Below are 57,671 nucleotides of genomic sequence, written 5' to 3'. Positions count from 1 at the left end.
AAAATAAGTCTTCGAGGTAGATATGCCATAACGTTCAGAAACTCTGCTGGTGAAGATCTCAACGATCTTCTCATATTCGTCACCCATGATCCCAAGTGCAGTCAGCAGCTGGTCATAGCTGAAACCTGTCATGTCCCCATAAAGATAAGGGATCACCTCATGAAAGGTCTTGTATTTGGAGCATGGCTTCACACATCTTGCATAGATGAGGCACTCCATGATATCGCTGATGGAGAATCTGAAATCACGATTATACTGGAGCAGGTTGATATGTTCAGATACCCTGAGACCATCAAGAATATTTTTGATAGGGAAATAGCCGAGGTAACGGACAGGGGATTCCTCGATAAGCCTGATTTTTTCAAGTTCTTTCCTGCTTTTGAGCTCATCGTTGAGTTTTTTGACTTCCTGAGAGAAAAAGGAGATAGGATCAGCGATACCGGAATCAATGAGATCATGGACGTAACCTAGAGATCTGAAAGATTTGTGAGAGGTATTCTTTTTAGAGTGGTCATAGAAACTTTCATAGATCTGAAGATAGAGACCTTTCTTCAGATGAGATTTTTTAAGGAAATAAGCCATAGGAACCTCCAAAGTGTATAGCACTATGTAACACCATTATTATAACATAGAAAAACTTTTTTATCAAATTATTTCAAAGAAAAAAAGTCCGCTAAAACAGGGACTTTCATCAGCTAGTAGATTAAACTCATCACTTAATTTCATGGTGCTAACTTCTAAACACGGGTATAGAGGAAAGCTGAACAGGAAACAGCAAGTTCTTAAGATTTTTCTTTTCATATAGATATCTGTAACGAAATGCTTTATAATAATAATGCACTTTTGCGCCTGTAAAGAATCACGCGAACAGTAAATCACAATAAAATAGTAATACTGGAAGGAGAATTGTCATGGAAGAAGTTATAAAGATTGAAGGAAAGCATGAATTAGAGGGGACAGTAAGAATCAGTGGTTCAAAAAATGCCACTGTTGCACTGATTCCGGCCGCCATTCTGGCAAATGGCCCAGTTACTATTTGTGGAGTTCCTGATATATCTGATGTACAATCCCTGTCTGTACTGCTGAGAGATCTGGGTGTTCTTGTGGACATCCGTTCTTCTGATACCATTGTTATTGATCCAACAACAATGGAAAATCGACCGCTGGTACAGGACGCTGTAAATAAACTGCGGGCTTCCTATTATTTCATGGGGGCACTGCTTGGAAAATACGGACATGCGGAAATCAAAATGCCGGGAGGCTGTTATTTGGGCCCACGACCAATCGATTTGCATTTAAAGGGCTTTGAAGCACTGGGGGCAAATATCCGCTATGACCACGGTTCTTATATTCTGGATGCACCTCAGCTGACAGGAACAAAGATTTTCCTGGATATCGCCAGTGTGGGAGCGACCATCAATATTATGATGGCTGCGGTTCATGCGAAGGGCAGAACAACGATTGAGAATGCCGCTAAGGAACCGGAAATTATCGATGTGGCTACACTACTGAATAAGATGGGTGCCAATATCCGTGGTGCCGGAACAAACGTGATTACGATTGACGGTGTGGATCAGCTTGCGGGCTGTTTCCATGAAATCATTCCGGATAGAATCGAGGCTGCCACATATATCGTACTTGCCGCAGCAGCCGCAAAGGAAGTCCGGATTGACAATATTATACCGCATCATTTGGAGGCGTTGCTTTCCAAGCTGAAGGAAATTGGTACGGATCTGGAAATCGGTGTTGACAATGTTGTTATCCGTGCATCAAAGGAACTAAAGGCTGCCGATATCAAAACGCTGCCTTATCCAGGCTTTGCCACAGATATACAGCAGCCGCTGACAGCTCTGCTTACGCAGGCACTGGGACAGTCCATTGTTACAGAAACGATTTATACAGAGCGGTTCAAGCATTGTCAGGAGCTGAATAAAATGGGGGCCAATATCAATGTTATGATACCTAGCTCCTTTATCAATGGGCCGACGCCGTTATCCGGCGCAGAGGTCTATGCAACGGATTTGCGCTGCGGTGCCTGCCTTGTGATTGCAGGATTGATTGCCGATGGGGTTACAACGATTCACAATATCTATCATATCGAACGCGGATATGAGCATATCGATGAAAAGCTGACAGCTCTTGGTGCAAAAATCTGGAGAGAAACAATAGAATAAATAAGAAAAGGCTGCTGCGGCAGTCTTTTTATCTGGCGGCGTTTTAAGCTGTCTGTAACCAGTCAAAGGAAGGGTATACATGATAGGAAGGGTTATGATATACTTTTTATAACAAGACAGGGATAAATCCTTGAAGCTGATATATTCAGAGACTGGAGAAGGGAAATGAAGCTGAGAGAACATCTGTATCTCCTTTCCGGAGGTATATATGGAAAATTGGGGAATGTCTATGCAGTACAATATGATGGCGGCTATATCCTGATAGACTGCGGACGGTATGACGCTTTGGATATCATACAAAAAAATATGAAGTACTGGGGGATTGCATCACAGGACATCACGCATGTGCTGCTCACACACGGTCATGATGATCATGCGGGAAGCTCATCATGGTTCCAAAAGCACGGCAGCCAGATATATGTCGGTGCCGGTGATGAAGTCATCATGAAGGCCGGAAATTTTGGTACGGAAAGTCCGTTTACCAATCATGTTATGCCGCCATGCAGTCCGGATGTGATAATTGTTGAGGATATGGTTATCCATGTCGGAAATCTGACGCTTCACGCGTACCGCATGCCGGGACATACGGAGGGCTCTGTCCTTTATCATATGGTGCTTGATAAAGAGGAGATCATTTTCAGCGGCGATATGTTTTTCGCAGATGGTGAAACAGGCGAAGCAGCCTTTACCGGCTGGAAGGGGGATATGACTTATAATGGTTCTCTCCTTTTGGAAAGCTTTCAACGGCTCTGGAAGCTGCAGCTGCATGCGGATATCGTTGCCGGCGGACACGGTATTCCGGTAATTGGCGGGCATGCGGATCAAATTATTATGCTTGCCTATAAATATGCAATGCTGAACAACCGCTAAACCAGGCATATACTCTTCTTTGGTAACGGCGTATAATATAGCTGTTTAAAGGAGGAGAAACATATGAAAAGAGTTATCGTAAATGCGGATGATTTCGGTTTTAGTGAGGCGGTCAATTATGGTATTCTGAAAGCGATAAAGAGTGGCATTGTAACTTCTACATCGTTAATGGCAAATATGCCTGGCTTTGCGCATGCGGTGGAATTGTATCACAGATATCCAAACCTGGCTGTAGGAGTGCATCTGAATCTTACATGTTATCGCCCGCTGCTTTCCACGCATAAGACTCTGACGATGGAAAACGGCTGTTTCCATAAACAGAATGATCTTTTACATTATGATGAGACAGAAATGTATACGGAATTAAAAGCACAGATTCAGCGTATCCTGGATGCTGGCATCCGTATCGACCATCTGGATTCCCATCATCATATTCATACAACTAAAAGGCTTCGCAATGTGATTGTAAGACTGCAGAAGGAATATGCTCTGCCTGTTCGGGGCGGATTTGAATATCCGGTGTCATTTCCACACACAGAGCTGTCGACAGCATTTTATGGGGAGGGTGCAAAGCTGAGTTCTCTGGAAGAAATATTCGCTCATGTGAGTGAGCAGGAGGTGACGGATATCATGTGTCATCCTGCCTATATAGATCAGTTCCTGTATGATTCTACATCGTATTCGCTGAAGCGTATAAAGGAACAGGAGATTTTATGCAGTGAAAAAGCTGCGCAGTTGATTCAGAGATACGGTATTACACTATGTACATATAAGGAAGTGCACGCATAAACGATTGGGGTGATGATATGCTGAGAATTGCAATACTTGAAAATGAAGATGCTGCGAAAAATATCATGTTTTCACTTGCTCAGTATCTGCAGGAGGAGGATTGCTGCTTTTACTGCTTCAAGAAGATATCGCAGTTCGCAAAGGTTGAGAAGGAAAAGGAATTTCATGTTGTGGTATTTCATGAAAAAATGGAGATTCCAAGAGTAACACAGTCCTTTGTTTTGAATAAGCCTCAGCGGATTATCATTTACACGAAGACAAGGCTGCGTGAAACGGAACAGCAGATCCTGCCCTTTGCCCGCATTTTCTATGTTGAACGAGGAAGGATACAGACAGATATGAAGCGTATCCTGCCATATATAAAAAAGCTCATTCGCAATCAGGATGAATATCTGTTTTCCTATAACAATGTAAAGGTACCATTGAAGATCAGTGACATTTATTATATTGAGAAGGAAGATAAGCTGCTTGTATATCATACAAAGCGGGGGGAGTTTCGGGAACGCAAGAATATGAAGGACGCCTATATGGATTTTAGAGTATATAATTTTTTATGGATACATGTCAGCTATCTTGTCAATATGTCTTATATCATGAAAATAGAGAATGATATGGTCATGTTACCTACAGTTCATTTGCCGATATCCAGATCAAAAAAAGCTGAGGTCTTGCGTACATTTCATGGCTTTATAGATAAAAATTACTGAAAATTCCAAAATACTGCAAATCTTTTCACGATTCTTTACGGATACCGTTCAGCGTTTAAAATGAAAGTAGAAAGAAATGCCAAAGGAAAGAGAGCGGTGAGAAAATGGGATAGTTTGTTAGATAGATTATTCTGGAGCTTGTCATAGGAAGCTGATGTGTGAAATGGGTTCTTGTATAGGAGCTTATCAGTGAAAAGAATGTGAAGGAAACAGCGGAATCACAATAATTTAACGTTACATCAGAAATACGGTGTGGATTATCAAAAGTTAAAATCCGATGAAGAACTGGTGACAGCAGATGAGGTATCAGCTTCTATTCATATACTTGGGACAGATAATATACATGAGGGTTACATATCATAATCAGAAAAATATGGACAAAACCATAGAAAAAAAGAGGGATTTAAAATGGAAAATAAAGTGATTAAATTTTTTGTGAAATCTGTAGTAACTGTTTTAATGTTTGGTTTAACTTTTAGTTTGATGATCATTTCACCTGTGAAAGCGAAAGAGTTCACAAATCTGCCTGAAAGTAATAGAACTGCATCAATTAAAGGCTATGTATTGCATAATGAACAAACAATTCAAATTGAAACAGCTACGGCAATAGGCGCTAGTAAAGGATTATCTGCTGGTTGGATAAGTTTTTGGGGAGAAACATATACAACCACGAAGAATCTATCGTTATATAATATTATTCAGTCACTATGAGAAAAAAGTCAATTATTCTTCTTATCGTATTACTTTGTATAGCTTTGGGGGCTGTTTGCTATGCAAAGCGGATGAAAGAAATAGAAGAGAATATTCATTTCATTAAGGAAGATAGTACAAGAGAAATACTTTGGGGAGAGTCACTAGCTGAGAAAGATTTTGTAGAGTTAGATTCTTCTGTTAAGGATGCAACTGTCCTGTTTCATTATGATGATTCAATTATAAATAAAGAACAGCTGCTTACTGTAACGGTTAACTGCAATGGATATAAGACAAGCCGGGGTTTCAACTTGACAATTATTGATACAGATCCACCGATTATAAAATATACGGGACCAGCAAAAATAGAAGGTGATCCCAATTTTAGATTAAGTGATTACCTGCAGGTTTATGATATTCGTCCCTATGATAAGGTGAAGCTTGATTTACATGAAAAAGATGGTAGTAATAAGCAGAGTTATTATGAATATAGTTGTGATGAGAATAACCAGACCTGCAATTTTGATCAGGATGCCGTTGGTGTTCATGATGTACATATATTTGCATATGACGGACATGGGAATGAGGCATATAAAACAATAAAGATTACAGTTATGCCGCCAGCCTATCATTGAATATTTGGACATTAAAATTAGCCTGGAATTCTAAGAGAAATGATATTATTAGAACACTAATGCAGACAAATAACCAATTATTCCATATATCTGCAAATCTTTCCACAAGACTTTACAGATACCATACAGCGATTATAATAAAAGTGTAAAAAGAAATACCAAAGAAAAGAGAGCGGTGAGAAGATGGGACAGTTAGCTAGTTAGATTATTTTGGAACTTGTCATAGGAAGCTGATGCGTGAAAGGGTTTCTTGTATAGGAGCTTATCAGTGGAAAGAAAGTTAAGTAACAGCGATATCATAATAATCTAACGTTAAATCGGAAATACGGTGTGGATCATCGGAAGTTTAAGCCTAAAGAAGAACTGGTGACAGCAGACAAGGTATTAGGAAACGATATAAGTGATTATATCAACTGGTAAAACAGGAAACTCCATTGTAATTTGAATGTTAATACAAGTAGACAAATCGAACGACTGTTGAATAACGATGGTTAAGTAAATAGATCTATATCTTATGACCGGCTGGACTATGAATTGATGGAAAAGCAGATTTAAAGGAGAAACTGATAAGGAACGAAACAGATTATGTTGTCCGTTACAAAGATCAGGATGAGTATCCGGTAAATGAAAAGATGTCATAAGGAACCTGAAACTATCTAAACTGATGAGATCGAAAGGATTATCATAATATCACTTCCGGCAAAATCAGGAAACAATATAGAATGTATCAGGAGGAACTGCAGATAACTTTAAAAGCAGGGATAAAGCAGATTGGCAACCCTGTGACTGATTTGGTAGGAAAATAACTGCAGATACCGTTAATCGTTCAAATACGAAGCGTTCATTGAAAGCTTGTCATGATGTATTGTAATTTGATTTGAATCTATAAGATTTATATCTTATACAAAGACATAGATAAGAAGAAATGGATGTGATAAAATACAAGTAAATGGTAAAGCCTCTGGCACGTGTGAAATGCTGTCGGAGGCTTTTTTCTGCTTTCCATTGTCAGATGGTTGAGTGTAATGGGAAAAATGACTAGAAATGCTATAAACCGGTACGATTTGCAATTATAAAAAAAGCAAAGAAATCAAAAAAGCAGCAACGCCTGTTATGGATTGACAGTTACATACCGTGTGCTTTCTGTAATTTCGAATGGAAAGCATGGTGCGCTGCTTTGGCTGTAAATGTAAAGCAGACAAATTATAAGGATGATTACACACACTGCATCTTATATGTACTACAGATGTATCAATATTTTCCGTTTCCTCAGACAAGGGGACCTTTCATAGTCAAATTGAGAGGTGCCTTTTATTCAATTTCATGAATATTGGCGGGAAGAAACTTTTTTTGTCAGGTATTTAGGGTATCCGGATACATAATAAAGCGATTACACTTTATACTGACGGGCTTCTGTGGAAAATTCACAAACTAAATGTTTAGTTAGTGGATGTTCTTTGATATAATAGTAGATGCTGGAGGGATACTATGTCCAAAAAATTTCATAAAGAAGACTTTTTCAAGGTGCTTGCTGAGCACGGTATTCAATTACATGAGCGTCAACTGCAGCAGTTTGAGGAATACGCATCCATGCTGATCGAATGGAATCAGAAAATGAATCTAACCGCCATAACCGATCTGGATGAGATTTATGAAAAGCATTTTCTGGATTCTATATTACCTTCCTTTGATTGGAAGCTACAGGGCAGCTTCTGTGATGTTGGTGCTGGTGCAGGATTCCCTGGAATACCTTTAAAAATCATATATCCTGATCTGGAGCTGACGATAGTAGAAACACTGGGAAAAAGAATTACTTTTTTAAATGCTTTATGTGAAAAGCTAAAGCTCGACGGTGTAGCCTGTGTGCATGCCAGAGCTGAGGATTATGCTAAGGAGCATCGGGAGAGCTTTGATATTGTGAGTGCCCGTGCGGTTGCCAATCTTCCTTTACTCAGTGAATTGTGCATTCCACTGGTAAAGCAGCATGGCAGCTTCCTTGCATTAAAGGGTGCCAATGGCGATGAGGAATATGCATTGGCTGAAAAAGCAATTCGGCTTCTGGGGTGTGAATTAAAGCAGAGGGATGTGCATACGCTGTCAGACGGATCACAGCGGATCAACTTTGTTTTTGAGAAAACAAGGCTGACACCAAAGAAATATCCGAGACCGTTTGCACAAATGAAGAAAAATCCCCTTTGAGGAGGAATAGAATGAAAGATACTAGAATAGTGGATATTGATCTGGTAGAACCGAATCCTTATCAGCCGCGTCTGGAATTTGATGATGAAGCACTGATGGATCTGGCACAATCCATTCGGGAAAACGGACTGATCCAACCGATTACAGTTCGTGAAATGGATGGAAAATATCAGATTATTGCCGGAGAGCGGCGATTTCGGGCATTGAAGCTGAATGGTGCTGTGGATGTTCCGGTTCTCATCATGGATGCCAATGAGGTACAGATGGCAGAAATGGCATTAGTGGAAAATATTCAGAGAGAGAATCTGAGTGCAATCGAGGAAGCAAAGTCCTATGTGGAAATCATGAAGTATTCCGGATTGAATCAGAGTCAGCTTGCTTTGCGGGTAGGTAAGAGCCAATCCTCCATCGCAAATAAAATCCGTCTTCTGAATCTGGATGAGGATGTGCAGGAAGCTGTCAGTACGAAGAAGATAAGTGAACGGCATGCAAGAGCATTGATTGGTCTGGATGAAGAAAAACAGCATGATGCTTTAAACAAAATCGTGAAAAAGGGCATGACGGTTGCACAGACTGAGAAAATGCTGAAGGAACAGGCACAGCCGAAAAAAGAAAAGAAAAAGGTGATGCTGAAGGGCATCAGCAAAAATATCAAGATCGCAATCAATACGATTCATCAGGCAGTCAGTATGGTGAATCGTGCCGGAACAGCGGCAGCTATAAGCGAAGAGGAACATGAGGATGAAGTCATCATTACCATTCGCATTCCGAAATAGAAAGGAAATGATCTTATGGGTAAAATCATAGCGGTATCCAACCAGAAGGGCGGTGTTGGTAAGACAACAACATCTATCAACCTCGCGGCTGGTTTGGGATATCTTGGAAATAAAGTCCTCCTGGTGGATTTTGACCCGCAGGGAAATGCAACACAGGGAGTCGGTGCAGAGGTAGGCGAGGATAAGCTATCCGTATATAATCTGATTATGGAGGATTATAAGGTGGAGGATATTCGTAAAAAGCTGACATCTCCGCCAATTGATATTGTTCCTGCAAGCATTGCGCTGGCCGGAGCTGATCTGCAGATGGTTAAGTTTGAGGTTGGAAAAGAGGAGCTTTTGAAAAATAAGCTGGATTTAATAAAGGATGAGTATGATTTCATCATTATTGACTGCCCGCCTTCTCTGGGACTTTTAAATACCAATGCCTTAACGGCTGCGGATTCTGTCATTATTCCGGTACAGTGTGAATATTATGCACTGGAGGGTGTTACTCAGCTGCTTCTGACTATTCGTCTGGTTCAGCAGTTGTTTAACCGTGAATTGATGATTGAAGGTGTTGTGCTGACGATGTATGATGCCCGTACTAAGCTGAGTGTGGAAGTGCAGCAGGAGGTACGCCAGCATTTTAAGGATCGTGTTTATAAGAACTACATACCGAGAAATGTGAAGCTGAGTGAAGCTCCGTCCAGAGGAATGTCAATATTTGAATATGATGTTCGCTGTGAAGGGGCAAAGGCTTATGCTGGCTTGTCCAATGAAGTTGTGAAAATGAATAAGAAAGCAAAAGCCAGATAGGAGGTGGATGAATGCCGAAAAAGGATAATAGCGCAAGACTTGGGAAAGGATTATCTGCAATCTTTGGAGAGGATGTCAGCAATGTGCTGGAGGATATTCAGCAGGGTAAGACGGAGGTTCATGAGGATTCCAAGTTTGAAGTGGAAGTCAAGGATGTAAAGCCGAATCCGTATCAGCCGCGCAAAAACTTTGATGATGAGAAGATTCAGGAGCTGGCAGATTCCATCCGACTGCATGGGGTATTTACACCCATTCTGGTAAAAAAAGCTGTTAAGGGCTATGAGCTGATTGCCGGTGAGCGGCGTTTAAGAGCAAGTAAGGTTGCCGGGCTGAAAACCATCCCTGCTATTCTGATGGAATTTGATGATCAGCAGATGATGGAAATCGCATTACTGGAAAACATTCAGCGCGAGGATCTGAATGCTATTGAGGAAGCACAGGGCTATGAAAAGCTGATTAAGAAGCTGGGATATACACAGGAGGAGCTGGCGAAGCGGATTGGAAAATCCAGGGAGCATGTGGCAAATATGCTGCGGCTTTTGAAGCTTCCCAAATCCGTACAGCAATATGTAATTGATAAACAGCTGAGTATGGGACATGTCCGTGCATTGCTTGGCTTAAAGGATGCTTCACAGATTGAAGAGGTAGCCAAGAAAGCTATTCAGCTTCACCTGAGTGTCCGTGCTGTGGAAACCCTTGTTAAGAATATGAATGAACCTAAAAGCGCTCCGGAAATGAAAGTGCGTGATATCAATCTGGATAAGGTTCAGGATCGTTTGCAGAGCCGCTTTCAGACAAAGGTGCGTATCGATGAAAAACAGATTACCATACGTTATGAGGGTAATGATGACCTGAATCGTCTGCTGGAACTGCTGGGCGGTATTGAAGAAGAATAACAAATGTGAAATCAGATGTCTATTTGGGACATCTTTTCTTTATATGTCTGATATGTACAAAGGTTAATAAAGGGGATGGGTGTTAGTGGAAGCAGTCATTTGCTGGGAAATGTTACATCAGCTCTTGAAAGGGCCCTTTCTCTCACTTTATACAGGTATAAATTTATTGAATATTTCAAATTATCAGACCTTAAATCATTTTGCTATGCTTACACTTTTTTATAGGATATGCCGTATGGGAAAAGGGATGGCTCCAAATGGATATAAGTAGGTTTCGTGGTTGTGAATGAAGATAGGTTTAAGACAAATTATATTATATGTGTCTGTCAACAAATTATTTTACATGTGTCTTGTCACATGTTGTTATATATGCTATACTGTGACAGATACAAAGATTAAGAGAAAGGGAGATAGAGGTAGCGTGAATCAGACGCGTACCATTAAAGGAATATGACAAAACAGGAAGAAATTAAACAGCTTAAGGTTGAAAAGGATGCCGTACTGCTGGCGCATTATTATGTACCGGCAGAGGTACAGGAAATCGCAGATTATGTAGGAGATTCTTTCTATCTAAGCAAGGTGGCGTCAAAGCTGACCAATAAGGTTCTGGTATTCTGCGGCGTATCGTTTATGGGAGAGAGCGGTAAGCTCCTGAATCCGGAAAAAGCAGTATTGATGCCGGATGCAACCGCAGATTGTCCAATGGCACATATGGTGACAAAGGCAGAAATTGACAAGGTAAGAGCAGCGTATGAGGATCTTGCTGTTGTATGCTATATCAATTCGACTGCAGAAATAAAATCTTGGTCGGATGTTTGTGTGACGTCCGCAAATGCTGTCCAGATTGTAAGAAATCTGCCAAATCAAAATATCTTGTTTATACCGGATAAAAACCTGGGACGATATGTGGCACAACAGGTACCGGAAAAGAATGTAATGCTGGTTAAGGGATACTGTCCGGTTCATGAGGAAATGCGTGTTCAGGAAATACAGGCATTGAAACAGCAGCATCCGTACGCTGAAATTTTGGCACATCCGGAGTGCAATGCGCAGGTGCTGGACATGGCAGATTATATCGGCTCTACAACCGGTATTTTAAAACAGGCGGCCGCAAGCAGTGCAAAGGAATTCATTATAGCAACGGAATGCGGTGTACGCTACGAGCTTGAAAAGCAGAGTCCGGATAAGAGGTTTTATTTCCCTGAAACAGAACCGGTTTGTACTGATATGAAAAAGATTACACTTGACGGTATATTACATGTACTTCGCACGGGAGAAAACAAAGCTTCTGTGGCAGAGGAGATTGCAGGCCCGTCAAAGGCAACGTTGAAAAGAATGCTGGAGCTTGCGGCATAGACTGCCTAAGGAGGCGCAAACCATGCAAACAGATATGTATTATGATACAGTCATCGCAGGCTGTGGGGTTGCAGGACTTTATGCAGCGCTAAAGCTACCTGCCTCCAGCAATATTCTGATGATTTGCAAGGAGAGTATGGAGGAATGCGATTCCATGCTGGCCCAGGGGGGAATCTGTGTTCTTCATGATGAGGACGATTACGCTGCATATTTTGAGGATACCATGCGTGCCGGTCATTATGAAAATAACACAGAAAGTGTAGATATAATGATACGGCAGAGCCGACCAGTTATCGAGGAGCTGTTAAGGCTGGGTGTCCGTTTTGAAGAAAATGCAGACGGAAGTCTGCGCTATACACGGGAGGGTGGACATTCCCGGCCGAGAATCTGTTTTCATAAGGATATCACAGGAAAAGAGATAACAACCGTTTTACAAAAGCATGTGCGCGAATGTCCTAATATCACTGTTTGGCAACATACCAAAATGACAGATTTACTTGTTGAGCGTGGAAGCTGCAGGGGGATTGTTGTAGAATCCGCAAGCCAGCAGCTTATAAATATACATGCAGTGGATACAATACTGGCAACCGGGGGAATCGGCGGTTTGTATGAGCATTCCACGAATTATCCAAGTCTGACCGGAGATGCGCTGAGTATTTGTAAAAAACACGGTGTGCAACTGGATCATCTGGATTATGTACAGATCCATCCCACAAGTCTGTATACAAAGAAAAAAGGAAGAAGCTTTCTGATTTCCGAGTCCGCAAGAGGGGATGGCGCAATTCTTTTGAATGCAAAGGGAGAGCGTTTTGTTAATGAATTATTGCCAAGAGATGTAGTGTCACAGGCCATTTTTGAGGAAATGAAAAAAGACGGTTGCGAGCATGTATGGCTGTCCTTTCAGAATGTGTCAAAGGATACGATTATGAGTCATTTTCCAAACATATATGAAACCTGTAAAAAGGAAGGGTATGATATTACAAAGGAAATGATTCCTGTAGTACCAGCCCAGCATTATTTTATGGGAGGCATTCATGTGGGAAGTCATTCTCAGACAACTATGAAGCATTTGTATGCAGTTGGTGAAACAAGCTGTAACGGTGTTCATGGAAAAAACCGTCTTGCCAGCAACAGTCTGCTGGAAAGTCTTGTATTTGCGAAAAGAGCGGCTGAAAATATAACAGTCTGCCGGAAAGGAAAAAGAGCATATGAATCCAATCACGATGCAGCTTGTTGCTGATAAATATATCCGTCTTGCTTTAGAGGAGGACATTAACGGAGAGGATGTAACCACCTGTTCTGTCATGCCTGATTATAAGGAAGGAGAGGTTCAGCTAATCTGTAAGGAAGATGGTATTATTGCCGGACTTCAGATTTTTGAACGTGTCTTTACTCTGCTGGATCCGAAAACAAAGGTTGATTTTCTGGTTAAGGATGGCGATCAGGTGATGAAGGGTCAGCTAATGGGGACAGTACACGGCGATGTACGTGTGTTATTGTCCGGAGAGCGTACAGCTTTGAATTATCTGCAGAGAATGAGTGGTATTGCGACCTATACAAGAAATGTTTCTAAGCTGTTAGAGGGCTCAAAAACCTGTCTGGTGGATACAAGAAAGACAACACCTTGTATGCGTGTATTTGAAAAATATGCTGTTTTAGTCGGCGGCGGAAGAAACCATCGTTATAATCTGTCAGACGGGGTATTGCTGAAGGATAATCATATTGATGCTGCAGGCGGTGTGAGGCAGGCGATTGAGGCCGCAAGAAAGCATGCGCCATTTGTACGTAAAATAGAAATTGAAACGGAAAATCTGGAAATGGTTAAGGAAGCAGTGGAGGCAGGCGCGGATATTATCATGCTGGATAATATGACACCTGAGGTGATGAAGGAGGCTGTAAAGCTGATCGCAGGCCGTGCAGAAACAGAATGCTCCGGTAATATTACAAAGGAAAATATTGAACTGATGAAGGATATAGGGGTGGATTATGTATCGAGCGGTGCATTAACGCATTCCTCACCAATCCTGGATATCAGCTTAAAGCATCTGAGTGTTTTAGATGCAAAATAAACGATGTGTTGAAAAAAGAAAGGAGTGCAGAAGCCAGATGGAAACACCGTTAACAGGGGCACAGCGCCGTAAACGTATTCTATCCATGATGAGGCAGTCCTCAACACCATTGTCGGGAGGCGCATTAGGCAGGGATACCGGGGTAAGCCGTCAGGTAGTCGTACAGGATATCGCTTTACTGCGGACAGAGGGATATCCTATTATTGCGACTGCAAGAGGATACATTTTAAATGATACAAAGAAAGCAGTACGCCTGTTCAAGGTGTGTCATACAAGTGAACAGATCAGCGATGAGCTGGAGACTATTGTAGATCTTGGCGGCAGTGTGGAGGATGTGATGGTGAATCACAAAGCCTATGGTAAAATGTCAGCACCCCTTCGTATCCGCAACCGTCGTGATGTAGCTGTTTTACTGGATAATCTGAAAACAGGAAAATCTACACCGCTGATGAATGTCACTTCAGGGTATCATTTTCATCATGTCAGTGCTGACTCGCAGGAGATTCTGGATGAGATAGAAGAGAGTCTGAAACAGAAGCACCTGCTAGTGGAATTTCTTCCTTACGAGTTGGAGGAGGAAATTAAATAATGCAGGATACGCTGCTTTCATGAGACTGTGAAAATATAATTGTGACGAGCCGGATAAGCGACGTGCAGTGAATACAAATACAGCTTCTCACGTAAATAATATAAAAGAATGCATTAGAAATAATGAAAGAAGAAAGAAAGCTCCTAATCAATTATAGGAAATTTCCTTCTTCTTTTCGCATTATTTTTTCTGTAATATGAGTTAAAGACTTGATTCTGTTTTTCCTGACGGATATACGAGAATTATGGAAAATACAAAATGATTCATGTTCTACAATCCTTTTGTATCTTAAACACTTCCCTGCAGCTTAACGTGAAAGAGGATCCTTGATTCAGAATTCACGTTCTTCTTAATTTCTCTTTTTTCTTACCGCTCCTTTCATTATAATGCTTTTCGTTAGTAAGTTTCCTTTTTCAGTATCTCTTCTCTTATATATTCAATCGTAGCATCCGTGCCATGATCGCGCTGATATTCCAGTATCATTTTAAGCATTGCTCTTGTTTCATCATGCATAATGACATTATCATACCCGTTCATGAAATATTCATAGGCACTGCCGTCATGATAATTCTCTTTCATATAAATACGGGATGCCGCAGTACGGTCACAATACATTTCCACCAGATACTTGAGTGGCATCTTAACCGGCTTGATTCCTCCGACAGCATTATCGAGCCAGTATTCCCAGTGATGCTTGTTACGGCCCTTATGATGCAGCCATCCCAGGGAATATCCCTTCACTTCCTTTTCATAATCAATGGGACTGCGATTCCCCTGGAAGTACCTTACTCCTGCACAAAATTCTACAGGACTGTATTTGGAGAGGTCATGCAACAAACCCTGTTTATATAAACCACAGCGGAAGCATAGCTTTGTTACAGCAATTTTATGTGCTGTTATTGTCTTGAAATGTCCCAATAGCTTATTCATTACCTACACTCCTCTCACATTCCTATCTATTTTACCACGATACAATTATCCAGCCAATTCTTTTCACTATTTTATGTGCGCATGAGTATTCAGCTTGTATAAATAACATAGTTTCTTTCCTTTTCATATAACGTTCACACAGACTTCACATTCCGGTAGTATTATATAGACACAAGCAAAGCAATGCTTGTAAATCTTAATATGGTAATGGAATGTTTCCCCATCCCTATAAAAACAAAACAGCTATCATGTTTACAATTTTTTCATTTCCATTACCTGCCTTCATGCTGAACCTCTGTCCCTCGCAGAGGTTCTTTTATCAATCAGTAGTTATATATGAAATACAGTAGTTTTATAGCAGAATACTATTTTAATTATGATTATTATGAATATAATAAAAATAGTAGTTCATGATAATTAAGAAAAGTAGCATATGGTCTTATAAACGCTCCTGCTGTTCAACAGAAACGTAATTTGTAGTTTGAATCCATATGATTTGAAATATAGAAAAAACTATTATATGGCTCATTATGTAAAAGAAGGAGCTTAATTCCTATTACATAAGCATTTCAAAACATATAGGATTGTGAATGATAATTCAAATGCTAATCACATACTGTTCACACGCATGGTGTATCCTATATATACAGACATGTTTATGTCTGTATGAAGACGATGACAGTTTCTTATTCATCCATATGTTATCCATAGTCATTGTCGTAAAAGTCTCTGCCCCTTCACAGAGACTTTTTGTTTGAGTTTATTAAACATATATACTTTTATATCTATAAGTATATATTTTTATTGAACAAAAAGAAGAAACGTATTATAATTAGGTTATCGGAGGTGTGTCATGGTACCAAAATATATGCAGGTATATACAGGCTTGAAGGATGCTATTCTTTCAGAGGTATACAGGGCCAATGAAATGCTGCCAAGTGGAGAAGAGCTGGCAGCAGCGTATGATTGCAGTGTGCTTACTGTGAAAAAAGCGATGGATCGGTTGGTAAGTGAAGGCTATGTTGTACGAAAACGGGGTCTTGGCAGCTTTGTAAAGAAATGTGTCAGCCCAAATACAGGAAATATGCAGTCAATCCCGGTAATCGGCCGTGAGCTTATCCGGGAGGAGGTTACTTCCATTGTAGAGAAATTTAAGGTGTCTGCCTGTACACAGGATATTGCAGAAAAATTGAATATCAGGGAAGGTGATTTCGTATATGAAATAGAACGAATCCGTTTGTATAATGGGGAGCCAAGAGTTGTAGAATATACATGGATGCCATTACAAATTATTCCGGGACTTCAGTTATGTGATGTGGAAGCATCCATTTATGCGTATATCGAAAAACAGCTGCAGAAGCATATTCAAAGTGCCCGCTTATCCTTCCAGGCTGTTCGGCCGCAGAAGCTGGAAAAGAAGTATTTTAAAATGGATGAACATGATTTTGTATGTCAGGTAGAAGAAATTGCATACCTGGATACATCAGAAATCTTTGAATATTCCATTGCACAGCATGTACCGCAGTATTTCCACTTTGAGACAAATGTAATAAAGGAATTGTACGAAAGCTGATGAAACAGTCAGAAAGGAGAACATATGTACTTTCAGAAAACAACAGGATTTCCAACTAATTTTTTATGGGGCAGTGCTTCTGCCGCTTACCAGATCGAAGGCGCTGATCGTGAGGATGGAAAGGGTGTATCGAATTGGGATGAATTTGTAAAGATCCCGGGAAAAACCTTTAAAGGTACAACGGGTGCTATCGCTGTCGATTTTTATCATCATTATAAAGAGGATATCGCCCTCATGGCAAAAATGGGCTTAAAGACCTACCGCTTTTCTATTGCATGGACAAGAATCTATCCAAAGGGCAGAGGAAACCTAAACGAAGCAGGGCTTATATTTTATGATAATGTAATTAACGAATGCTTGAAATATGGAATAGAGCCGATGGTGACAATATATCATTGGGATATGCCGCAGGCATTGGAGGAAGCATATCACGGTTGGGAATCGCCGCAAATTATAGATGACTTTGTGAATTATGCCGTTACCTTGTTTGAACGCTATGGAGATCGTGTAAAATACTGGATCACCATGAACGAACAGAATATTTTCACTTCCATGGGATGGATGGAAGGACTGCATCCACCGGGAAAAATTGATCAGCTGAAGCTGTTTTATCAGGTGAATCATCATGCGAATGTTGCACACGCAAGAAGTGTTATAGAACTGAAAAAGCGGTTTCCAAAGGCGATGGCTGGGGCAAGCTTTGCCTTTTCCCCTTGCTATGCCATAGATTGTCATCCTGAAAATGCCATGGCAAAGGAAGATTATGACGATTTACGTAATTACTGGTGGATGGATATCTACGGTTACGGCCGTTATCCAAAGAGTGCTATGAAATATTTGAAATCCATTAACTGTGCACCGGATGTTACACAAAAGGAAATGGAAGATATCAGGCAGGCTGCACAGCTCATAGATTTTATGGGTGTGAATTATTATCAGACAGCAGTTGCGGAATATAACGATATCGACGGTGTTGGGGCAAATCACGAGGTGAATACAACAGGCGAAAAGGGAACTGCGAAAATCAGTGGTGTTCCCGGTCTGTATAAGAATCCTGCGAATCCATATCTGAAAACAACAGACTGGGATTGGACGATTGATCCCATGGGAATTCGTATGTGCTGCCGTATAATTACCTCCCGCTATGATCTACCGATTATAATATCTGAAAACGGGCTAGGTGCGTTTGATAAACTGGAGGATGATAAAACAATTCATGATCCTTACCGTATTGCGTATCTGCGTGCTCACCTTGCGGAATTGAAAAAGGCGATTGATGACGGATGCGAGGTTCTTGCCTATTGCACATGGTCTTGTACAGATTTATTAAGCTGGTTAAATGGATATCAGAAGCGCTACGGTTTTATTTATGTTGATCGTGAGGAAGCGGATGACAGCGGAACATTAAACCGATATCCAAAGGATTCCTTTCACTGGTACGCTGATGTGATTGCCTCAAATGGAGAGAATTTGTAGGACATAGAGTACCTTATCGGAATACTGCTTAGATGGAAGCTTTGAAAAAGGATTCCAAAACCGAAGGTATGGATAGAAATCAGATTTATAAAGTGTATTTACGATGATATTTCTGCTGCTGATGAGAATTCATGAAAGTATGAAATTTTGGAAAAACAATTCGGCAGGAATGGATATCTGGATTATTTGTCAGATATAGAATCCTTTGCATAAAGAAAAACAAAAAGAAAACGCATGGAACACCTTGGGGTATGCTTCATGCGTTTTCTTATTATTTATTTGAAAGGAAAAGTTATTGAATAGCTACTGCTGGCTGTTATTTGTTAGCTCTGAAGCTGGTAATAATTTCATGAATCTTTGCGGCATTTGCTGCGATATCCTCACTGCTTCCCTTGGTCAGCAGACCTCCAAAGCCGCATACATCTACACCGTTTTCCAACCATGTTCTCAGGTTGTCAAGATTGATACCGCCGCTTGCCAGTATTGGCATGTCAGGAATCGGCGTTTTAAAAACCTTTACAAGCTTTGAACCATAGAAATCGGAAATTGGGAAAGCCTTGATAAAGGCTGCTCCGTTGCTCAGTGCATCCACACACTCCGTAATGGTAGTACATCCTGGAGCATAAGGAATCTGATAGCGATTGCACATTTTTGCAACATCCTCATTATAATTCGGCGCAATGATAAAATCTGCACCATGCAGAATTGCATGTCTTGCGGTTTCAGCATCCAGCACAGTTCCCGCTCCTACACAAAGGGCATCCTTGTACTTCTCTGAAAGTCCCTGAATGATATCTCCTGCATTATTTAATGTATAGCTCATTTCCATGACGGGGACACCACCCTTCATGCAGCCCTCAGCTATCTCACATGCGCGATCCAATGTTTCCGCACGCACAATAGCAAGTGCCCCTGCCTCGTACATACGTTTTGTGACGTTCATTTTTTTCATGTTCATAATGACATCCTCCTTGCCTATATCTTACGTTGTTTTAGAAACGCTTACAATTGGATGACCAAACAAAATTACAGATGAAATATGTACGGTTAAACATATGCGCTCAGGAATGAAAAAAATCCTTACTCCCTATCTTGCATATGTCGAAAAAGCCTATAAATAAAGGCTTTTTGTATGATTGTACAAATTGCTTATATTATATAGAAAGCAGCGCTTCGTCTTTTTTTCTTAACCTTTTTTTAGCTTTGTGCGTTTGACCAAAAACGACACAATTTTTTTAGCTTGTTTGAACATAGCGACTTGAAAGCGATTTCAATATAATGTAGGTGTAAGGAGGAATTCAACATGAGTATTGAACTAACAAGAGTAGATTTCAGATTGATTCACGGTCAGGTCATTACAAGATGGCTGACACAGTGCCAGATCAATGAAATCGTAACAATCGACACTGCCCTGAGCAAGGACGCATTCATGCAGGAAGTATTTAAAATGGCCGCTCCAAAGGGTGTTAAAATTACAATCGTAAATGTAGAGGATGCTGTAAAGCGCCAGCAGGAAGGAGCCTTTGATAAGAACCGCGTCATGGTACTGTTCAAGGGTGTGGCAGAATTAAACGCTGCTGTACAGGCTGGCCTGAAGCTGGAAAAGGTACAAATCGGCGGACTTGGCGGTGGCCCTGGCCGCAAGGCTGTAAACAATGCAATCACGCTGGACAGAGCAGATGCAGATACTCTGCTTGAACTGGAAAAGATGGGGATTGAAATTTATTTCCAGACAACTCCGGATTATCCTTCCGAAACACTTCAAAAAGCTGTCGCTAAATTATAACAGGAGGACATGTATATGGTAATTCAAGCAATTTTAGTCGGTATACTGTACTGGCTTTCCATGGGACGTGCAAGCTACTTTGTATCCTTCGCATTCCGTAAGCCGGTCGTACTGGGCGTTTTCATCGGTCTTGTATATGGGGATGTACAAACCGGACTGCTGTATGGGGCAACCATTCAGCTGATGTATATGGGAGGTATTGAAGCAGGAGGAAATATTCCAAGTGACCAGGGACTGGCAACCTGTATTGCAATCCCTGCCGCAATCGCAAATAATCTGGATCCGGCTGCTGCTGTGGCACTGGCTGTTCCATTCGGTGTACTTGGTGTATTGATCAACAACGTTCGCCGTACCATCAACTCATTCTATAACACAAAGGCTGATAAGTTTGTAGAGGATAAGCAGTATGACAAGCTGTCCATCTTCTCCTTCGTACTTCCATGGCTCACCAATGGTGTATTGTATTTCACACCGGTATTCATTGCGACATTATTCGGTTCCAGCGTTGTACAGGCATTTATCAATGTCATTCCGGAATGGGCAATGAACGGACTTACAAACGCAGGAAACATGCTTCCAGGCTTAGGATTTGCTCTGACGCTGGTTGTCATGGGGAAAAAGAAGTATCTGCCATTCTTCGTACTGGGATTCTTCCTGTATTCTGTCATGGGCTTCTCCATGCTGACAGGAGCTGTCATCGCATTATGTCTTGCGCTGATCGTATCCCTATTCAAACAGAACGATGAGGAGGAAGTTGCATGAGTGAAGCAGTAAACAGTGTAGCCGCTGAGGAAAAGAAAACAATCGTAACAAAAAAAGATCTCTTAAAGGCATGGTGGAAATGGACGCTTGCAGTAGAGGTTCCGGTAAGCTTTGACCGTATGCAGGCCCTTGCCTTTGGATATTCGATGAATAAGGTATTACGTAAGCTGTACAAGGATGACCCGGAGGAGCTGCAGGCAGCTATGCGCCGTCATACCTCCATGTTTAATACAAACTGTGACTGGGGAAGTATTATTCACGGTATTACCATCTCATTGGAGGAACAGCGCGCACTTGGTCACGATGATATTTCTCCTGAGGTTATTCAATCCTTAAAGCTTGGTCTGATGGGACCTCTGGCAGGTATCGGTGACAGTGTGGATCAGGGAATCGTTGCGACCATCCCATTGGCAATCTTTGTACCAATGGCTTTGGAAGGCTCTGTTATCGCAGCCTTTATTCCAGGACTTATTTACATCGCATGGAGCTTTGGCTGGTCATGGTTCCTCTTCAACAAGGGATATTCCCTTGGTAAAAACTCCGTATTGGAAATTCTGCATTCCGGAGCTATTAAAAAGGTTATTGATATCGCAAGTATTGTCGGTCTGTTCATGATCGGATGCCTGTCTGCCTCTTATATAAAGGTACAGACCATTGTGGAATTTGCCAGTGACACATCCACTGTGAAGCTGCAGGAAATCATTGACGGTATTCTGCCGAATATGCTTCCGTTTATCGTAGTCATGGGAATGTATCTGTATATCACAAAGCGAGGGCCAAAGTATATTCGTCTGATGATTTATACAATGATTATCGCTATCGTATTAACCTTCTTCCATATCATATAAGATGCGAACAAATCCATGGAAGATCATGGATTTGTTTTCATCATCGGCATTTGGAAGAACGTAAAAGGAAGGAGCCTATATGAAAGTACTAATTACCCCGAGAGGGTTTGCCAATTACGGCCTGGATCAGGTAGAGCTGATGAAATCCAAAGGCTTGGATGTGCATTACAATGCTACCGGTAAGGCGTATACGCATGAGGAGTTTAAGGAGCTGGCAAAGGATGCAGATGCCATCATCGTCGGTGTGGATAACATGGATAAAGAAATGATGGAGGGCTGTCCAAAGCTGAAGGCTGTGTGCAAATTCGGTGTTGGAATTGATAACATCGATCTGGAGTATGCAAAGGAGCATAATATCTATGTCGGACGTTGTGTGGGAAGTAATTCCCGTTCGGTTGCCGAGCATGTCTTATCTATGATGTTTATGGAAGCAAAAAATCTGTATACCAGTGTACGGGATGTAAAGGAGCATGGCTGGAACAAGCCGACAGGACGGGAAATCTATGGTAAAAAGCTGGGAATTATCGGCTTTGGAATGATTGGAAAGTACCTTGCGGATTACGCATATGGCTGCGGTATGGAGGTCTACGCTTATGATGCCTTTGCAATCACAGATGAAACGGCAAAGCAGCACCATGCAAAGATCAGCACACTGGAGGAAATCATAACAGAATGTGATTATATATCTCTTCATGTGCCTTTACTGGATAGTACAAGAAATATGATATCTACAGCGGAATTTAAGAAAATGAAAAAGGATGCCTGTCTGCTGAATGCTGCACGGGGCGGCATCGTGGATGAGACTGCGTTATATGAGGCATTGAAGAACAAGGAAATCCGCAGTGCCTGCTTTGATGTATACAGCAGTGAACCGCCAAAACAGGACGATCCGCTGCTTGCATTGGATAATTTCCTGTTAACACCGCATACCGCGGCACGAAGCATGGAAAGTGAACAGCGCACCTGCGCTATGTCAACCGGTATTATTTTGGAACAGCTATTAGGGAACTAGGTGAATATATGGTAGAATGTGTAAAAGAATATCTGAACAATATTGAATCAGAGTTAGGGAAAAATATAGAAGATATGGATATGGAAAGCATAGAAAAAGCTTCCCGTATCATAATGGAAAGTGAAAAGCAGGGGGGAAGAATCCATGTTACAGGTATTGGAAAACCGGGACATGTGGCAGGCTATATCGCATCCCTGCTGTCATCAACAGGAACCAGTGCTTATGAGCTGCATGGTACTGAGGCCGTGCATGGCTCCAGCGGTCAGGTGAAAAAAGGGGATGTGGTCATTGCCATTTCCAATAGTGGAGAAACAATGGAGTTGGAGGCAACCGTACAGACCCTGCTTGCAAACGGTGCGCATATTATCAGCTGTACAGGAAATCCGCAGTCTACACTGGCAAAGCAGTCAGAGGTATGTCTGGTAGCCCATGTGGATGAGGAAGGGGATGAGCTGAACAAGCCGCCGCGCGCATCCATATTGTCAGAAATCCTGATACTGCAGTGTTTAAGCGTTGTATTGCAGGAGGCAAAAAAGCTGGATCTGAAGCAGTATGTGAAATGGCATCCGGGAGGAAGCCTTGGCAAGAGCATCAAGGAAATGCAGAAATAACAGGAGGATGTATGGAAAATTTTAATATCGTGATCGGAACTCACGGAAAATTCGGTGAGGAGCTGGTAAATTCCGCAAGAATGATCGCAGGAGCATTGGAGCATGTGGAATGCTGCTCTCTTTTACCGGAGTATTCCTTTGAAGATTATATGAAGCTTGTGGATGAAACAATGAGTAAAAAAGAGGGCTTTACCATCGTACTGGTTGATTTGTATGGCGGTACTCCCTGCAATGTTTTTACAGTGATGAGCAGAAAGTATCAGTATCCGGTGCTTACAGGCTTAAATCTTCCTATGCTGATCGATCTCTATCTGAAGCTGTCCAATATGGAGGAAGCAGATTTGCATGAGGAAGCACTGCTGAAGGAAACAATGGAAACCCTGCAAACCAGCTGTGTGCATACGAATACACAGCTGGAGTCCTGAAAAGCGTAACGTCTGGACAAACCCTGTCATATGAATTATAATTTCCATGAAAGCACTATCATGCAGAAGGGGATATTTTATTCGTGTTTACCTTATGGTACTATTGGCATACAGGGAAGATGTCAGACTTCATGAGAGTTGTACTCTTGCGAAAGGAGAGATCATATGCTGATAGGTGAGGTTTTTGAGGAATTTATAAGTGTTGTTCAGGAGAATAACCGTTATACGATTGGTCTTGTGAATGATGATATGACAGTGACATTATGCAGTAATAAGGCAGAAATCGGACGGCAGATTGACGTAAACCGTCCAGATGAGCACAATTCTTTTTTTGAAGTACGTGTAAAGGGTCAGGATTTCGGCTTCTTATGGGTAAGCGGTAATGATGAAAACCTGCCAATGATCAGCAAGCTTCTGAATGAATCACTTACTGTGCGTCTCATGTATGAAATCAATCAGAAAACACTGAACCAGAAGGTCACGAAGGATGATGAGCTGGTAAAGTATATTCTGAATACGGATAACTTTGATATGAATCATGTGCTGAGCCTTCTGGATGAACTGGAAATAGATAAAAATAAACCAAGGGTGGCGATTTATGTGGTTCATAATGAAGGATTTAATACAAAGGATGTCATGCGCTTGAAAATGAAGCCGGACAGCAAGGAGATCATATATTCTCTATTAAACAGTAAGTGCCTGCTGATTTTTAAGGATTTGCCGGAAGCGTATCACAATACTGCCGATTTCAAACCGTTTATACGGGAATATATACGCAGCTTACGGGAATGGGAAATGATGGACTGCTATTACTTTGTCGGTTCCATTCAGAAAAAGCTGCGACAGTATGCCAACAGCTATCAAAACTGCTTGTGGCTGAAGAATCATGTAACATACGAGAAGGATGTTCCGGTGTTTTTCTCCGATTATCTGTATGACTATTTTCTGTCAAAGATTGCGGTGGATGATATACGGGATGTATTTGATTATTATAGGGAGTGCGGAAAGGGTATCGACGTTGATGAAATGGTGGATATCTGTGACAAGCTGTTTGTAAATGATTTCAATCTGACACAGGCAGCGGATGATCTGTTTCTGCATAAAAATACATTGATATATAAGCTGAAGAAATATGAGGAAGTTTTTCAGATAGATGTCCGGGGAAGTTTTCAGGGAAAGGTTCTCTTAATGCTGATATCCTATGCATTGAGAGAATATCAGAAACGAGTTCAAGTAGGTGATGAAGCATGAGTACAAAAATCAAACTTGCGCGGATAGACAAACGATTGCTGCATGCGACAGTTGCTTTGAACTGGAATCAGTTTATTGATGCAGATAATGTACTGATCGTCGATCCGGATTACGTAAATGATCCGTTTATCGCGGATGTCATGCAGCTTTGTCTTCCCAAAACCATGAAGGTTAAAATCTTCACGATCGAACAATTCCTCGCATATATCAATGAAGGCCGCAATATCAAGGCGATGGTTATTTTTCCGAATTTAAGCATTGCCTGTGATGCAGTAAAGGCCGGCTTCCGTACCAAGGAAATTCAGATGCCATATCCGGCAAGCCGTATGATGATCAAGAGCCTCTCGGATTATTTCAGTGAAGAAGATATAGAAAAGATCCGGTATATTCAGAGTCAGGGAATTCGTATGTTTTTTCAGACAGCGCCCTTTGACAATAAGGATTACTCGATCTTTAAAAAATAAAGAAAAGAGGACAAATAATCATGTTTGACGGAATTATAACTCCAATCATCACACCGTTTCACCGTGATGAGGAACAGAGTATCAATTATGAAGCAACAAAGCAGCTCATCGATCATTTGATCGCAAAGGGTGTAAAGGGAATCTTTATCCTGGGAAGCAATGGAGAGTTTCATGTAATCGATGAAGCAGAAAAAATAGAGTTCGCAGAAAAGGTGATTGCCATGGTAGACCACCGCGTCCCGGTATATGTGGGAACGGGGGCATGCAGTACCAGGGAAACCATACGTTTGTCCAAGAAAATGGAGGAGCTGGGTGCGGATGCATTAAGTGTGATCACACCGTATTTCCTGACACCGACAGAGGAAGAACTGGTACAGCATTTCACAGCGGTAGCGGAAAGTGTGAGTATACCGATTATACTGTATAACATACCAAAGGCAACAGGCTGTAATTTAAGTGCAGCGGTCGTAAGCCGTCTGGCAGAGGTAAAGAATATCCGTGGAATCAAGGACAGCAGCGGACAGGAAGAAAATCTGAAGGCATATGCAGAAATCGCAAAGCGTGATGATTTCGACTTACTGATTGGTTCGGATTCCAAGATCAGCTATGGTTATGCTCTGGGGGCAAGTGGAGCAGTGGCAGGAACCTCCAATGTAATCACCGAGGTATTGGTGGAGCTGGACAAGGCTCTGCGTAGTGGGGAACAGGAAAAAGCAGAGGCACTGCAGAAGGACATCGATGTATTGCGTGGTGTATTGAAGCTGGGAACTGTACCGGTTGTTATGAAGCGTGCAGCAGAGCTGGCAGGAATCACACAGGCAGGGCCGGCAAGAAAGCCGGTGCTGGAATGCAGTGCACAGGATGATGAAAAAATCAAAGAGATGCTGAAGCATTACGGACTGGTATAATACCATAGCCTGTATTTCTTATAAGCATTCGTAAATATATTCTAAAAATGCTGAATTATGTATGATAATCAGCATTTTTTATGTTGCAAATAGCTACACGAAGCACCGTGTAGTTTAGGCTGAGTTTAGTCAGTTAAAGTATGCAAAAGCATATGAAAAAAATACCTGCCATGTGTTTGGATTCTTCCTCAACTCTGGGTATATGGAAATCGCAAAATACAAAAGAATCGATGGTTTTTCATCCTTTTGTATCTCATATCCTTATGTACCTTAACGTGAGAGAGAATCTGTTTGTGGATTGTAGTGATTAGAAAACCCTAGATAGGAAGTAACCACTTTATGTAAACAACCGGGATAAGGTGATTAGCTTTATCAGGCTGATGAATATGTTTCCCTGTTTAAGGAAAGCCTCCTTTTTGGTTGACAGAAGAACACTTACCTCTTACAATGAAGCGGATGAAGGGATGTGAGATTATGAAGGCATTGGCAAGTGATTTTGATGGAACCTTGTATCTGCATAATGAAAAACATAATTACAGGGAAGGAGATATTGCAGGAATAAACCAGCTACAGGAAAATGGAGCCCTGTTTGGCTTATGTACCGGACGCCCTTTACAGGGAATTACAGCATTTCTCACAGAAAGAATTCAGCCTGATTTTTATATCGTAAGCAGTGGTGCTCTTATCCTGGATAAAAAACAGAATATATTATTTGAACGCTGCCTTTCTTTGGATACGGCAATCCAGCTAAGCAGTCTTGAGGAACAAATAGAAAGCATCGCCATACAGGCAGATGGAAAGATATATGCATATAAAAAAGCAAGAGCATTCACAGATATACCGGTAATACATGATATGAAGCAATTAAAGGATGCGAACATACACGGATTATCGTTTCGTATGGCAAGCGAGCAGGCGGCACAGGAATTATGCGAAAGGCTTAAACATCAGTTTTCAAATATATGCGCAGCCTTTCAAAACCAGAATTTTATCGATGTGGTTCCGGCTGGCTGCTCGAAAGGCAGTGCTCTTTTGAAATTGAAACATCTGCTGAAGCTGGAAACCTGCTTTGGCATCGGCGATTCCTATAATGATATTCCTATGCTGAAGGATGCGGATGTATCCTTTACCTTTCATTCCTCACCAAGGATTGTCCAAGAGGCCGCTGATCATATCGTACATGCGGTGGCAGAAGCAATTCAGTCCTATATTCTGTGTGAATAAGAAAAAGAAACGATAAGATGCGATGCTTATATAAAAATAGGTAAAGACCGCAGCAGAAAACAAAATGAAAGAAGAAGTAAAGCACCTAATATGATATTCATGGGAGCTTAACTTCTTCTCTTTTTTTATATGTAATATCGAAAGCGAGCAGGCTTCTCAGCCGTACCTGTCTGATTTCTTTATTCTATTTATTTTTAATTTTTTGCTTTCTCCATGCCTGTATAGGAACATATATTATCATGAACAGCAGAATAAGTGGAATCAGAATATTCCATGGCCTGGAGAATTTTTCGATATAGCCCTGGAAGAAGATATAAATAACAATGAGTGGCAATATGTAGGAAACATACAATCTCGCCCAGTTGGGAAACTTCAGTCCGGTACCGCTGTTTGCTTCTGCGGTAAAATTTTTCCATCCCCAGCCATAACGGAAGGTACAGAACAACAGATACATTAGAGAACCAAGCGGAAGCATATTGTTTGATACAATAAAGTCCTCCAGATCCTGTATCGTGGAGCCTGCCCCCAGCGGCTCGATAAAGGATAATAAATTAAAGCCGAATGCACATGGCAGTGACAATAGCAGAATCAAAATAAAATTAACACCTACAGCTTTTTTCCTTGACCAGCCGCTGTCCATCGCAAAAGCAACAATATTTTCAAAAACGGCAATAATCGTTGTCAGTGCCGCAAAGGACATGAACAGGAAAAACAGAAAGCCCCATAACCTTCCACCGGACATTGCATTAAACACATTGGGAAGTGTCACAAATACAAGCCCTGGCCCGCTATCAGCGGCAACATGAAAGGAAAAACAGGATGGGAAGATGATCAAGCCTGCAATAAAGGCAACAAAGGTGTCCAGGAGACAGACATTGACGCTTTCTCCAAGCAAAGAACGATCTTTTCCAATATAGCTACCAAAGATTGCAAGTGCGCCGATTCCCAGACTCAAGGTGAAGAACGCCTGTCCCATAGCAGCGAAAATTGCATCCCATAAACCGTTTGCCATCATCTTATGGAAGTCAGGAATTAAATAAAATTTCAATCCTTCTACAGCATCCGGTAATGTAACTGCACGAATCACAAGGACGATCATAACGATAAACAGGCATGACATCATATATTTGGACATCTTTTCCACACCGTTTTGCAGCCCCTTGCTACAGATAAAGAATCCAATCACAGTAATGGCAATCATCCAGAATAAATTTTGACCAGGGCTTGCCAGCATGTTGGAAAACGTTTCGCCAACCTGCTCTGCCTGCAATCCGTCAAAGGTTCCGGTAGCCATTTTTAAGCAATAGTTAAACATCCATCCGCCGACTGTTGTATAAAACATCATCAGAAGATAGTTGCCTCCCATACAAACATATTTAATGTAATGCCATTTTGTCCCCTTTGGTTCCAGAAGGTCAAATGATTTTGCGGCAGAACGCTGAGATGCGCGTCCTACAGAAAATTCCATGACCATGATTGGCAGTCCCAGCAGTACCAGGAATACCAGATAGAGCAGAACAAACGCCGCTCCTCCATATTGACCTGTTATGTATGGAAACCGCCATACATTACCAAGTCCCACAGCACAGCCGGCAGAGATTAGAATAAATCCTAAGCGGGATGATAGCTTTTCTCTTGATTTCATATACTTTACACACCTTTCCTGTACATTTTATAAGCTGACATAGGGAAAGTCAATGTAAAAATGAAAGGATTTTCATAAACCTGCAAAATTGATTTCTATATGTCGAAATAGAAAGGTATATCCTTTGTTCATGCACAAAACCGCGTACAGGTTATATCCTTACAAATTGTAAAAATGCTGGTATCGCACAGTTTTCGGCGTAGCTACATTTCTGTTATTGCGAAACAGTTTTTCATATCATTGCCGATGGAGAAAAGAGAATCAGATAGGTGGCGTATCTATGTATGGAAAATTTGCAGGAAGCTTTACGTATTGTTCATGAAAGCTTCATATTGCTTTCACATAAGGGGTGTAGAATACAGGTACAGACAAAGAAATGTCTGTTTGCTAATAGATGGCGACAGCTCTTGTTTCCTCGTCCTGATAATTGCTTTTTCATAACTGTTGCCTTTTCTCTTTCATGAGATCTCTGTCCTTTCCCACGGAGATCTTTTCTTTTTAATTCTGAGATTACGATTGTTTTATACTATTTTGCTGTCGTTTTTAGCTATCTTGTTGGTAAGATAACATTTTTTCATATTAAATTAACGAAAAAATGGTGTAATTATCAATTTTGTGTTATGATATAGATAAGCTATCATGGGGAGATGCTTAATATGTAATCGGGAGGGTGGGCATGACTGTAACAGATAACGAGATTTATAATATTATTATTGATATCATGGATATACAGAATGAACCTGAGAATATATTTGAACTGGATAACTGGATCCGGGAAATTGGTCTTCAGGAAGTATATAAAAAAATTATACAGATATATTCCATCAATCTTATGTGGGGATAATACTCATAAGAAATAAGTGCAAATAAAAACCGGAGAGAACACATATGAAGTAATCTCTGGTTTTTTTATTATATTCGCTCATGAAAAACATACAGTGTCTGATATTGAGTAGATAATGAAGGCAGATATGATACTATGGACATGAGCTTTCTTATAAGATTTCTATTCGTTTCCATGCCGCATATGCCATTTCTGTTTTTTAGATATGTGATGAGGCTAATTAAGACGATTATCATAAACATAAAAATTTAAAATTACAGGTTATACATAAATCTCTTTCGCATCCTCCGGTAGATGATAGACATCCTTTGCGTATTTCATACTGTTTACAGCTTCCTGCACATCATAAACCAGCTGAAGCTGTTTTCCAACAGTGGCTGCTGTTTCATGGAACAATGCATTCATATGAAATACACCTTGCCAGCAGCTATCCAGATCGGCAGTCATGTAGGTGCGTAAAAAAGACTCATACACACTATCCGGAAGTAAGTGTTCCATATACTTACCGGATTTCCCTGCGCTGATTTGAAAGTCATATGCAATACCGATCATCCATTCCAGTAAACGCTTCAGCATAGGTCTGAGTATGAAGTCTATGATATCCATTACATAGGGAAGCTCACGACGCTTCAATCCCTTTACGACATTGTTCACAGACCACCAGTATTCATTACAGGTACAATGAAACTGTTCCTGACTCGGTTTCTTTATCCAGAAGGTTTGAAAGGCTTCTTCTTTCGGCAAAGGTAGAATACCATCCTTATCTAACAGAATTTCATAGGCATCCATATGCTGCAAAGCGTATTCTGCTGTGCAGACATGCAAATCGATCCGGTTTCCGTCTGTGAACTGCATGAGCCATCCATAACAATTCTGCTTATCACTTGGATAATAAATACTATCCTCCGGATACTGCATATACAAACGTTCTCCAAATGTATCAATCCAGGAGGTATCCCTTTGAAAGGATGTTGTTTCCTTTACAACATAGACAACATCATAGTCCTGAAATATATCTTTTGGAATATCCGGAAACACACGGGAGCCTTCCAGATAGGCTGCCCGTATCCGTTCATCCTTTGCGGCTGTATCCAGCAACAGCCTTCTTATTTCTTTCTCTGTTCTCATTGTTATGCCTCCTTCCTATTGGTTACCAGGTTATTTCAATAAGGATATTGTATCATATTTTAGAATACAGGTGTGTATTTCAAATCAGTGGCTATTTAAACTGGACAGTCGAATTTTATGCCTTTATAATGATACATAGAGGTGAAGAAAACATGAAAAAGATTACAAGCTTTTGTATTGATCACGATATACTGGATAAAGGTATGTATGTTTCAAGAATAGATGGGGATATTATTACCTATGATTTACGCATGGTAAAGCCGAATTGCGGAACCTATCTGGATAATGACGGTCTGCATACCTTTGAACATCTGTTCGCAACCTATGTAAGAAATTCTAAGTGCAGTGATGCAGTGATTTATGCCGGGCCAATGGGCTGCCGGACAGGCTTCTATTTTCTGACAAGAGATTCCATATCCAGAGCACAGGCGGTTCAGCTGGTAAAGGATACGGTAGCATTCATTGCAGGGTTTGAAGGAGACATTCCAGGGGCACAGGAGTCTAAGGAATGCGGCAATTATCTGGAGCATGATCTTGCCAAGGCAAAGGCCTATGCACAGGATTATAGTCAGGTGATGAAGGACTGGAGCGAAGATCAGCTCGTTTATCCACAATAAAACAGTGGTTTCAGACTAAATCGTCTGAAGCCTTTCTTTTGAAAGAGGGTGACATATGAAAACACATATCAATTTGCTGGAGGGAAAGATTCTTCCTGCACTAAGTGCGTTGGCATTGCCGATTATGGCAACCAGCTTAATTCAGATGGCTTATAATCTGATCGATATGATTTGGATTGGAAAAATAGGTGCAAGTGCAGTGGCATCAGTCGGCGCAGCCGGTATGTTCATGTGGCTGTCAAATGGCTTGGCAACACTGGCAAAGATGGGCGGACAGATCAAGGTTGGCCATGCGCTGGGAGCACAGAAGAAAGAGGAAGCGGCATCCTATGCGCAAAGCTCCATGCAGATGGGGATTGTATTTGCTGTTTTCTTTGGAATTCTTTCCGTGGTATTTGCGGACGGGATGATAGGCTTCTTTCAGCTGAACAGTACACAGGTCATACAGGATGCAAAGCTGTATCTGATGATTACCTGCGGTCTGGTCATATTTTCATTTATGAATCAGATTTTTACCGGCATATTAACAGCGATGGGAAATAGCAGAACATCCTTCATTGCGACGGGCATTGGACTGGTGCTAAACATCGTACTGGATCCGCTCTTTATTTTTGGTTTTGGATTTATCCCTGCAATGGGTGTTGCCGGTGCTGCGATTGCGACCGTTCTTGCACAGCTGGTGGTCATGCTGCTGTTTCTGTATACGATAGTGAAGGAGCCTGTACTGTTTTGTGATGTTCATATGCTGCAGGCACCTGATATCACGCATACAAAAGAGATTTTTCAGATTGGTCTTCCATCGGCAGTGCAGAGTATGCTGTTTTCCGGTATTTCAATGGTAATTGCAAGACTGATCGCCGGCTGGGGAGATGCTGCTGTGGCAGTTCAGAAGGTGGGGTCGCAAATTGAATCTATATCCTGGATGACTGCAGAAGGCTATGCGGCTGCTTTGAACAGCTTTGTAGCACAGAATTACGGTGCCAAAAACACTGGTAGAATACGGGAGGGGTATCGGCTTTCCATGATTGTCATGCTGTCATGGGGTGTGTTCTGTTCTCTTGTTCTGATTGCATTTCCACAGGTGATCTTTCAGGTGTTTATTCAGGAGACGGAGGTATTGCCTCTGGGGATTGATTATCTTCGAATTCTTGGTGTTTCACAGCTGTTTATGTGTATGGAGATCACGACAGCAGGCGCATTCAGCGGGCTTGGGAAAACGCTGCCTCCATCCATTGTGAGCATCACATTGACCGGCGCACGAATACCGATGGCGATGCTGCTGGGGAAATGGATGGGGTTAAATGGTATCTGGTGGGCAATTACAATCAGTTCGATTTGGAAAGGTATCGTATTGCTGATATGGTTCCTAAGAGATATGAAGCTAACTTGTTCAAAAAGACAAACAGAGGGAACAGAAGTAGCATAAATAAGACTTTATCTTCAAAAAATAATAAATATTTATGATTTTATGTACATAAAAATAAAGTGCAATATGATTTTATGAACATAAAATAATAGAAGGATTGGTATTTGCTTGTGACTGTAGCAGGACACTAATGATTTGAATAAGTTTATAATAGCTGAAGGGCAGCGGTATGGTTTCATTAGCGAAGAAAATTATTATAGTGGATTTCGATTGATTTTATGATAAGAATTTATTTGCTAATGCATTACTGACAGATTAAGAATGATAATGAAAACAATATATAACATTCATTACTATGCAAAAAAAGGAATTTCATAAAATGGTTCTTTCCCACTTTAAGGTACAAGGAGAGTAGGAAATACAAAAGGATTGATAAACTTTGATTTTTGTGTTTCACGATTCTCATATACCTAAAGACAAGAAAGGATACATAAAATGGGATTCCTTTTCTTTTATACTATTTATTATCGTTTTTAATGCCTATAATTTACTACCTCACATATAAATCCTTATATCAGCATGCTTCTAATATCACTATTCTCAATTTATAGAAACAGAAATTGCTTTAACATGATATAAGGTCTTCATATTCCTATAGCTGAAACAGTATACCAACAGCGGCTGAAGCTGCAATGCATACAATCGGATGCCATTTCCGCTTATTCGATAAATAGAAAATCACAACGAACAACAGAATACACGGCCACTTGACCATTTCCATAAAATTTTTGCTATCCTGAAATAAAGCAGCGATGAAAATCGTTATACCTGCAGAGGCAATCAGAGCAGTAACTGCAGGACGGATACCATAGAAAACAGATTTTACCAGCTCACTATCCTTAAATTTTTTCAGAAACTGCGCAACAATACAAATGACAATGATACTTGGCGCAATAAGCCCAAGCGTCGCCACAATGCCTCCCATAACACCGTTGATATGATATCCGGTATATGTAGCCATATTGATCCCGATTGCACCCGGCGTTGATTCGCTTACCGCTATCATATCAGTCAGCATATCCGCAGTAAACCAGTGGTATTTATTCATCATTTCCGTAAGAAACGGTATGGTAGCCAATCCACCACCAAGAGCAAACAGTCCGGTTTTGAAAAATTCATAAAAGGCAAGCAGTAGCAGCTCCAGATTCATTCCTTCACCTCCCTGCGGCGCAGTGCACAAACGACAACACCAAGCAATGCAGCAATGATAACGACAAGAACGGTTGATACACTTGTAAAGGTGATTGCCGCAAGAACAACAGCAAACAACACAATCCCGAATGCATCCTTAATACCACTTTTCCAAAGCTTAACAACAGCATTCAGTACAAGCACACAAACCGCTACCCGGATTCCTGCCAGTGCATGCTGGACAACAGCAAGTGAGGAATACGTTGTCAGTACGGATGCAATCAACAGAATGATAACGATGCTTGGCGTTACAACACCCAGCGTCGCCACAATGGCGCCCAGAATGCCTTTCTCATAAAAACCGATAAATGTTGCCGTATTCACCATGATGATACCCGGAGTGCACTGTGCAACTGCATAGTAATCCATGATTTCCTCTTCTGTAGCCCAATGCTTTTTATCCACAATTTCCTTCTGTATCAGAGGCAGCATGGCGTAGCCTCCACCAAAGGTAAAGGCTCCTATCCGCATAAAAACAGAAAACAGGTCCCAGTAAATTTTCATAAATACCCTCATTTCCATATAAAGAATACCCATATTATACAAAAAACAAACATAAATACAAGAAGTGCAGGAGATTTTCCCTTGATAATGGAAATATTTCCCTGGATGTGGGATTGTAAGAGTTTTCCATACACTATATAATAATATATATGGAGGTTAACCTATGTTTAATATATATCATCAGCCTTATGCCAGAGGCCGTTATCCGGTGGTAGCCGCTAACGGAATCGTGGCTACAGGAAATAACCTTGCGGCCGCAGCAGGACTACAGATTATGAGAGAGGGTGGCAATGCCATTGATGCCGCAATAGCGACAGCCGCTACCCTTACCGTTGTAGAGCCTACTGCAAATGGGATTGGCTCGGATGCCTTTGCGATTGTCTGGCACAAGGACACCATGTACGGTCTGAACAGCTCCGGCTGTGCACCTATGGAAATTTCAATCGAAAAGCTGAAGGAGCAGGGAATTAAGGAAATGCCTAAGCATGGATGGACGCCGGTAACCGTACCGGGAGCACCCAAGGCCTGGGCGGAATTAAGCAGACGCTTCGGTAAGCTGCCCTTTGCACAGGTACTCGCACCTGCTATCACCTATGCCAATGATGGCTATCCTATAACACCGGAGCTTGCCAGAATGTGGAGAATGGCAGTTAGAAGCTATGCAGATAAAAAGGATGATCCGGTGTTTGCGCAATGGTTTCAGACCTTTACCTTTGATGGTAATGCACCTGAAGTCGGACAGCTGGTAAAGCTGCCTGATCATGCGGAAACATTAAAGAAAATTGCAGAAACACATGCGACTGCACTGTATGAAGGAGAGCTTGCACAGCGCATAGAGGAAGACAGTATTGCACATGGCGGTTATCTGAGAAAAAAGGATTTGCAGCAGCATAAGGCGATATGGGTGGACCCTGTTTCTGTACACTATCACGGCTATGACGTCTGGGAACTGCCACCTAATGGACAGGGGATCGTTGCATTGATGGCTTTAAATATATTGAAGGAATTTCAATTTACCCAGCGTGATGAGGAAATGTTTCATCATCAGTTTGAAGCAATAAAAATGGCCTTTGCAGATGGCCTTCACTATATTACGGATACTGCATACATGAAAACAGAAGTGCAAAGCCTGTTACAGGCGGACTATGGCAGACAGCGTGCACAGGAAATTGCAGCTTTCGCCAAACAGCCTGCAGTCCACATGCCACCAAAAAGCGGTACTGTGTATTTATGTACAGCGGACAATGAAGGAAATATGGTATCCTTTATACAAAGCAATTATATGGGCTTTGGCAGCGGTGTTGTGGTTAAAGATACTGGGATTGCTCTGCAAAACCGCGGACATGATTTCTCACTGGATCCAGGCCATGTCAATGCACTTGCTCCGGGAAAACGTACCTATCATACCATCATTCCAGGATTTCTCACAAAGGATGGCCAGGCAGTAGGGCCATTTGGTGTCATGGGTGGTTATATGCAGCCACAGGGCCATGTACAGGTGGTTATGAATATGATTGATTTTCATCTAAATCCGCAGCAGGCACTGGATGCACCACGGTGGCAATGGGTAAAGGATAAAGCGTTTCTTGTAGAGGACAGCTTTGATTCCAATATAGCAAGAAAGCTTCAGGAACGCGGTCACCGTATCCAGCTAGAACTGGAGCCTTCCGGATTCGGGCGCGGACAGATTATTGTGCGATTGGCGAATGGAGCACTGATGGCCGGAAGCGAATCAAGAACAGACAGCAGCATTGCCTGCTGGTAATGGGAAAAAAGACAGGGGATTATATATGCAGAACGTTTACCATATAGCATTACTGGATGATGAACCATGTTATACAGATATAATACGTGAGAAAATAGAAGCGTTCGGATTAGAAGAACAGCTTTTCATTGATACCTATAATACTGTACATGACTTTTTGAGAAGTAAACATATTTATGACATACTTTTGCTGGATATCGAAATGCCGGGTATGGATGGGATTCATCTTGCTAAGTATATCTCCAATGAGCGTACACTGGTGATTTATGTTACCAATTATGCAGACCGTATGGAGGATGCGTTTGGAATTAACGTATTTCGATATGTTCTCAAATCCAAAATTGATGATAAGCTGAAGAAAACACTGCAGGATGCCTTTGAGTTTTTACAGGAAAATGCTGATTTCAAGATTCGTACGGATGGCGGCTATGAGATGCTTGCACAAAAGGATATCATTTATATGGAATATTTTGCAAAGGATATTTATGCATATACAAAGGATCGGGAATATATTTTCCGTCTATATTCCATGGAACGGATGATGAATGCATTAAATAATCGCTTCGTGCAGATCAATCGTTCCAATATCGTGAATATTGAATATGTACGTTCTGTCAGGGGCTTTGAATTACAGCTAAAGGACTGTGATAAGATGCTGAAAATCAGCAGACGGCGTAAAAACGTAATTATGGACGCTTTATTTCAAATGACGGAAAAATTATAATGCCGTCATTTTTTAGAAAATAATTTTAGGACGTTATAAGGTGCTTCCTTATTCCAACAGCCCAAATTTTTGAATTTATTATAAGACTGAAGGATGTTTAGATACTTTGAGTGTAGAATAAACTGACCGTTAAATACATAAAAAAAACCATTCATGTATTTATTATACCGGAAAACCGTTATATTGTAGTATAATATCGGTAGGAAGGGGGAAGGAAAAGGAACCTCGATTCAGGGAAATAGAAAATTTAAATTTTACATGACATCATGTGGGCCTTCTTATATAATGATTATGCAGGAAAGAGTGATGTTATGAATGAATTTATGGAGTATGTGTATTGTTTGATGTATGTTGGTGGTATTACCTATTCAATAAAACGTGTGAACAGTAATGTGAGATGGAATGCAAGAGCTGTTAGTATGATGCTTGTGTATAGTCTTATAAACATGATTTTAACGAATAGCATCGATGTTTCAAACATAATCTTTATGCTTGCAAATATGTTTTCGATTATTCCGGATTATTTATATGTGAGTGCTTTGTGTAAAAAGTTTAAGCTTCTTAATTTATTTTATTTAATGTTTTATACAATATGCTTTATCACATTTACTGATATTTTTATGAATGTGCATATTCACTTATTCAACGGATCATTTGATGCGACCTTCGTACCGGGAATGCTTCGTTTTATATCCATCGTATTCGCAAATGGCTGTGCTATGCTTGCCTTTCAAATACCGGTTTATCTATATCGGAAGTTCTTTGTGGTTCTTACAAAAAAACAGCTGATACCTTTTGTTTTTCTACAGATTTTTTCCATGATTGTGCTTATCATGTACATGAGAGAGCTGGAAGCTTATCCAAAGGATATTACAATATTCCTTGTATTCCTTTTGCTGGTTGTTCAGACATTTACCGTAGATTTTATCTTTGTCCGGTTCTGGCAGCTTGCTCAGGAAAAGAGTGAGATTGAGCTTACAGAGCTATCAAGAAACATCCAGAATCAGTATATGCATGATTTGCGGGAGGAACAGGAAAAAAACAGAGAGCTGCGGCATGATATGAGAAATCATATTGAGATACTGGAGAGTATTCATCAGGATCATGATTATCTGATTTATCTGGATCGTGTAAGAAAGGATGTAGATGAGCTGGGACAGCATATTAAGACAGGGAACATGTTTCTGGATGCATGCTTGAATACGAAAATAAATTCCAATGGAGATATACATTTTGAAGTCAGTGCATTTGTGAATGATGAGATGGGAATTGATGATAAGGATATGTGCGCTCTTGTATTCAATTTATTGGATAATGCCATAGATGCCGCAAGATCGAGTAAGGAAAAGCAAATATACATAAAGCTGATGATGCACAACGATTCCCTGATTATTGAGGTTACCAATTCGACTGCACAAGCACCGGATTTCCATTCCAAAAAAGGCGAGGATCACGGATATGGTATAAAAATCATTGAGCGTATTGCCGCAAAATACGATGGTATGGTGAAATACGATTATGATGAACAAAACGGTACCGTTAGTGCACACTGTCTGTTGCCTCTTCCAAAATAAGAAAGGGTGGTATAACTTATGAAATTTGAAATTAAGAGAAAGCTGATTAACTATGCATTAAAAAATGCAGCCAACACATCTATGATAGGGCATTATACGCCAAAACCTTTTACCTATAAAAAGGAATCTGTGAAATCACAGAAATATGGAAACAATAAGTAAAAGGCTTAGCATTTTTCTTGCGCGGCGCGGTTTGATTGCGGAGGAAGAGATTGATGTTATCCGTTATGCTCTGGAACTTATTCTAATACAGACAGTACAAATCGTCAGCACGCTTGTACTGGGATACTTCCTGCAGTTTTTTTGGGAAACGGTTTTGTACCTTTGTATGCTGCTGTTTCTGAAACGCTATACAGGTGGTTATCATGCAAAAACGTATTGGCACTGTTATCTGATAACAATGATGATCTATCTGCTTGTTCTGTTGTGTATAGAGTATCTCGACATCTACAGTCTGTTAATTTTTCTTCCGGTTGGACTTGGTATTTTTATTTATTTTGGGCCATGCCTGAAATATACAACCATGCTGGAACGGAAAAAGCAGCAGGTACATTTGAAGCTTTCTCTGGCGCTGTGTCTCGCTTTGCTGATACTGTTTCTGGGTATGCATGAATTTCGCTATACCATAGAAATAGCAGCCATTCTGTTTTTTACCGCAGTGATGATGCTGCCGGTATTCTGGAAGCACTCAAATATAGTGTAGTGTAATGAAAAGCCCTGGTTTACTTCTCGTGTGAGTGAACCAGGGTTTTTACTATTATGTCCTTTTTCCGTGCTTTAAAGCTGTAAAGCATATACATGAATTAAAGATGCTCCATTGATAATTAACACTCTATATTCAATTAAAGCTATAGGTTTTGTTGAATCCTAATGAGCCCTTTAGAAGAAGTTTGACTTAACCTTCATTCTCTACACTTGGTAAGATGAAGGTAATACCTTTGCTACTGTAATCTATCCATATATTCTCAATAAGTATCATATGTAATGGTAGTAAAGCAGAGGAAGCATAAAAAAGATGGATTTCTGATGCAAATATCCCTAAATTGTCATATCCTTGATATTGTTTTCAATCTGCATCTCATGCTCGAGCACCACGATTCGCTCATTGATTCTGACTTTAAAATATAGTGAAATTGTAATGCTACAGGGTCTTAGTGATCAGAATCTCTCAGTTATCCATATCGCGATTTTTAAGGCTTACTGAGCTTCTATAATGAAATACCTATTGCTAATGCTGGACAAAACAGATACTGATTTTCGTGATAAGCATGAATTATTACAAGAACATTCGCTATATATACTGCCGGCGCTATAAATGAATCCCATACTGCACGGTAATAAATTCAAGGTCATTATACAGCTCCTGCCGTGTATAACCGCCATCCAGCAGTTCTGCTTCTGTTAGAGCGTTTAACTGATCAAAGGCGGTAAGTGCAACCTTTAGATATTCCATGCTGCCTGTTGCGAAATTTTCCTGAAGATATTGGACTGCTTCTTTGTACTTCTTTTCCTTCAAAAGCATCTGTATGTTGTTGTAATACGTTTTAACATCCTCATCCGTAAGCTCTTCCTCTATCCGTATTTCACTTTTTTCACGATGCAGAAGAACTTTGCCAAGCATATCCGTCATACCTTCAATCTGTCGCATGATCCAATCGTTTTCAAATACACTCATGAGTTATTTCCTATCAGCTGGAAACAGTATTCCCGCATCCCTTCTTGCTTCTTCATATACCTCCATAACGGTTCTTGAATATGCAAGCAGCTGTAAGCAGCGCTCATAATCATCTATTTTGAATATGTCCCGGAAATCCTGCAGCTCATAATATAGTGCTATGTCATTCTGCTGGATAGAAGGATGCTCCGGCTTTTCTTTACCAATTTGAATCGTATAATCTGCGCATTTACTAGTTTCAGAGCGCATCGTAATAAATCCCTTTTCTCCCTGAATCTGCGTAATGCATTCACTTCTGGTATCCTTACAACCTACGCACACAGCCTGAAACCCATCGTATTCCAGCACAGCAACACCACTTGTATCAATTCCATTAGTATGCTTATTTGCATAATAATGGATTCCTGTTGGTTTTCCGAATAGACCGATTACATAATGCAGATTATAAATATTGATATCGGATAAAGCACCGCCGGAAAATTCCGGATTGAATACATTCGGTGTTTCTCCAGCTAAAAATTTATCATATCGGCTGGAATATTGAGAGAAATTGCACTGCACCATGCGAATTGTTCCCAGGCGTGGCAGCTGCTTTCTGATATTCAGATAATTTGGCATATGAGCTGTAACGATAGCTTCAAATAGGTACAAATGATGTTCCTTTGCCGTATCTACAAGAATATCAAATTCGTCTACTGTTGAAGTAAACGGCTTTTCACAGATTACATGCTTTCCTGCCTGCAATGCTTTTAAGGAATGCTTAAAATGCAGACTGTTTGGCGATGCCACATATACGAAATTTATATCCTCATCCTGCAGCATTTCATCCAGGTCGGTATAAATTTTATCAATTCCGTATTTATCAGCGAGTGGTTTCGCAGAATCCTTTTTCCTTGAATACATGGCTACACAGCTGATGCCGCTGCTTTCCTGAACAGCTGTTAAAAACCAGTCTACAATAAAGCCTGTTCCTATGGTTGCTACTTTCATGATAATTCCTCCATTCTTATATTAAATATAGCACATATGCTGACCTGTGAACAGGGAAACAGAATGGTTCAGTATGAAAAATGAAATCTTAAAAAACTGTTTGTTTTCATGAATTGCTATCTATGGTTTTTCCTGTATAATGAAATTGAATGATGATCAAATAAAAAGATTTTTATCCCTTTACCAGTTCTTTCTCGATTCTGATATATGAGAATATGAAATAAATAATCGATGTTTATCAATCCTTTTTAACTCCGGTGCTTCCCTTGTTCCTTAAAGTGAAAATCAACCACTTTACTCAACAGTCTTTTCTTCTATATCCCGAAGAATGCGGCATAATCAATGAGAGAAGCACTGACATAGGAGGATACAGATAAGATACATTATATTATCGTAAAGGAAGATATGCAGACTACATTGAAGTGAAATTTTCATCTTGATATATGGATGAAGTAAGCTGAAGCAATTACCAGTCTTTGCGAAAAGGCAAGGATTGAGATAGTCTGTTACACAGGGAAAAGCCTGGCTTTGTATCACTTTGTTGATATAAAGCTGTGCCGTTAGAGAAAAGGATAGGAGAACGACATTTCTTCTGGAATTCTGAAAGCCGGTAATATTTAGAAAATGCCTCAATCAGGACGATGCTAAACAGAAGGATAATTATATAAGTAAAGGGCTTTATAGATGGGAGGTAAGAGCCATGAGAACTATTGATATTGTATGCTCCATTATTTGTATTGACCATCACCTGCTGATCGCAAAACGCGGAGCAGGCGTACATGAAAATATCTGGGAATTTCCAGGTGGCAAGGTGGAGCCGGGGGAAACACGGGAACAAGCTGTCATTCGTGAAGTTATGGAGGAGCTGGAGCTATGCGTGGAAATTGAACAATACCTTACAACGATTTGTGACCACAGAGAGGATTGCACACTGAAGGTACATGCCTATCTTTGCAAATACATACGTGGTGACATTCGTCTGCATGCACATCATGAATTTGCACTCATTTCACCGCATGAGCTTTATAAGTACAAATTTGAAGCAGCGGATAAGCCGATTCTGGATATGCTTCAGGGGGTCAGCTTATGATGTGGGGATTCTTCATTGTACTGCTGACGCTGTTAACAATCATAGCAGTACCGATTGCATCAATGTCTGCGTTTATGCTGGTTTGGTCAACTGCACACAGATATATTTCTCCTGTTTTCATTTTAACTGTGCTTATGGTGTTTGTCTATCTCTGGAGTATGGTAATAACAAAGTACAGGCATCATCGCTGGCTGAAAAGGAAGATGCAGCTTCTGATAATCCTTCCGGTAGTTTTGGGAATTTGTATAATCGGAGGCACCTTTGCATATGATGCGTGGCGGAACCGGTTTGAGATTATGTACAGTGAGGTTCGTTTGTTTGATTATGAGCCGTTTCACAGCGATAAGCTTGCAGTGCTTAATAAAAAAAGCACCTTTTCCATGGAAGAACCACTGTTAAGGCTGGATGGCGCAACGGCATTGTATCCGGTATATGCTTCCTTTGTCCAGGCAGTTTATCCAAAGGAGAGCTATGAAGATAATAGCGCAGAGATGGTACAATGCTCCACAACGCCGTATGCATATGACAATCTCTTAAATGGGAATGCTGATCTCATTTTTGCGGCAGCTCCCAGCAAAAAGCAAAAGGAAATGTTTGAAAAAGCAGAAAAAGAGCTTGTTATGGTTCCGATTGGTATGGAGGCTTTTGTGTTTTTTGTGAATTCTGAAAATTCTGTTACTTCACTGACTACTGAGCAGATTCAGGCTATTTACAGTGGTGAAATCACAAATTGGATGGAGGTTGGCGGTGAAAATCGAAGCATCCGTGCCTTTCAGCGTCCGGAGGGAAGCGGATCACAGTCAGCACTGCTTCGTTTTATGGATGGGAAGGAATTGATGCCACCTTTGAAAAAGGATGTGGCAAGCGGCATGGGGGATGTTGTTACAGAGGTTGCAGAATACGAGAACAGAGATAATGCGATCGGATATTCCTTCCGCTATTATACGCAGGAGATGGTGAAAAATAAAGGAATCCGACTTTTGAAGGTCGATGGTATCGAGCCAAGTGTTGAGAATATACGCACGGATACATATCCGATCAGCAGTCCATTTTATGCAATTTATGTGAAAGGTAATACAAATAAGAATCTGGAGCCGTTCCTGCATTGGATACAATCAAGTGAGGGAAAAGAGCTGATTGAGAAAACCGGCTATGTAGCAGGCTCATCGTATTAAAGAAGAAGGTCAAAGAAAGATACTGATTATCTTTATATTCTAAAATAACTCATCCGTAATCTATACAGGACATCTCGTTAAACCTGTATAAATTCCATAATTTGTTATAATTACACACTCCTTTATAGTATAATGGAACTAGAAAAGAGGGTGAGAGATTATGCTTAAAACTAATGAAACCAAGGTTCTGCGTGATCCAATTCATGGATATATCCATGTGGATCTTCAGGTAATATGGGATTGTATCAATGCAAAGGAAATGCAGCGGTTAAGGCGGATTCATCAGCTGGGTGGAGATTTCCAGGTATATCATACAGCAGAGCATTCACGGTTCTCTCACTCTCTGGGCGTTTATGAAATCGTACGGCGTATGGTTCATGAAATTGACCAGCTGAATGAGGTATTAAGCGATTATGAGAAGGCAGTGGCTATGCTTGCAGGACTGCTTCACGATATTGGACATGGCCCCTTCTCGCATGCCTTTGAAGGAATCAGCTCCTATAAGCATGAGGAGTATACGGTGAAGATCATCCTGGAGGATAGTGAAATTCACCAGATTCTGCAGGCATGTGATGCTCGACTGCCGGAAGATGTGGCGAGTATTATTCAATATCGTCATCCTAAGGAATGTATGAATCAACTGGTAAGCGGCCAACTAGATGCAGATCGTATGGATTATCTATTACGGGATGCGTATTTCACGGGAACAAGCTATGGGAAATTCGATTTGGAACGCATTCTGCGAACGATACGTGTGAAGAACGGAAAAATTGTTGTGAAGGCGAGTGGGATTCATAGTGTGGAAGATTACATTATGGCCCGCTATCATATGTACTGGCAGGTATATCTGCATCCGGTGGCACGAAGCTATGAGGCATTGATTACTCTGTTGTTTCGAAGAATGAAGGAGGTTTATGCTCTGCATCCGGAATATCTTTCTGATATGAAAATGTTTTATCCGTTTCTATGCAATAAAGATGCCGGAATCGAAGCATTATACCGGCTGGATGAGGCAGCGGCTCTGTATGGCTTCTCTGAGCTGGTTTCTTGCAAAGATGAAATTCTGCGCGATATTTCCTATCGTCTATTGAACAGAAGGCTGTTTGAATATGTGACCTTGAAGCAGCCAGAGGATTTAGAACGTATTCGTCTGCATGTTTGTTTACTTGGCTATGACCCTGACTATTATGTTTATCAGGATGTTGTCTCCCAAAAGCCGTATTCACCTTATAAGAGCAATGAGAGCGGTCATAATATTTGGGTTTTGGAGGAAACCGGAAAGGTAAAAGAGCTTTCAAAGGCAAGCGATATCGTTCGCGCACTTACAAGAGCTGATTTAAAGGAAGAATCTAAAATTTATTTTCCTGAAGAAAAGCTGAATGTTAAATAAACCGCCATGCTCGTAACATGACGGTTTTTATCTGGGCTTCGTGAGCGGTTTTTACTATTGCACAATTCATTTTGCACGTTTTCGTTTATCAGCGCTTAAAATGAAACTGCCGTCACCCTGTATATAACAATAAGCATGAATACTGGTATATTATTTTGATTTAGGAACGTAATCATTCGCTTTTGATAATGAAAGGCTTATTTAACGTATTACAGAACAGGCAGGCTTTGCATGCTTCCGGCAGTACATTTGATTTCCTTTTCTCAAGGTGTTCGTTAACATGAAGGAGGATACTGCCTATACAATATCATATGGAAAAGATAGAAATACAGGATGTCTGAAATACTCACTGCATAGCATAGCCAGTAAACAAGACCAGGAAAGAATTCAGTGAATGATAGCCAATATACATTACCATGTAAGGATATTCATGCTATTAAATTACAACTTCGCTCTCTAATGTATTGTACAAATCGTCATCAGCGTCGGGGATATATATCTTCGGGATCAAATCCTCTCTTTTTAAGCTGCTGATTCCAGGAATGATGTGCCATGAGGATATAAAATCTGCGAGGAAATGCAGGCTGTACAAAGCAGTTTTCTATGGACAGATTTTTCTGCAGGGCATCCTTCATGCGTATAAGTGCCTTTGATACAGGAGCTTTTGGGCCATGCTTCCATGACATAGATTGTATCTCATTCAGCATAGGGCCGCCACCGATTCCAATACCGCCCCTGTACTGTACATTGGATCTTCTGCTCCAGTTTTCCACAATTTTCAAAGCATGCTGGCATTGTTTGCCCTCAAAAAAGCCGCAATTAACAATTACATAAAGGTTTAACGCTGAAGCATGTGTTTCTCTATACGCTTCCCATTGTATAAGGAAGGCAAGCAAATGAGAGGGTAGAGCATCAAAGTAGAGTGGAAATGATAAAATGACAGTATCACAGTCCTCTAGCTTTTCCAGTGTCTGTGTGCTGTTGGTGGCTGCCGCACTGTAGATTATCGGTGTTTCAAAATCTTGCAGAAAAAGCTGTTTTGCGAGCATGATACTGCAGCTGTTCTCCTGTTTTAAGGAGCCTGATAATATGCCGTATTTCATACTTGGATACCTTCTTCCATTGTCCGCAAAAGGGTGAGTGCTTCCTGCTCATTCATACAGTGATAGCACTGAATATCCCGGCATCCCATATTGATTCCATTCGCCTGTGCGAGTGCGGATAAATCAGTCTGCTCCTGTGCACTGGCAGGGCCATATGCAATGACGATGAGCTGAAGGCGTCTGTTGGGAAATAATACATGATGCATTTCTTGGTTACGGATTGTGAAATAGGGCTGTACATAGGAGAGGGACCGGTCTATGGCACATTTTACAAGCGGACTGTAGGAGCCATACTGATTATGTGTCAGAATATAAAGCGTTTCGCTATCTTTCATGATGCGGGTGAAGTCTGTAATTGCGTCTTGATATATGCATGAACCAGGAGTTTTCAACCAACAGGAAAAGCATCCGACACAGGGCTTCCCGTTCTGTAAAACTACTGGATCAAATACGTGCAGACTGTGCTTCTGTGATGTTATAGTCAGGGGAATATCAGATAATATAGTTTTCATATGGATTCCTTTCTCAATGAAGTTAACACCGTTTACATATATAGCGTATCATACAATGTTTACACTGTCAACATGATGTGTTAAAATACAGATGGAGAAAGAAGGGATTATATGAGCGAGCATAGCTATCATCATAAGAATTTGAAAAACACGCTGATACAGGAAGGGATTCACTATATAAATGAATATGGTGAGCAAAATCTATCCATGCGAAAGCTCGCGTCTCTTTGTAATGTCTCACACACGGCCCTGTACAAGCATTTTCGCAGTAAGGAAGATTTCATGTATGCGATATCCGATTATATTGAAACTCTTTTTACAGAGGCATTGGTAAATGCACGAAACCGGGCAGATGGGGATGTGGATGAAGCCATCATTCAGATTGGGATTGGGTATGTGGCTTTTATGATTGAGCATCCGGATTTCATGAAGTACCATATCAATACGATGAAATCGAAAATGTATGAGTTTCCTACTATGGAAGATGCATCCACCAGCTCCTTTGAGGTATTCCGCAGTACGGCAATAGCATTTTTGCAGAAACACGGATATAAGCAAGAGGAGTATTATAATGAAATTCTTTTCATGTGGAGTATTGTCATGGGATTGAGCAATATGTTCGCTTATGAAATTATCGATGCAAGAGGAGATGGTTTAAAGAAAGTAGAAGCAATCATACGCAGAGAAATACAGCTTCACAGTCGTAATACTATATAAATCTGCCAACTTTTGTAAGAGATATCATTTTTCTTAAATACCTAGTGAAATCATAGATAGGGTATGATACAATAGTAGAACAGAATAGGTCAGGAGATGGATACGATGGGTAGTTCAGAACTCGAGATACTGGAAATCATTTCTTCCGTGGGACAGGCTAGAAGTCTTTATATTGAAGCAATTCAAGAAGCGAAAAGCAAAAACTACGGACAATGCAACGAGCTTGTAAGAAAGGGTAATGAACTGTATGCAAAAGGGCATCGTATACACCAGCGCCTTGTTCAGGAGGAAGCTGGCGGGAACCCTGTTGACTTAAATCTTTTGCTTACGCATGCACAGGATTTGCTGGTGAGCGCAGAGTCATTTAAGATTCTATGCGACGAGTTTGTGGATTTGTATCGTAAATTTGATGAGCTTGAAGAGAAGATTATGGAAAAAGGCTAGGACCTAGTAAAATGTCTTTTCTGTCTTCTTATGAGGCTGATGGATCTAAATCTCTTTGTTAATAATTTCAAAATCCTATACCGGGTCTGGCCTTTCACGAGGCTAGTGAATCTAAATTCCAGCGCCATCATTTTAAGATGCTGTGCTTCTGGCCTTTCCTTAGGCTACAAGTAAAAATATCAAAAAGAGAAAGTAAATTTCCTATGAAAAAGGAGCTTACTTTCTTTTATTTTTTACGGATGCATTCTTTTTTATAAATGAGTAAGAACAAGAAACTTCTGCTCCTTTCCCATTTTCGTTATGTAATGCTGTTGAGTCCCCTTTGCATATACTTCATGAGATAAAAAGGAAGCCTGTGAATAATTTTATTTGATATGGGAAGCTGTTTGATAAAAGGATATGATTGTGGATGCCGTGAAAAGACAGTATGGGTTTGGGGCAGTTGGGTATATGATACTTTCTTATAGCTTATCTTAGAAAATTCATAATAGTTTTCCACACATCTTTGCTCATTGCGATATCTCCGTGCTCCAATGTATCAAAATGCACGACGTGCGGAGGTTTTAAAAAGCTTTGAATCAACTTTTTAGAAAGCATAGGCTTAACGATTGTATCCTTATCACTCAATATCACCATGCTTTTACAATCAAGTGTTTTTACATAAACATCACTTGTTAAAGGATAGCGGATCAGGTATTGAAGCGGGCCATAGAAAACGGGGAAATAAGAATTAAATAAGTCTTTCCCATTGTTATAGGGGGATAGCAGTACAAGGGCATCCGGATGCGCCACGTAGGCTGCATAGCTTGCAATTCCTGTTCCAATACTGTATCCGACGATATAAAGCTTTTTATGCGGAAAGCTATGTTGAATATATTGTATAGTCGCCTCCGCCATTTTGAATAATTCATCCTCAGATAAGGAGCCTTCGCTATCACCATAGGATGGATAATCAATGCTCAGAAAGCTGGTGCTTGTCATGGTTGAAAAAATTCCGCTTTCCATATAATCTTTAAACAAGGTACTTGTATTTTGTGCATTTCCGCCGAAGTAAAGAAGGATACTATCTGCGTTATCTACGTTCCTTAGCCATCCGCGATATCTGGAATTGATACTGATTCGCTCAAAATCTGGAGTGTTCATCAGTGCATCGCGATCCTGGGAATTGGCATTTGGATAAAAAATGACATATTCCTGCGCTAAATAAACGGTCGCAAGAAAAATCAGTAACATACTGATGAGAAAAAATGCAAACAAACGATAAATGATATGCCGAAGGGGCTTTGTATGCGCCATTCTCACATATCTTCGTACAAGCAATCCCGTCATCACAAGCAGCGATAAGAGCAAAGGAAGCAGGTAAACACCAATTCGTATCCACAGAGGAAACATACTGGTAAGAAGTGCCTGCATACGAAGAATATAAAAGATGACGTATATTTCAATACAGATATTGATAATAGGAAATATAAAAAGTAATCCTCTGGGTAAATGATAATGATATATAAGATATTCACAAATAGTGATGATTGCTGCAATCATCAGAATCCATATGATTTGCATAGCCAGCATCTCCTTTTCTATATTATAATACCATCCTCTTTCAAAATCATATTCTTATACAAGAAACAGAAGGATAGTTTCACATAAAAAAGATTATTCATACCGGCTGAGAGATAATAAGCTTTCTTATAAAAGAAGCTGTGGAGCTGTATAATAGGGAGGATCTTAAACCATCTTTTGTATTTTGCGGAAGCATTCTCAAAAATACAATACCCGCTTATATACAGGGAATGAAGGTATCAGTAAAATGGAAGCACTGCCTTTGTGCAAATTGAAAGTTGCCGTATTTATCATAATATAGCGGGGCAGAGGTTCATGCGGCTCATTTTATGAAGCAGCTTTAAGCTATAATCGGCATACCTGTCACAATCGGTAGGGGTACTATGATTTTTCAAGTTAATATTCATTCAGAGCTTTCTTGCAATAAACATTCTGAAAATAAAGTAAGACAGTATTTGTATACCGAGAAGTATTACAAGGCATGTACTGATTGTATTTTTGTGAAACAGGGCCGCAAGTATAGAGGCTGTGAAGGTTGAAATTATAGAAGCAATGAACGCAAGCGCTGCACTTCTTCTATAAATCTGAATATTGCGTTCATCTGTTTCACTGATGATGAGCTCCTCCCGCTTGACCTGTGAATTTCTGATAGTCCATACGCTTCTCAGCATCCACAGAGAAACAGCAAGACCTCCCAACCCGCCGCTGAATAATGACGAGCTGCGATATTCTTCTGTAAACCCAATTATTATCAATGCTATAGATATCAAACTGAAAAGAACACTTGTCACTATTTTCATTTTTATAATATTCTGTTCCTTCATGCTTCATCCTCTCCTTCCACAAACAAAAATACATCTTCAATGCGTTGGTGAAAAATTGTTGCTATACGATGTGCTAAATGAATGGATGGGTCATATTTCCCTTTTTCCAAGGAAATGATTGTCTGCCGGCTGACTCTGCATTGCTGAGCCAGATCCTCCTGTGTCAGCTTATATTCCTGCCGCAGCTCCCGGATTCTGTTCCTCATAGATGTAAAGCCTCCTTTACACTATTATCTTACCACCAGTTGCTCGATATGTAAAGCTTACTTTACTTTGAATCACACAGATTATGCATTTTACTGCGTAATTTTGTATCTTATATAAATAACCTTGTGTTTCCTCTGGAATCCGATAAACTATAATTGAAAAGGGTGAAAGTATGAAGCTAAAGCTGTTATGTAGAAAAGAGATGAGAAACCAACTGCTTGAAGATCTTCAAAATGGACAGGTTACCATATGTGAGGATGCAGATTTTGTATTATACGAAGCAAATCATGATTCCCGTTATCTGTTAGTAAAGGATCAGGAGGAATACATGCGTCTTGCGGTGGAGATATCATTTATATCGAAAGCATTTCCCAGGAAATATGGATTCATACCGGCGAAGGCAGGTATCGGGCAAGAGAGACAATGTATCAGCTGGAGGCGAATCTGTATGAGAAGGGGTTTTTACGTGTTCATAAATCATTTATTGTAAATAAAAAGGACATTCGCAGAATACGAAGCAGCCTGAATTCCAAATTCACACTGCTTCTTACAAATGGCGATCAGATTGAGGTATCAAGAAGCTATTATTACCGCTTTAAGGAAGAAATGGGATTCTAGGGAGGGAGGAAGCATGTCAAATATACTATTTGAAAAAAATTCATCCACCGGATTATGTATGAGTATCATGCTGCTGCTTCTAAGCGGATTCCTGCTATATGGATTGTATAAAAGATATTATGAACTTCGAATCAATGCGCATCTGAGGACACCAAATAAGCGGATACATCTGGTATCCATTCGCACTGTCATGAGAATATGGGGAATAACAGCAATCCTTTTACTTTGTGCATATACCGGCTTCTTTTACCTTGCCCCGGAATCTGACAACGATGCTGCAGCCTGTCATACATACGATGGTGTACGCTATAACGGCGCAAGGGATGATGATATCAGAGAACAGCTGGAAGCTCTGAAAAAGGACAGCAGCTCCTTCAGCTTACAGAAAGAAAAGCCGAATAAGCATGTAACGGTAACCTATGCTGTAAATAACCGTAAAGAATATGTATATATTGTGGAGTATGATTTATTGAGAAAGCCTTTTAAGGATGAGATGATTGTCGTTCGCAGCAGTGATTCCTCCGGCTGGAGCAGCAGTGAGCACAAGCTGGATTCACAAAGAATCGTTTCCATGCAAACAGGAAAGCTAAATAGCATGTGTGATGCACAGAAACAACGTATTCATATCTATAATTATACAAAAGGAGAAAATAAAGACCGTATAGACTATTATGATAGCTATACGATTGAGAAGGGAGGGATTCATCGATGAAAAATTATAAATGGCTGATAATAGCCTTATTATGCGTGACGAGCTGTACATCACAGAAGGAAGCTGTTTTTCTAAAAGCAAGTGTGCGTTATCACTATCAGGCAGAAAATGGGGAGGAAGCACTTTTCTTTCCATTTACAAACGAAGCGGGAAATGCTGTGAAGCTGACAGGAATTACAGATTATAAGGCTGATGTGAAGGTTGACCCTTATTATATGATTGACAGCGAAACGGCATTGCAGGACAAGAATTTTTACACCTACGGTTTACAATTACCAATGCTTAAAAACATGAAGGCCGCCTTTACGACAATCAGCTATCTGGAGAATAATGAGGAAAAAACAGCCGATATTGGCATTTATGAAATAGAAAAAAGGGGAAAAGGAATTGAGGAGATATCTATATCAAGAAACTATGAGGATGAAAAGAAAAGAGAAGTATACATTGATTTGAATATAGAAAAGCAGGGAGTTTTAAAAAAAGTAGAGGCTGTGAATCCGGATATGCAGGTGAGGATCTCATTCAAAAGTCATAAGGATGAGGAAATCCATACCAATACCAGAGTGACACTTCACTATGAGCTTCCTGAGACTTATGATATGGTAGCTACGAATTTCTGCTATACCTTTATAAAAAACGGCATAGAGGAACAACGTTATGGACGTGGCAATCTGCTGATTTATAAAAACGGTGATATTATATCCAGCAGAGGCTTTTTGCGCTCATCTGTGTGATAGGAGGCATATATGAATACAATGATACAGGAAGCTACGACAGATTTTACAATATGGATCTGGATGCTCTTACTTACGGTACTTGTTGGAATCCTATTGTATTATGGCTACCGTTTTCACTACGATAAAAATATGAATGCTTCCTTACTTGGAAAACCGGTAAAGAAAATGCCTTCCATTGTTACGGTGGTATCCGTTTACAGTATCCTTGCAGTCTGTCTTTTGTTAATATCACTCGCACTGTATACACAACCGAAAAAAAGCGAGCCAAAAAGCTGTTTTACAACAGACAGCTATCTGGATTTCAATGCTGATGAAAAAACGATCAATCAGGAGCTTGAGAATATACAGAGCTTAAAAAATAAAGAATCTGCTTCCTTCCATGAAAAAGAGCTGGAGGATGGAATGCGGATACAGTATGCTATAAAGAACAGCAGAGAGTATGTATATGTACTCAGCTATGAAAGAAAGCAAGCTGCTCAAAAGGAATATTATTATGTAGAGCTTCAGGAAGAGCTTGGCGGCCGCTATGCTACGAATGTTGTTATGAAGCCACAGGAGCGTAAGCTGAATGTTATGATCAAAGGAACGATGCTGGAATCCTGTGATGCCTCCTTGCTCAGGCTTACCTTGCGCAATATCACTGAGGGGAGAAATGAGAAGCCTGTGCATATAAACATCCGCTTCACGATAGAGAACGGAGGAATACAGTATGAAAATAAATAAAAAAATAATGCTGCTACTGGCAGGAGCTGTATGTGCAGTTCTGTTCTTATGGCTCTTTGCTCAACCAAAGCATTCCCCCGCAGTATTTCAGCGGAACAGTGTGAAGTATATTCATACCGCAGATTATGCTGTGGAAACCTTTTTCCTGGAAAGAAATGATTCCTCAGATACAATCGTAAGGGAAGCGGCGCTTACTGATTTTAAAGCTGATACAGAGCTTGATCCTGCATTCTGGTTTTCTGAGGATGATCCGGATTTGTGTGTGTATGTTCCTATGATACCGGGAACGCATGTACAGTTTCATACCCTGCAATATTCGGAACAGGGAAAGGTGAAAACAGCGGATATTGGACGTTATGATATCCAGTATTGCAAAGGGAGCTCATTGCAGGAGGCGGAAATCGCATCCGGTTCACAAGAGCGAAGCATAAACATCCGTATCAGAAAGGGAGCACAGGGAAAGCTGAAGGCTGTAGAGGCTGTTAATTCTGATTTACGCATAAAAGCAGCAACGATTACAGAGGATGAAAAGAATTACCGGATTCAGCTTCACTATCTTCCATTTTCAGAATATGACTATATTTATACCAATCTGAAATATACGTATGAGTTGGGAGGCAGTGAGGAAGTGTATTATGGTGAACAGGTGCTTCCGATTCATAAAACAGCAGGTATGGTATTGAATGTAATTTTCGATACCTCGTATTCCTAGGGATGTATATGGGGGATGACGTATTGCTAAGAGAACAGGATACGATAGCGAGGAACTACAGAGTTAGAATAGAAGCTAATTCATCAGGGTTTTTCCGACTCTGGATATATGGAAATCGTGAACTGCAAATGAATTGATGTTTATCAATCCCTTTATATCTCATATCCTCTTGTATCTTAAAATGAGAAAGAACCATTCACCATAGACCTGTTTTTGTATGCCGAGCTTTTTCTATACGTACTTAGTAATTGCGATTCACAGCCGTTACAAGCTTACAGTGAGTTTCAATGAAATAGGGAAAGGCATGTCGAATGTAAGGGGAAATGCTTTGATACACAGTTTGGTACAAGCATAAATATCAGGTATGAGTGGGAATGTCGCTATAGGAACTGTTTTGGAAGACTACGATTGCAATGATTCAGTATTAGAGCGCGTAGATAGGACTTGGCTGAAAATAGTATTAAATAGATATGGTATGTCATGATAAATTGTATTGCAGGCTATAGCTTTTTCTGCCTCCATGTTTTAAAGGACTGTGAAAGTGATACGTTGTTCTTCAGATTGATGAAACTTTTCTGAAATGGAATTGTAATGTTGTATGAAATAAAGTAAAATAAGAGTGGAAATATTACTTGTATAGAAACATGATTGGATGATTCGTCTCTACTCGCCGACCGTAAATTGGCGAACTACAAGTAAACTTTTTGGCGTGATGCATGGAAGGTTTACTGTGACTTTTCATGCTTTTTATGTTTCGGAAGGAGCGATTGTTTGATGAAAGTATTGGTAATCGGTAAAGGCGGAAGAGAGCATGCACTCGTACATGCAGTCAGCCGAAGCGGCCGGGTTAAGAAGATTTATGCGGCTCCGGGAAATCCGGGGATGGCAAAGCTGGCAGAGTGTGTAAATATTGCGGATAGCGATGTGGAAGGCTTAACTGCATTCGCAAAAAAAGAGGAGATAGATTTAACGATTGTCGGGCCGGAGGCAACGCTGTCTTTGGGAATCGTCGATGCATTTCAGGCAGAGGGCTTAAAGATTTTCGGGCCTACGAAGGATGCGGCACAGGTGGAATCCAGTAAGGATTTTGCGAAGAAGATCATGGCGAAGTACGGCATACCGACAGCCAGCTATCAGACCTTTGACAATAAGGCAGATGCAATCGGTTATATCGAGCATCAGGGTGTTCCCATCGTCATTAAGGAGGATGGATTAAAAGCGGGAAAAGGTGTTACCGTAGCCTATGAAATGAAGGATGCTCTGGAAGCGGTTGATATCGCATTCAGCATTCCGGGAAATCGCGTAGTTATAGAGGAATGTCTGGAGGGCTTTGAGTTTTCCTTAATTTGCTTTGTGTGTGAGGATCTGGTGCTTCCAATGGAGATCGCACAGGATCACAAAGCTGCTTACGATCAGGATAAGGGCCCTAATACCGGAGGAATGGGTGTATATTCTCCTGTGAAGAAGATCACTCCAGAGATTATTGATGAGGCTATGAGCTCTGTTATGATTCCAATGGCTAAGGCAATGGTAAAGGAAGGGCATCCGTTTACCGGCTTTCTATATGGTGGATTGATGCTGACAAAACACGGTATCAAGACGATAGAATTCAATGCACGTTTTGGTGATCCGGAGGCTGAGGTAATTCTGCCAAGACTGAAAACAGATTTCTGTGATGTTATTGAAAATATTATGAATCACTCGAAGACAGAGCTTGAATGGGATAAAAAGGTTACACTTGGCGTAGTTATGGCGAGTGAGGGATATCCTGCATCCAGTACCAAGAATGCGGTTATTGAAGGCTGCGATGATGTAGAATCTATGGTGTTCCATATGGGGACGGCAGAAAAAGACGGAAAGCTTGTAACAGATGGCGGACGTGTATTATGTATTACTGCTGCAGCGGATACCTTGGAGGAAGCATATGCAAAGGCGTATGCAGATGTACATACGATTCAATGCGATAAACTGTTTTACAGAAACGATATCGGTAAAAAGGATATGGAATAGAGCCCGTATTCGTTGAATTTAAGAAAAAGTAAGACGTTTTCATGTATGGATTTTGTGTTCTGTATATGAAGGGTATGGAGCAATGTAAAATTACCGAAACCATATAATATATTATATAATATTTTGATCTGTGGCTTTGATAAAAGATAAATTCAGCGCCACAGAAGTAGTATGAATTTGAATATAGTAATGCTGAATAGGCATATATAAAGGAGGCAGCCATGTTTAAAACAGATTTAGAAATTGCACAGGAATGTAAGATGGAGCATATCCGCGATATTGCGGCTAAAATCGGTGTAGGGGAAGAGGATCTGGAATACTATGGAAATTATAAGGCTAAGGTATCCCTTGATCTGCTGCATAGAAATGAGGACAAGGAGGATGGAAAGCTGATCTTGGTGACTGCCATCAATCCGACAAAGGCCGGGGAAGGAAAGTCTACGACAACGGTTGGTCTGGGAGATGCGTTGAATCGGCTTGGAAAAAAGACGATGATTGCACTTCGTGAGCCAAGTCTGGGGCCGGTATTCGGTTTAAAGGGCGGTGCAGCCGGAGGCGGATATGCACAGGTCGTACCTATGGAGGATATCAATTTGCATTTTACCGGAGATATGCATGCAATCACAACGGCAAACAACCTGATTTCAGCATGTCTGGATAATCATATCCATCAGGGAAATGAGCTGGATATCGATATTGATAATATTACATGGAAACGCTGTCTGGATATGAATGACCGTACACTTCGTCATATAACAATTGGACAGGGGCCGAAGGCAAATGGTGTGGAGCGTGTGGACGGCTTCAATATTACGGTGGCCAGTGAGGTTATGGCAGTTCTTTGTCTTTCCACATCACTGATGGATTTAAAGGAGCGCCTTGGCAATATGCTGGTGGCATTCAATTCTAAAAAAGAGCCGGTTTATGTGAAGAATCTTGGTATTGAGGGTGCACTTGCGATGGTTATGAAGGATGCAATCAAACCGAATATGGTACAGACGCTGGAACATAATCCTGTATTGATTCACGGAGGCCCGTTTGCCAATATTGCGCATGGCTGTAACTCTATTCTTGCGACAAGAACCTGTCTGAAGCTTGCGGATTACACGGTGACAGAGGCTGGCTTTGGAGCAGATTTGGGCGCTGAAAAATTCCTTGATATCAAATGTCGTTTTGGTGGCTTGAATCCCAATGCAGTGGTTATCGTTGCGACAATTCGTGCTTTAAAGCAGC

At 40.7% G+C, this 57,671-nt stretch carries 58 protein-coding genes, 1 pseudogene and 1 riboswitch (2 of these 60 cut by a window edge); of the genes and pseudogenes, 45 read left to right on the top strand and 14 right to left on the bottom strand.

Annotation, left to right across the window (positions count from 1 at the left end):
- Window positions 1-609: the 5' end (the start) of an IS1634 family transposase gene (locus GKZ87_20425; GenBank protein ID QSI27697.1), read on the bottom strand. Its footprint begins 1,134 nt before the window's first position; only the first 609 of its 1,743 coding nucleotides appear in the window; it begins with the start codon at window positions 607-609; its stop codon lies off the left edge, out of view.
- 302 nt (window positions 610-911) lie between these two features.
- Between GKZ87_20425 and GKZ87_20420 the strand changes: the two genes are divergently transcribed.
- From GKZ87_20420 to GKZ87_20355, 14 genes are all read left to right on the top strand, one after another.
- Complete coding sequence (locus GKZ87_20420) at window positions 912-2,174, top strand: UDP-N-acetylglucosamine 1-carboxyvinyltransferase (protein QSI27696.1); 1,263 nt, start codon at window positions 912-914, stop codon at window positions 2,172-2,174.
- Between the two features lie 165 nt (window positions 2,175-2,339).
- Entirely contained in the window at window positions 2,340-3,044 is a 705-nt protein-coding gene (locus tag GKZ87_20415; GenBank protein QSI27695.1) for an MBL fold metallo-hydrolase, read from the top strand.
- A 63-nt stretch (window positions 3,045-3,107) separates the two neighbouring features.
- Entirely contained in the window at window positions 3,108-3,833 is a 726-nt protein-coding gene (locus tag GKZ87_20410) for a ChbG/HpnK family deacetylase (GenBank protein ID QSI27694.1), read from the top strand.
- 17 nt (window positions 3,834-3,850) lie between these two features.
- Window positions 3,851-4,540 (top strand): LytTR family transcriptional regulator, encoded by a 690-nt coding sequence (locus GKZ87_20405; protein ID QSI27693.1) that lies wholly within the window; start codon window positions 3,851-3,853, stop codon window positions 4,538-4,540.
- Between the two features lie 408 nt (window positions 4,541-4,948).
- On the top strand, window positions 4,949-5,251 hold the full coding sequence (locus tag GKZ87_20400; protein QSI27692.1) for a hypothetical protein: 303 nt from the start codon (window positions 4,949-4,951) through the stop codon (window positions 5,249-5,251).
- Window positions 5,248-5,865 (top strand): DNA-binding protein, encoded by a 618-nt coding sequence (locus GKZ87_20395; GenBank protein ID QSI27691.1) that lies wholly within the window; start codon window positions 5,248-5,250, stop codon window positions 5,863-5,865. Before GKZ87_20400 ends, GKZ87_20395 begins: the two co-directional genes overlap by 4 nt.
- Before the next feature lie 1,488 nt (window positions 5,866-7,353).
- Window positions 7,354-8,064 carry a 16S rRNA (guanine(527)-N(7))-methyltransferase RsmG gene (rsmG, locus tag GKZ87_20390; protein ID QSI27690.1) on the top strand — a complete coding sequence of 237 codons (711 nt, stop codon included), beginning with the start codon at window positions 7,354-7,356 and terminating at the stop codon, window positions 8,062-8,064.
- Between the two features lie 11 nt (window positions 8,065-8,075).
- Entirely contained in the window at window positions 8,076-8,840 is a 765-nt protein-coding gene (locus tag GKZ87_20385; GenBank protein QSI27689.1) for a ParB/RepB/Spo0J family partition protein, read from the top strand.
- A 15-nt stretch (window positions 8,841-8,855) separates the two neighbouring features.
- Window positions 8,856-9,638 carry an AAA family ATPase gene (locus GKZ87_20380; protein QSI27688.1) on the top strand — a complete coding sequence of 261 codons (783 nt, stop codon included), beginning with the start codon at window positions 8,856-8,858 and terminating at the stop codon, window positions 9,636-9,638.
- A gap of 11 nt (window positions 9,639-9,649) precedes the next feature.
- The gene (locus GKZ87_20375; GenBank protein QSI27687.1) at window positions 9,650-10,534 is read left to right on the top strand and encodes a ParB/RepB/Spo0J family partition protein; all 885 of its coding nucleotides are present in this window, start codon (window positions 9,650-9,652) and stop codon (window positions 10,532-10,534) included.
- A gap of 450 nt (window positions 10,535-10,984) precedes the next feature.
- Complete coding sequence (gene nadA, locus GKZ87_20370) at window positions 10,985-11,890, top strand: quinolinate synthase NadA (protein ID QSI27686.1); 906 nt, start codon at window positions 10,985-10,987, stop codon at window positions 11,888-11,890.
- A 22-nt stretch (window positions 11,891-11,912) separates the two neighbouring features.
- A complete protein-coding gene (locus GKZ87_20365) occupies window positions 11,913-13,130 on the top strand; it encodes an L-aspartate oxidase (protein ID QSI27685.1) in 1,218 nt (405 codons plus the stop codon).
- Window positions 13,099-13,959 (top strand): carboxylating nicotinate-nucleotide diphosphorylase, encoded by an 861-nt coding sequence (gene nadC / locus GKZ87_20360; GenBank protein ID QSI27684.1) that lies wholly within the window; start codon window positions 13,099-13,101, stop codon window positions 13,957-13,959. Before GKZ87_20365 ends, nadC begins: the two co-directional genes overlap by 32 nt.
- Window positions 13,960-13,996: 37 nt before the next feature.
- Complete coding sequence (locus GKZ87_20355) at window positions 13,997-14,548, top strand: HTH domain-containing protein (protein QSI27683.1); 552 nt, start codon at window positions 13,997-13,999, stop codon at window positions 14,546-14,548.
- Window positions 14,549-14,944: 396 nt separating this feature from the next.
- Here the strand turns inward: GKZ87_20355 and GKZ87_20350 are convergent, their stop codons facing one another.
- Window positions 14,945-15,478 (bottom strand): catalase, encoded by a 534-nt coding sequence (locus tag GKZ87_20350; GenBank protein ID QSI27682.1) that lies wholly within the window; start codon window positions 15,476-15,478, stop codon window positions 14,945-14,947.
- 853 nt (window positions 15,479-16,331) lie between these two features.
- On the opposite strand from GKZ87_20350, the gene GKZ87_20345 reads away from it, so the two are divergent.
- Both GKZ87_20345 and GKZ87_20340 read left to right on the top strand, forming a co-directional pair.
- On the top strand, window positions 16,332-17,051 hold the full coding sequence (locus GKZ87_20345) for a UTRA domain-containing protein (GenBank protein QSI27681.1): 720 nt from the start codon (window positions 16,332-16,334) through the stop codon (window positions 17,049-17,051).
- A 24-nt stretch (window positions 17,052-17,075) separates the two neighbouring features.
- Window positions 17,076-18,527, top strand: a complete 1,452-nt coding sequence (locus GKZ87_20340; GenBank protein QSI27680.1) for a family 1 glycosylhydrolase — start codon at window positions 17,076-17,078, stop codon at window positions 18,525-18,527.
- 316 nt (window positions 18,528-18,843) lie between these two features.
- Here the strand turns inward: GKZ87_20340 and GKZ87_20335 are convergent, their stop codons facing one another.
- Window positions 18,844-19,479, bottom strand: coding sequence for a ketohydroxyglutarate aldolase (locus GKZ87_20335; GenBank protein QSI28032.1), 636 nt, complete (start codon window positions 19,477-19,479; stop codon window positions 18,844-18,846).
- A 351-nt stretch (window positions 19,480-19,830) separates the two neighbouring features.
- On the opposite strand from GKZ87_20335, the gene GKZ87_20330 reads away from it, so the two are divergent.
- The 10 genes from GKZ87_20330 to GKZ87_20285 all read left to right on the top strand — a co-directional run bounded on the left by GKZ87_20330 (window position 19,831) and on the right by GKZ87_20285 (window position 27,818).
- On the top strand, window positions 19,831-20,313 hold the full coding sequence (locus tag GKZ87_20330; GenBank protein QSI27679.1) for a PTS sugar transporter: 483 nt from the start codon (window positions 19,831-19,833) through the stop codon (window positions 20,311-20,313).
- Between the two features lie 15 nt (window positions 20,314-20,328).
- A complete protein-coding gene (locus tag GKZ87_20325) occupies window positions 20,329-21,075 on the top strand; it encodes a PTS sugar transporter subunit IIC (GenBank protein QSI27678.1) in 747 nt (248 codons plus the stop codon).
- Entirely contained in the window at window positions 21,072-21,923 is an 852-nt protein-coding gene (locus tag GKZ87_20320) for a PTS system mannose/fructose/sorbose family transporter subunit IID (protein ID QSI27677.1), read from the top strand. Before GKZ87_20325 ends, GKZ87_20320 begins: the two co-directional genes overlap by 4 nt.
- Before the next feature lie 79 nt (window positions 21,924-22,002).
- Window positions 22,003-22,935 carry a 3-phosphoglycerate dehydrogenase gene (locus GKZ87_20315; protein QSI27676.1) on the top strand — a complete coding sequence of 311 codons (933 nt, stop codon included), beginning with the start codon at window positions 22,003-22,005 and terminating at the stop codon, window positions 22,933-22,935.
- Between the two features lie 8 nt (window positions 22,936-22,943).
- Window positions 22,944-23,546 (top strand): SIS domain-containing protein, encoded by a 603-nt coding sequence (locus tag GKZ87_20310; GenBank protein QSI27675.1) that lies wholly within the window; start codon window positions 22,944-22,946, stop codon window positions 23,544-23,546.
- A gap of 11 nt (window positions 23,547-23,557) precedes the next feature.
- Window positions 23,558-23,971 (top strand): PTS mannose transporter subunit IIAB, encoded by a 414-nt coding sequence (locus tag GKZ87_20305; GenBank protein ID QSI27674.1) that lies wholly within the window; start codon window positions 23,558-23,560, stop codon window positions 23,969-23,971.
- A 165-nt stretch (window positions 23,972-24,136) separates the two neighbouring features.
- Window positions 24,137-25,222 (top strand): PucR family transcriptional regulator, encoded by a 1,086-nt coding sequence (locus tag GKZ87_20300; GenBank protein ID QSI27673.1) that lies wholly within the window; start codon window positions 24,137-24,139, stop codon window positions 25,220-25,222.
- Window positions 25,219-25,686 carry a PTS mannose/fructose/sorbose transporter subunit IIB gene (locus GKZ87_20295; GenBank protein QSI27672.1) on the top strand — a complete coding sequence of 156 codons (468 nt, stop codon included), beginning with the start codon at window positions 25,219-25,221 and terminating at the stop codon, window positions 25,684-25,686. The genes GKZ87_20300 and GKZ87_20295 overlap by 4 nt, the downstream gene beginning before the upstream one ends.
- A gap of 20 nt (window positions 25,687-25,706) precedes the next feature.
- The gene (gene dapA / locus GKZ87_20290) at window positions 25,707-26,594 is read left to right on the top strand and encodes a 4-hydroxy-tetrahydrodipicolinate synthase (protein QSI27671.1); all 888 of its coding nucleotides are present in this window, start codon (window positions 25,707-25,709) and stop codon (window positions 26,592-26,594) included.
- Between the two features lie 447 nt (window positions 26,595-27,041).
- Window positions 27,042-27,818: an HAD-IIB family hydrolase gene (locus tag GKZ87_20285; protein ID QSI27670.1), complete on the top strand. Its 777-nt coding sequence runs from the start codon at window positions 27,042-27,044 to the stop codon at window positions 27,816-27,818.
- A 184-nt stretch (window positions 27,819-28,002) separates the two neighbouring features.
- On the opposite strand, the gene GKZ87_20280 is transcribed toward GKZ87_20285, so the two are convergent.
- A complete protein-coding gene (locus tag GKZ87_20280; protein ID QSI27669.1) occupies window positions 28,003-29,463 on the bottom strand; it encodes a sodium-dependent transporter in 1,461 nt (486 codons plus the stop codon).
- A 1,105-nt stretch (window positions 29,464-30,568) separates the two neighbouring features.
- A complete protein-coding gene (locus GKZ87_20275; protein ID QSI27668.1) occupies window positions 30,569-31,435 on the bottom strand; it encodes an aminoglycoside 6-adenylyltransferase in 867 nt (288 codons plus the stop codon).
- Window positions 31,436-31,587: 152 nt separating this feature from the next.
- Here GKZ87_20275 and GKZ87_20270 point away from each other — a divergent pair, with 152 nt between their 5' ends.
- Window positions 31,588-32,052, top strand: a complete 465-nt coding sequence (locus tag GKZ87_20270; GenBank protein QSI27667.1) for an S-ribosylhomocysteine lyase — start codon at window positions 31,588-31,590, stop codon at window positions 32,050-32,052.
- Between the two features lie 55 nt (window positions 32,053-32,107).
- Window positions 32,108-33,478 carry an MATE family efflux transporter gene (locus GKZ87_20265; GenBank protein QSI27666.1) on the top strand — a complete coding sequence of 457 codons (1,371 nt, stop codon included), beginning with the start codon at window positions 32,108-32,110 and terminating at the stop codon, window positions 33,476-33,478.
- 592 nt (window positions 33,479-34,070) lie between these two features.
- Here GKZ87_20265 and GKZ87_20260 read toward each other — a convergent pair.
- Together GKZ87_20260 and GKZ87_20255 are read right to left on the bottom strand one after the other, a co-directional pair.
- Window positions 34,071-34,628 (bottom strand): chromate transporter, encoded by a 558-nt coding sequence (locus GKZ87_20260; protein ID QSI27665.1) that lies wholly within the window; start codon window positions 34,626-34,628, stop codon window positions 34,071-34,073.
- Window positions 34,625-35,173 carry a chromate transporter gene (locus GKZ87_20255; protein ID QSI27664.1) on the bottom strand — a complete coding sequence of 183 codons (549 nt, stop codon included), beginning with the start codon at window positions 35,171-35,173 and terminating at the stop codon, window positions 34,625-34,627. The genes GKZ87_20260 and GKZ87_20255 overlap by 4 nt, the downstream gene beginning before the upstream one ends.
- Before the next feature lie 163 nt (window positions 35,174-35,336).
- Here GKZ87_20255 and GKZ87_20250 point away from each other — a divergent pair, with 163 nt between their 5' ends.
- The 5 genes from GKZ87_20250 (at window position 35,337) to GKZ87_20230 (ending at window position 39,939) form a co-directional block, all read left to right on the top strand.
- Window positions 35,337-36,938, top strand: coding sequence for a gamma-glutamyltransferase (locus GKZ87_20250; GenBank protein ID QSI27663.1), 1,602 nt, complete (start codon window positions 35,337-35,339; stop codon window positions 36,936-36,938).
- Between the two features lie 25 nt (window positions 36,939-36,963).
- Window positions 36,964-37,662, top strand: a complete 699-nt coding sequence (locus GKZ87_20245; protein QSI27662.1) for a response regulator — start codon at window positions 36,964-36,966, stop codon at window positions 37,660-37,662.
- Window positions 37,663-37,973: 311 nt separating this feature from the next.
- Window positions 37,974-39,236, top strand: a complete 1,263-nt coding sequence (locus tag GKZ87_20240) for a GHKL domain-containing protein (GenBank protein ID QSI27661.1) — start codon at window positions 37,974-37,976, stop codon at window positions 39,234-39,236.
- 18 nt (window positions 39,237-39,254) lie between these two features.
- Window positions 39,255-39,398: a hypothetical protein gene (locus tag GKZ87_20235; protein ID QSI27660.1), complete on the top strand. Its 144-nt coding sequence runs from the start codon at window positions 39,255-39,257 to the stop codon at window positions 39,396-39,398.
- Window positions 39,382-39,939 carry an ABC transporter gene (locus GKZ87_20230; GenBank protein ID QSI27659.1) on the top strand — a complete coding sequence of 186 codons (558 nt, stop codon included), beginning with the start codon at window positions 39,382-39,384 and terminating at the stop codon, window positions 39,937-39,939. Before GKZ87_20235 ends, GKZ87_20230 begins: the two co-directional genes overlap by 17 nt.
- 606 nt (window positions 39,940-40,545) lie before the next feature.
- Here GKZ87_20230 and GKZ87_20225 read toward each other — a convergent pair.
- Together GKZ87_20225 and GKZ87_20220 are read right to left on the bottom strand one after the other, a co-directional pair.
- Window positions 40,546-40,911, bottom strand: coding sequence for a hypothetical protein (locus tag GKZ87_20225; protein ID QSI27658.1), 366 nt, complete (start codon window positions 40,909-40,911; stop codon window positions 40,546-40,548).
- Window positions 40,912-40,914: 3 nt separating this feature from the next.
- Window positions 40,915-41,901, bottom strand: a complete 987-nt coding sequence (locus tag GKZ87_20220) for a gfo/Idh/MocA family oxidoreductase (GenBank protein ID QSI27657.1) — start codon at window positions 41,899-41,901, stop codon at window positions 40,915-40,917.
- A 700-nt stretch (window positions 41,902-42,601) separates the two neighbouring features.
- Between GKZ87_20220 and GKZ87_20215 the strand changes: the two genes are divergently transcribed.
- The 3 genes from GKZ87_20215 to GKZ87_20205 all read left to right on the top strand — a co-directional run bounded on the left by GKZ87_20215 (window position 42,602) and on the right by GKZ87_20205 (window position 45,556).
- Window positions 42,602-42,991: an NUDIX domain-containing protein gene (locus GKZ87_20215; protein QSI27656.1), complete on the top strand. Its 390-nt coding sequence runs from the start codon at window positions 42,602-42,604 to the stop codon at window positions 42,989-42,991.
- Window positions 42,988-44,166, top strand: coding sequence for a hypothetical protein (locus GKZ87_20210; GenBank protein ID QSI27655.1), 1,179 nt, complete (start codon window positions 42,988-42,990; stop codon window positions 44,164-44,166). The genes GKZ87_20215 and GKZ87_20210 overlap by 4 nt, the downstream gene beginning before the upstream one ends.
- A gap of 160 nt (window positions 44,167-44,326) precedes the next feature.
- Window positions 44,327-45,556: an HD domain-containing protein gene (locus GKZ87_20205; GenBank protein QSI27654.1), complete on the top strand. Its 1,230-nt coding sequence runs from the start codon at window positions 44,327-44,329 to the stop codon at window positions 45,554-45,556.
- A 479-nt stretch (window positions 45,557-46,035) separates the two neighbouring features.
- Here the strand turns inward: GKZ87_20205 and GKZ87_20200 are convergent, their stop codons facing one another.
- Both GKZ87_20200 and GKZ87_20195 read right to left on the bottom strand, forming a co-directional pair.
- Entirely contained in the window at window positions 46,036-46,659 is a 624-nt protein-coding gene (locus GKZ87_20200; GenBank protein QSI27653.1) for a flavodoxin, read from the bottom strand.
- Entirely contained in the window at window positions 46,656-47,171 is a 516-nt protein-coding gene (locus GKZ87_20195) for a flavodoxin family protein (protein QSI27652.1), read from the bottom strand. Before GKZ87_20195 ends, GKZ87_20200 begins: the two co-directional genes overlap by 4 nt.
- Before the next feature lie 111 nt (window positions 47,172-47,282).
- Here GKZ87_20195 and GKZ87_20190 point away from each other — a divergent pair, with 111 nt between their 5' ends.
- Together GKZ87_20190 and GKZ87_20185 are read left to right on the top strand one after the other, a co-directional pair.
- Complete coding sequence (locus tag GKZ87_20190) at window positions 47,283-47,888, top strand: TetR family transcriptional regulator (protein QSI27651.1); 606 nt, start codon at window positions 47,283-47,285, stop codon at window positions 47,886-47,888.
- Between the two features lie 105 nt (window positions 47,889-47,993).
- Window positions 47,994-48,332, top strand: a complete 339-nt coding sequence (locus tag GKZ87_20185) for a PTS lactose/cellobiose transporter subunit IIA (GenBank protein QSI27650.1) — start codon at window positions 47,994-47,996, stop codon at window positions 48,330-48,332.
- Between the two features lie 468 nt (window positions 48,333-48,800).
- Here the strand turns inward: GKZ87_20185 and GKZ87_20180 are convergent, their stop codons facing one another.
- The 3 genes from GKZ87_20180 to GKZ87_20170 form a co-directional block, all read right to left on the bottom strand.
- Window positions 48,801-49,895 (bottom strand): alpha/beta hydrolase, encoded by a 1,095-nt coding sequence (locus GKZ87_20180; protein QSI27649.1) that lies wholly within the window; start codon window positions 49,893-49,895, stop codon window positions 48,801-48,803.
- A gap of 407 nt (window positions 49,896-50,302) precedes the next feature.
- Window positions 50,303-50,719 (bottom strand): hypothetical protein, encoded by a 417-nt coding sequence (locus tag GKZ87_20175; protein ID QSI27648.1) that lies wholly within the window; start codon window positions 50,717-50,719, stop codon window positions 50,303-50,305.
- Window positions 50,716-50,925 carry a helix-turn-helix domain-containing protein gene (locus GKZ87_20170; protein ID QSI27647.1) on the bottom strand — a complete coding sequence of 70 codons (210 nt, stop codon included), beginning with the start codon at window positions 50,923-50,925 and terminating at the stop codon, window positions 50,716-50,718. Before GKZ87_20170 ends, GKZ87_20175 begins: the two co-directional genes overlap by 4 nt.
- A 173-nt stretch (window positions 50,926-51,098) precedes the next feature.
- On the opposite strand from GKZ87_20170, the pseudogene GKZ87_20165 reads away from it, so the two are divergent.
- The 7 genes and pseudogenes from GKZ87_20165 to GKZ87_20135 all read left to right on the top strand — a co-directional run.
- Window positions 51,099-51,544: pseudogene (locus tag GKZ87_20165) on the top strand (LytTR family transcriptional regulator).
- Between the two features lie 13 nt (window positions 51,545-51,557).
- Window positions 51,558-52,256 carry a hypothetical protein gene (locus GKZ87_20160; GenBank protein ID QSI27646.1) on the top strand — a complete coding sequence of 233 codons (699 nt, stop codon included), beginning with the start codon at window positions 51,558-51,560 and terminating at the stop codon, window positions 52,254-52,256.
- Window positions 52,253-52,990: a hypothetical protein gene (locus tag GKZ87_20155; GenBank protein ID QSI27645.1), complete on the top strand. Its 738-nt coding sequence runs from the start codon at window positions 52,253-52,255 to the stop codon at window positions 52,988-52,990. The genes GKZ87_20160 and GKZ87_20155 overlap by 4 nt, the downstream gene beginning before the upstream one ends.
- 12 nt (window positions 52,991-53,002) lie before the next feature.
- Window positions 53,003-53,716 carry a hypothetical protein gene (locus tag GKZ87_20150; GenBank protein QSI27644.1) on the top strand — a complete coding sequence of 238 codons (714 nt, stop codon included), beginning with the start codon at window positions 53,003-53,005 and terminating at the stop codon, window positions 53,714-53,716.
- Window positions 53,703-54,428, top strand: a complete 726-nt coding sequence (locus GKZ87_20145; protein ID QSI27643.1) for a penicillin-binding protein — start codon at window positions 53,703-53,705, stop codon at window positions 54,426-54,428. The genes GKZ87_20150 and GKZ87_20145 overlap by 14 nt, the downstream gene beginning before the upstream one ends.
- Before the next feature lie 612 nt (window positions 54,429-55,040).
- A riboswitch (purine riboswitch) is annotated at window positions 55,041-55,140 on the top strand.
- Window positions 55,141-55,202: 62 nt separating this feature from the next.
- The gene (gene purD, locus GKZ87_20140; protein ID QSI27642.1) at window positions 55,203-56,438 is read left to right on the top strand and encodes a phosphoribosylamine--glycine ligase; all 1,236 of its coding nucleotides are present in this window, start codon (window positions 55,203-55,205) and stop codon (window positions 56,436-56,438) included.
- A 221-nt stretch (window positions 56,439-56,659) separates the two neighbouring features.
- A protein-coding gene (locus GKZ87_20135; GenBank protein QSI27641.1) for a formate--tetrahydrofolate ligase crosses the window boundary here: on the top strand, window positions 56,660-57,671 show its 5' portion. It continues 659 nt past the right edge of the window; only the first 1,012 of its 1,671 coding nucleotides appear in the window; its start codon is at window positions 56,660-56,662; its stop codon lies beyond the right edge, outside the window.

The organism is Erysipelotrichaceae bacterium 66202529 (assembly GCA_017161075.1).
Classification (GTDB): Bacteria; Bacillota_I; Bacilli_A; order Erysipelotrichales; family Erysipelotrichaceae; genus Clostridium_AQ.
Note: the sequence above shows the minus strand (reverse complement) of the source record. Positions and strands in the feature narration are given on the sequence as shown.

What these genes read in the sequence shown, in the direction of transcription:
- GKZ87_20420 (QSI27696.1), top strand. Translation starts at nt 912, where the DNA reads ATGGAAGAAGTTATAAAGATTGAAGGAAAGCATGAATTAGAGGGGACA.
- GKZ87_20415 (QSI27695.1), top strand. Translation starts at nt 2,340, where the DNA reads ATGAAGCTGAGAGAACATCTGTATCTCCTTTCCGGAGGTATATATGGA.
- GKZ87_20410 (QSI27694.1), top strand. Translation starts at nt 3,108, where the DNA reads ATGAAAAGAGTTATCGTAAATGCGGATGATTTCGGTTTTAGTGAGGCG.
- GKZ87_20405 (QSI27693.1), top strand. Translation starts at nt 3,851, where the DNA reads ATGCTGAGAATTGCAATACTTGAAAATGAAGATGCTGCGAAAAATATC.
- GKZ87_20400 (QSI27692.1), top strand. Translation starts at nt 4,949, where the DNA reads ATGGAAAATAAAGTGATTAAATTTTTTGTGAAATCTGTAGTAACTGTT.
- GKZ87_20395 (QSI27691.1), top strand. Translation starts at nt 5,248, where the DNA reads ATGAGAAAAAAGTCAATTATTCTTCTTATCGTATTACTTTGTATAGCT.
- rsmG (QSI27690.1), top strand. Translation starts at nt 7,354, where the DNA reads ATGTCCAAAAAATTTCATAAAGAAGACTTTTTCAAGGTGCTTGCTGAG.
- GKZ87_20385 (QSI27689.1), top strand. Translation starts at nt 8,076, where the DNA reads ATGAAAGATACTAGAATAGTGGATATTGATCTGGTAGAACCGAATCCT.
- GKZ87_20380 (QSI27688.1), top strand. Translation starts at nt 8,856, where the DNA reads ATGGGTAAAATCATAGCGGTATCCAACCAGAAGGGCGGTGTTGGTAAG.
- GKZ87_20375 (QSI27687.1), top strand. Translation starts at nt 9,650, where the DNA reads ATGCCGAAAAAGGATAATAGCGCAAGACTTGGGAAAGGATTATCTGCA.
- nadA (QSI27686.1), top strand. Translation starts at nt 10,985, where the DNA reads ATGACAAAACAGGAAGAAATTAAACAGCTTAAGGTTGAAAAGGATGCC.
- GKZ87_20365 (QSI27685.1), top strand. Translation starts at nt 11,913, where the DNA reads ATGCAAACAGATATGTATTATGATACAGTCATCGCAGGCTGTGGGGTT.
- nadC (QSI27684.1), top strand. Translation starts at nt 13,099, where the DNA reads ATGAATCCAATCACGATGCAGCTTGTTGCTGATAAATATATCCGTCTT.
- GKZ87_20355 (QSI27683.1), top strand. Translation starts at nt 13,997, where the DNA reads ATGGAAACACCGTTAACAGGGGCACAGCGCCGTAAACGTATTCTATCC.
- GKZ87_20350 (QSI27682.1), bottom strand. Translation starts at nt 15,478, where the DNA reads ATGAATAAGCTATTGGGACATTTCAAGACAATAACAGCACATAAAATT.
- GKZ87_20345 (QSI27681.1), top strand. Translation starts at nt 16,332, where the DNA reads ATGGTACCAAAATATATGCAGGTATATACAGGCTTGAAGGATGCTATT.
- GKZ87_20340 (QSI27680.1), top strand. Translation starts at nt 17,076, where the DNA reads ATGTACTTTCAGAAAACAACAGGATTTCCAACTAATTTTTTATGGGGC.
- GKZ87_20335 (QSI28032.1), bottom strand. Translation starts at nt 19,479, where the DNA reads ATGAAAAAAATGAACGTCACAAAACGTATGTACGAGGCAGGGGCACTT.
- GKZ87_20330 (QSI27679.1), top strand. Translation starts at nt 19,831, where the DNA reads ATGAGTATTGAACTAACAAGAGTAGATTTCAGATTGATTCACGGTCAG.
- GKZ87_20325 (QSI27678.1), top strand. Translation starts at nt 20,329, where the DNA reads ATGGTAATTCAAGCAATTTTAGTCGGTATACTGTACTGGCTTTCCATG.
- GKZ87_20320 (QSI27677.1), top strand. Translation starts at nt 21,072, where the DNA reads ATGAGTGAAGCAGTAAACAGTGTAGCCGCTGAGGAAAAGAAAACAATC.
- GKZ87_20315 (QSI27676.1), top strand. Translation starts at nt 22,003, where the DNA reads ATGAAAGTACTAATTACCCCGAGAGGGTTTGCCAATTACGGCCTGGAT.
- GKZ87_20310 (QSI27675.1), top strand. Translation starts at nt 22,944, where the DNA reads ATGGTAGAATGTGTAAAAGAATATCTGAACAATATTGAATCAGAGTTA.
- GKZ87_20305 (QSI27674.1), top strand. Translation starts at nt 23,558, where the DNA reads ATGGAAAATTTTAATATCGTGATCGGAACTCACGGAAAATTCGGTGAG.
- GKZ87_20300 (QSI27673.1), top strand. Translation starts at nt 24,137, where the DNA reads ATGCTGATAGGTGAGGTTTTTGAGGAATTTATAAGTGTTGTTCAGGAG.
- GKZ87_20295 (QSI27672.1), top strand. Translation starts at nt 25,219, where the DNA reads ATGAGTACAAAAATCAAACTTGCGCGGATAGACAAACGATTGCTGCAT.
- dapA (QSI27671.1), top strand. Translation starts at nt 25,707, where the DNA reads ATGTTTGACGGAATTATAACTCCAATCATCACACCGTTTCACCGTGAT.
- GKZ87_20285 (QSI27670.1), top strand. Translation starts at nt 27,042, where the DNA reads ATGAAGCGGATGAAGGGATGTGAGATTATGAAGGCATTGGCAAGTGAT.
- GKZ87_20280 (QSI27669.1), bottom strand. Translation starts at nt 29,463, where the DNA reads ATGAAATCAAGAGAAAAGCTATCATCCCGCTTAGGATTTATTCTAATC.
- GKZ87_20275 (QSI27668.1), bottom strand. Translation starts at nt 31,435, where the DNA reads ATGAGAACAGAGAAAGAAATAAGAAGGCTGTTGCTGGATACAGCCGCA.
- GKZ87_20270 (QSI27667.1), top strand. Translation starts at nt 31,588, where the DNA reads ATGAAAAAGATTACAAGCTTTTGTATTGATCACGATATACTGGATAAA.
- GKZ87_20265 (QSI27666.1), top strand. Translation starts at nt 32,108, where the DNA reads ATGAAAACACATATCAATTTGCTGGAGGGAAAGATTCTTCCTGCACTA.
- GKZ87_20260 (QSI27665.1), bottom strand. Translation starts at nt 34,628, where the DNA reads ATGAATCTGGAGCTGCTACTGCTTGCCTTTTATGAATTTTTCAAAACC.
- GKZ87_20255 (QSI27664.1), bottom strand. Translation starts at nt 35,173, where the DNA reads ATGAAAATTTACTGGGACCTGTTTTCTGTTTTTATGCGGATAGGAGCC.
- GKZ87_20250 (QSI27663.1), top strand. Translation starts at nt 35,337, where the DNA reads ATGTTTAATATATATCATCAGCCTTATGCCAGAGGCCGTTATCCGGTG.
- GKZ87_20245 (QSI27662.1), top strand. Translation starts at nt 36,964, where the DNA reads ATGCAGAACGTTTACCATATAGCATTACTGGATGATGAACCATGTTAT.
- GKZ87_20240 (QSI27661.1), top strand. Translation starts at nt 37,974, where the DNA reads ATGAATGAATTTATGGAGTATGTGTATTGTTTGATGTATGTTGGTGGT.
- GKZ87_20235 (QSI27660.1), top strand. Translation starts at nt 39,255, where the DNA reads ATGAAATTTGAAATTAAGAGAAAGCTGATTAACTATGCATTAAAAAAT.
- GKZ87_20230 (QSI27659.1), top strand. Translation starts at nt 39,382, where the DNA reads ATGGAAACAATAAGTAAAAGGCTTAGCATTTTTCTTGCGCGGCGCGGT.
- GKZ87_20225 (QSI27658.1), bottom strand. Translation starts at nt 40,911, where the DNA reads ATGAGTGTATTTGAAAACGATTGGATCATGCGACAGATTGAAGGTATG.
- GKZ87_20220 (QSI27657.1), bottom strand. Translation starts at nt 41,901, where the DNA reads ATGAAAGTAGCAACCATAGGAACAGGCTTTATTGTAGACTGGTTTTTA.
- GKZ87_20215 (QSI27656.1), top strand. Translation starts at nt 42,602, where the DNA reads ATGAGAACTATTGATATTGTATGCTCCATTATTTGTATTGACCATCAC.
- GKZ87_20210 (QSI27655.1), top strand. Translation starts at nt 42,988, where the DNA reads ATGATGTGGGGATTCTTCATTGTACTGCTGACGCTGTTAACAATCATA.
- GKZ87_20205 (QSI27654.1), top strand. Translation starts at nt 44,327, where the DNA reads ATGCTTAAAACTAATGAAACCAAGGTTCTGCGTGATCCAATTCATGGA.
- GKZ87_20200 (QSI27653.1), bottom strand. Translation starts at nt 46,659, where the DNA reads ATGAAATACGGCATATTATCAGGCTCCTTAAAACAGGAGAACAGCTGC.
- GKZ87_20195 (QSI27652.1), bottom strand. Translation starts at nt 47,171, where the DNA reads ATGAAAACTATATTATCTGATATTCCCCTGACTATAACATCACAGAAG.
- GKZ87_20190 (QSI27651.1), top strand. Translation starts at nt 47,283, where the DNA reads ATGAGCGAGCATAGCTATCATCATAAGAATTTGAAAAACACGCTGATA.
- GKZ87_20185 (QSI27650.1), top strand. Translation starts at nt 47,994, where the DNA reads ATGGGTAGTTCAGAACTCGAGATACTGGAAATCATTTCTTCCGTGGGA.
- GKZ87_20180 (QSI27649.1), bottom strand. Translation starts at nt 49,895, where the DNA reads ATGCAAATCATATGGATTCTGATGATTGCAGCAATCATCACTATTTGT.
- GKZ87_20175 (QSI27648.1), bottom strand. Translation starts at nt 50,719, where the DNA reads ATGAAGGAACAGAATATTATAAAAATGAAAATAGTGACAAGTGTTCTT.
- GKZ87_20170 (QSI27647.1), bottom strand. Translation starts at nt 50,925, where the DNA reads ATGAGGAACAGAATCCGGGAGCTGCGGCAGGAATATAAGCTGACACAG.
- GKZ87_20160 (QSI27646.1), top strand. Translation starts at nt 51,558, where the DNA reads ATGTCAAATATACTATTTGAAAAAAATTCATCCACCGGATTATGTATG.
- GKZ87_20155 (QSI27645.1), top strand. Translation starts at nt 52,253, where the DNA reads ATGAAAAATTATAAATGGCTGATAATAGCCTTATTATGCGTGACGAGC.
- GKZ87_20150 (QSI27644.1), top strand. Translation starts at nt 53,003, where the DNA reads ATGAATACAATGATACAGGAAGCTACGACAGATTTTACAATATGGATC.
- GKZ87_20145 (QSI27643.1), top strand. Translation starts at nt 53,703, where the DNA reads ATGAAAATAAATAAAAAAATAATGCTGCTACTGGCAGGAGCTGTATGT.
- purD (QSI27642.1), top strand. Translation starts at nt 55,203, where the DNA reads ATGAAAGTATTGGTAATCGGTAAAGGCGGAAGAGAGCATGCACTCGTA.